The 56,105-nt window shown below is 67.8% G+C and carries 51 protein-coding genes and 1 pseudogene (2 of these 52 running past the window's edge); 18 read left to right on the top strand and 34 right to left on the bottom strand.

What is annotated here, in order from left to right; translation table 11 throughout:
- Together KRX52_RS14325 and KRX52_RS14320 are read left to right on the top strand one after the other, a co-directional pair.
- Positions 1-1,399, top strand: the final stretch of a protein-coding gene (locus tag KRX52_RS14325) for a hybrid sensor histidine kinase/response regulator (protein WP_217682391.1). The gene continues 2,084 nt to the left of window position 1, outside the view; 1,399 of the gene's 3,483 nt are visible here — the last part of the coding sequence; its start codon lies off the left edge, out of view; the stop codon is at positions 1,397-1,399.
- Between the two features lie 84 nt (positions 1,400-1,483).
- Positions 1,484-2,740, top strand: a complete 1,257-nt coding sequence (locus KRX52_RS14320) for an MgtC/SapB family protein (RefSeq protein WP_217682390.1) — start codon at positions 1,484-1,486, stop codon at positions 2,738-2,740.
- Positions 2,741-2,854: 114 nt separating this feature from the next.
- Here KRX52_RS14320 and KRX52_RS14315 read toward each other — a convergent pair whose 3' ends face one another.
- From KRX52_RS14315 to ffh, 10 genes are all read right to left on the bottom strand, one after another.
- The gene (locus KRX52_RS14315) at positions 2,855-4,333 is read right to left on the bottom strand and encodes a DNA recombination protein RmuC (protein ID WP_217682389.1); all 1,479 of its coding nucleotides are present in this window, start codon (positions 4,331-4,333) and stop codon (positions 2,855-2,857) included.
- 412 nt (positions 4,334-4,745) lie between these two features.
- The gene (gene thrC / locus KRX52_RS14310) at positions 4,746-6,155 is read right to left on the bottom strand and encodes a threonine synthase (RefSeq protein WP_217682388.1); all 1,410 of its coding nucleotides are present in this window, start codon (positions 6,153-6,155) and stop codon (positions 4,746-4,748) included.
- A 73-nt stretch (positions 6,156-6,228) separates the two neighbouring features.
- Positions 6,229-7,533 carry a homoserine dehydrogenase gene (locus KRX52_RS14305; RefSeq protein ID WP_217682387.1) on the bottom strand — a complete coding sequence of 435 codons (1,305 nt, stop codon included), beginning with the start codon at positions 7,531-7,533 and terminating at the stop codon, positions 6,229-6,231.
- 109 nt (positions 7,534-7,642) lie between these two features.
- A complete protein-coding gene (locus KRX52_RS14300; RefSeq protein WP_217682386.1) occupies positions 7,643-8,383 on the bottom strand; it encodes a thioredoxin fold domain-containing protein in 741 nt (246 codons plus the stop codon).
- Positions 8,384-8,478: 95 nt separating this feature from the next.
- The gene (gene xerD, locus KRX52_RS14295; protein WP_217682385.1) at positions 8,479-9,375 is read right to left on the bottom strand and encodes a site-specific tyrosine recombinase XerD; all 897 of its coding nucleotides are present in this window, start codon (positions 9,373-9,375) and stop codon (positions 8,479-8,481) included.
- Positions 9,376-9,536: 161 nt separating this feature from the next.
- Positions 9,537-9,893 (bottom strand): 50S ribosomal protein L19, encoded by a 357-nt coding sequence (gene rplS, locus KRX52_RS14290; RefSeq protein ID WP_217682384.1) that lies wholly within the window; start codon positions 9,891-9,893, stop codon positions 9,537-9,539.
- 42 nt (positions 9,894-9,935) lie between these two features.
- Positions 9,936-10,679, bottom strand: a complete 744-nt coding sequence (gene trmD / locus KRX52_RS14285; RefSeq protein ID WP_217682383.1) for a tRNA (guanosine(37)-N1)-methyltransferase TrmD — start codon at positions 10,677-10,679, stop codon at positions 9,936-9,938.
- Between the two features lie 3 nt (positions 10,680-10,682).
- Complete coding sequence (gene rimM, locus KRX52_RS14280) at positions 10,683-11,219, bottom strand: ribosome maturation factor RimM (RefSeq protein ID WP_217682438.1); 537 nt, start codon at positions 11,217-11,219, stop codon at positions 10,683-10,685.
- Between the two features lie 10 nt (positions 11,220-11,229).
- Positions 11,230-11,475: a 30S ribosomal protein S16 gene (gene rpsP / locus KRX52_RS14275; RefSeq protein WP_217682382.1), complete on the bottom strand. Its 246-nt coding sequence runs from the start codon at positions 11,473-11,475 to the stop codon at positions 11,230-11,232.
- Between the two features lie 221 nt (positions 11,476-11,696).
- Positions 11,697-13,073 (bottom strand): signal recognition particle protein, encoded by a 1,377-nt coding sequence (gene ffh / locus KRX52_RS14270; RefSeq protein ID WP_217682381.1) that lies wholly within the window; start codon positions 13,071-13,073, stop codon positions 11,697-11,699.
- Positions 13,074-13,215: 142 nt separating this feature from the next.
- Between ffh and KRX52_RS14265 the strand changes: the two genes are divergently transcribed.
- Together KRX52_RS14265 and KRX52_RS14260 are read left to right on the top strand one after the other, a co-directional pair.
- Complete coding sequence (locus KRX52_RS14265) at positions 13,216-14,013, top strand: cytochrome C assembly family protein (protein ID WP_217682380.1); 798 nt, start codon at positions 13,216-13,218, stop codon at positions 14,011-14,013.
- 92 nt (positions 14,014-14,105) lie between these two features.
- Positions 14,106-14,891 (top strand): annotated as a pseudogene (locus KRX52_RS14260) (transporter associated domain-containing protein); the annotation flags it as partial.
- A gap of 72 nt (positions 14,892-14,963) precedes the next feature.
- Here the strand turns inward: KRX52_RS14260 and purT are convergent.
- The 4 genes from purT to KRX52_RS14240 are packed head-to-tail and all read right to left on the bottom strand — an operon-like array spanning position 14,964 to position 17,529.
- A complete protein-coding gene (purT, locus tag KRX52_RS14255; protein WP_217682379.1) occupies positions 14,964-16,145 on the bottom strand; it encodes a formate-dependent phosphoribosylglycinamide formyltransferase in 1,182 nt (393 codons plus the stop codon).
- Between the two features lie 12 nt (positions 16,146-16,157).
- Positions 16,158-16,382, bottom strand: coding sequence for a DUF1289 domain-containing protein (locus tag KRX52_RS14250; RefSeq protein ID WP_217682378.1), 225 nt, complete (start codon positions 16,380-16,382; stop codon positions 16,158-16,160).
- Entirely contained in the window at positions 16,382-16,906 is a 525-nt protein-coding gene (locus KRX52_RS14245; RefSeq protein ID WP_217682377.1) for a gamma carbonic anhydrase family protein, read from the bottom strand. Before KRX52_RS14245 ends, KRX52_RS14250 begins: the two co-directional genes overlap by 1 nt.
- A gap of 20 nt (positions 16,907-16,926) precedes the next feature.
- The gene (locus KRX52_RS14240; protein WP_217682376.1) at positions 16,927-17,529 is read right to left on the bottom strand and encodes a CoA pyrophosphatase; all 603 of its coding nucleotides are present in this window, start codon (positions 17,527-17,529) and stop codon (positions 16,927-16,929) included.
- Between the two features lie 239 nt (positions 17,530-17,768).
- On the opposite strand from KRX52_RS14240, the gene KRX52_RS14235 reads away from it, so the two are divergent.
- Complete coding sequence (locus tag KRX52_RS14235; protein ID WP_217682375.1) at positions 17,769-18,272, top strand: L,D-transpeptidase family protein; 504 nt, start codon at positions 17,769-17,771, stop codon at positions 18,270-18,272.
- 82 nt (positions 18,273-18,354) lie between these two features.
- On the opposite strand, the gene KRX52_RS14230 is transcribed toward KRX52_RS14235, so the two are convergent.
- Positions 18,355-18,672, bottom strand: a complete 318-nt coding sequence (locus KRX52_RS14230; protein ID WP_217682374.1) for a YqfO family protein — start codon at positions 18,670-18,672, stop codon at positions 18,355-18,357.
- A 248-nt stretch (positions 18,673-18,920) separates the two neighbouring features.
- Positions 18,921-22,817 carry a phosphoribosylformylglycinamidine synthase gene (purL, locus tag KRX52_RS14225; protein ID WP_217682373.1) on the bottom strand — a complete coding sequence of 1,299 codons (3,897 nt, stop codon included), beginning with the start codon at positions 22,815-22,817 and terminating at the stop codon, positions 18,921-18,923.
- A 156-nt stretch (positions 22,818-22,973) separates the two neighbouring features.
- On the opposite strand from purL, the gene mltF reads away from it, so the two are divergent.
- On the top strand, positions 22,974-24,431 hold the full coding sequence (gene mltF, locus KRX52_RS14220) for a membrane-bound lytic murein transglycosylase MltF (RefSeq protein WP_217682372.1): 1,458 nt from the start codon (positions 22,974-22,976) through the stop codon (positions 24,429-24,431).
- A gap of 9 nt (positions 24,432-24,440) precedes the next feature.
- On the opposite strand, the gene tadA is transcribed toward mltF, so the two are convergent.
- The 8 genes from tadA to KRX52_RS14180 all read right to left on the bottom strand — a co-directional run bounded on the left by tadA (position 24,441) and on the right by KRX52_RS14180 (position 32,979).
- Positions 24,441-24,923 carry a tRNA adenosine(34) deaminase TadA gene (tadA, locus tag KRX52_RS14215; RefSeq protein ID WP_217682371.1) on the bottom strand — a complete coding sequence of 161 codons (483 nt, stop codon included), beginning with the start codon at positions 24,921-24,923 and terminating at the stop codon, positions 24,441-24,443.
- Between the two features lie 207 nt (positions 24,924-25,130).
- Entirely contained in the window at positions 25,131-26,501 is a 1,371-nt protein-coding gene (locus KRX52_RS14210; protein WP_217682370.1) for a multicopper oxidase family protein, read from the bottom strand.
- Between the two features lie 148 nt (positions 26,502-26,649).
- Positions 26,650-27,921, bottom strand: coding sequence for a DUF445 domain-containing protein (locus KRX52_RS14205; protein ID WP_254797592.1), 1,272 nt, complete (start codon positions 27,919-27,921; stop codon positions 26,650-26,652).
- A gap of 128 nt (positions 27,922-28,049) precedes the next feature.
- Positions 28,050-29,630 (bottom strand): glutamine-hydrolyzing GMP synthase, encoded by a 1,581-nt coding sequence (gene guaA / locus KRX52_RS14200; protein WP_217682369.1) that lies wholly within the window; start codon positions 29,628-29,630, stop codon positions 28,050-28,052.
- Positions 29,631-29,722: 92 nt separating this feature from the next.
- The gene (gene guaB / locus KRX52_RS14195; RefSeq protein WP_217682368.1) at positions 29,723-31,192 is read right to left on the bottom strand and encodes an IMP dehydrogenase; all 1,470 of its coding nucleotides are present in this window, start codon (positions 31,190-31,192) and stop codon (positions 29,723-29,725) included.
- Between the two features lie 90 nt (positions 31,193-31,282).
- Entirely contained in the window at positions 31,283-31,591 is a 309-nt protein-coding gene (locus KRX52_RS14190) for a ribbon-helix-helix domain-containing protein (RefSeq protein ID WP_217682367.1), read from the bottom strand.
- Between the two features lie 130 nt (positions 31,592-31,721).
- Complete coding sequence (locus KRX52_RS14185; RefSeq protein ID WP_217682366.1) at positions 31,722-32,303, bottom strand: DJ-1/PfpI family protein; 582 nt, start codon at positions 32,301-32,303, stop codon at positions 31,722-31,724.
- Positions 32,304-32,430: 127 nt separating this feature from the next.
- Complete coding sequence (locus KRX52_RS14180; RefSeq protein ID WP_217682365.1) at positions 32,431-32,979, bottom strand: sugar ABC transporter ATPase; 549 nt, start codon at positions 32,977-32,979, stop codon at positions 32,431-32,433.
- 131 nt (positions 32,980-33,110) lie between these two features.
- Here KRX52_RS14180 and xseA point away from each other — a divergent pair, with 131 nt between their 5' ends.
- The 3 genes from xseA (at position 33,111) to KRX52_RS14165 (ending at position 36,715) form a co-directional block, all read left to right on the top strand.
- Positions 33,111-34,490 carry an exodeoxyribonuclease VII large subunit gene (gene xseA, locus KRX52_RS14175; RefSeq protein WP_217682364.1) on the top strand — a complete coding sequence of 460 codons (1,380 nt, stop codon included), beginning with the start codon at positions 33,111-33,113 and terminating at the stop codon, positions 34,488-34,490.
- A 19-nt stretch (positions 34,491-34,509) separates the two neighbouring features.
- Complete coding sequence (locus KRX52_RS14170; RefSeq protein ID WP_217682363.1) at positions 34,510-35,346, top strand: peptidoglycan DD-metalloendopeptidase family protein; 837 nt, start codon at positions 34,510-34,512, stop codon at positions 35,344-35,346.
- A gap of 103 nt (positions 35,347-35,449) precedes the next feature.
- Positions 35,450-36,715: a mechanosensitive ion channel family protein gene (locus KRX52_RS14165; protein WP_217682362.1), complete on the top strand. Its 1,266-nt coding sequence runs from the start codon at positions 35,450-35,452 to the stop codon at positions 36,713-36,715.
- A 157-nt stretch (positions 36,716-36,872) separates the two neighbouring features.
- Here KRX52_RS14165 and KRX52_RS14160 read toward each other — a convergent pair whose 3' ends face one another.
- The gene (locus KRX52_RS14160) at positions 36,873-39,047 is read right to left on the bottom strand and encodes a TonB-dependent copper receptor (RefSeq protein WP_217682361.1); all 2,175 of its coding nucleotides are present in this window, start codon (positions 39,045-39,047) and stop codon (positions 36,873-36,875) included.
- 89 nt (positions 39,048-39,136) lie between these two features.
- Entirely contained in the window at positions 39,137-39,514 is a 378-nt protein-coding gene (locus tag KRX52_RS14155; RefSeq protein ID WP_217682360.1) for a DUF2946 domain-containing protein, read from the bottom strand.
- 438 nt (positions 39,515-39,952) lie between these two features.
- Between KRX52_RS14155 and leuA the strand changes: the two genes are divergently transcribed.
- The 6 genes from leuA to KRX52_RS14125 all read left to right on the top strand — a co-directional run bounded on the left by leuA (position 39,953) and on the right by KRX52_RS14125 (position 45,530).
- Positions 39,953-41,623, top strand: coding sequence for a 2-isopropylmalate synthase (gene leuA / locus KRX52_RS14150; RefSeq protein WP_217682359.1), 1,671 nt, complete (start codon positions 39,953-39,955; stop codon positions 41,621-41,623).
- 193 nt (positions 41,624-41,816) lie between these two features.
- Positions 41,817-42,533 (top strand): endonuclease, encoded by a 717-nt coding sequence (locus KRX52_RS14145; protein WP_217682358.1) that lies wholly within the window; start codon positions 41,817-41,819, stop codon positions 42,531-42,533.
- 149 nt (positions 42,534-42,682) lie between these two features.
- Positions 42,683-43,312: a DUF2238 domain-containing protein gene (locus KRX52_RS14140; protein ID WP_217682357.1), complete on the top strand. Its 630-nt coding sequence runs from the start codon at positions 42,683-42,685 to the stop codon at positions 43,310-43,312.
- A 194-nt stretch (positions 43,313-43,506) separates the two neighbouring features.
- Positions 43,507-44,685, top strand: coding sequence for an MFS transporter (locus KRX52_RS14135; protein WP_217682356.1), 1,179 nt, complete (start codon positions 43,507-43,509; stop codon positions 44,683-44,685).
- A gap of 111 nt (positions 44,686-44,796) precedes the next feature.
- Positions 44,797-45,156, top strand: a complete 360-nt coding sequence (locus tag KRX52_RS14130; RefSeq protein ID WP_217682355.1) for a cupin domain-containing protein — start codon at positions 44,797-44,799, stop codon at positions 45,154-45,156.
- A gap of 8 nt (positions 45,157-45,164) precedes the next feature.
- Positions 45,165-45,530 (top strand): DUF2784 domain-containing protein, encoded by a 366-nt coding sequence (locus KRX52_RS14125; protein WP_217682354.1) that lies wholly within the window; start codon positions 45,165-45,167, stop codon positions 45,528-45,530.
- On the opposite strand, the gene KRX52_RS14120 is transcribed toward KRX52_RS14125, so the two are convergent.
- Positions 45,527-46,060, bottom strand: a complete 534-nt coding sequence (locus tag KRX52_RS14120; RefSeq protein ID WP_217682353.1) for a flavin reductase family protein — start codon at positions 46,058-46,060, stop codon at positions 45,527-45,529. The genes KRX52_RS14125 and KRX52_RS14120 overlap by 4 nt on opposite strands.
- A 118-nt stretch (positions 46,061-46,178) precedes the next feature.
- Here KRX52_RS14120 and KRX52_RS14115 point away from each other — a divergent pair, with 118 nt between their 5' ends.
- Both KRX52_RS14115 and KRX52_RS14110 read left to right on the top strand, forming a co-directional pair.
- Positions 46,179-46,889 (top strand): Bax inhibitor-1 family protein, encoded by a 711-nt coding sequence (locus KRX52_RS14115; RefSeq protein ID WP_217682352.1) that lies wholly within the window; start codon positions 46,179-46,181, stop codon positions 46,887-46,889.
- A gap of 36 nt (positions 46,890-46,925) precedes the next feature.
- Positions 46,926-47,108 carry a hypothetical protein gene (locus KRX52_RS14110; protein ID WP_217682351.1) on the top strand — a complete coding sequence of 61 codons (183 nt, stop codon included), beginning with the start codon at positions 46,926-46,928 and terminating at the stop codon, positions 47,106-47,108.
- A 38-nt stretch (positions 47,109-47,146) separates the two neighbouring features.
- On the opposite strand, the gene KRX52_RS14105 is transcribed toward KRX52_RS14110, so the two are convergent.
- Entirely contained in the window at positions 47,147-47,941 is a 795-nt protein-coding gene (locus KRX52_RS14105; protein WP_217682350.1) for an amidohydrolase, read from the bottom strand.
- A 102-nt stretch (positions 47,942-48,043) separates the two neighbouring features.
- Entirely contained in the window at positions 48,044-49,192 is a 1,149-nt protein-coding gene (locus KRX52_RS14100) for a pyridoxal phosphate-dependent aminotransferase (protein WP_217682349.1), read from the bottom strand.
- Positions 49,193-49,446: 254 nt separating this feature from the next.
- Here KRX52_RS14100 and KRX52_RS14095 point away from each other — a divergent pair, with 254 nt between their 5' ends.
- On the top strand, positions 49,447-50,505 hold the full coding sequence (locus KRX52_RS14095) for a double zinc ribbon domain-containing protein (protein ID WP_217682348.1): 1,059 nt from the start codon (positions 49,447-49,449) through the stop codon (positions 50,503-50,505).
- A gap of 3 nt (positions 50,506-50,508) precedes the next feature.
- Here KRX52_RS14095 and rhlE1 read toward each other — a convergent pair whose 3' ends face one another.
- From rhlE1 to hrpB, 5 genes are all read right to left on the bottom strand, one after another.
- Positions 50,509-51,846, bottom strand: coding sequence for an RNA helicase RhlE1 (gene rhlE1, locus KRX52_RS14090; protein ID WP_217682347.1), 1,338 nt, complete (start codon positions 51,844-51,846; stop codon positions 50,509-50,511).
- Between the two features lie 66 nt (positions 51,847-51,912).
- Positions 51,913-52,389 carry a LabA-like NYN domain-containing protein gene (locus KRX52_RS14085; protein ID WP_217682346.1) on the bottom strand — a complete coding sequence of 159 codons (477 nt, stop codon included), beginning with the start codon at positions 52,387-52,389 and terminating at the stop codon, positions 51,913-51,915.
- Between the two features lie 104 nt (positions 52,390-52,493).
- Complete coding sequence (locus KRX52_RS14080; protein ID WP_217682345.1) at positions 52,494-53,333, bottom strand: SDR family oxidoreductase; 840 nt, start codon at positions 53,331-53,333, stop codon at positions 52,494-52,496.
- A 120-nt stretch (positions 53,334-53,453) separates the two neighbouring features.
- On the bottom strand, positions 53,454-54,200 hold the full coding sequence (locus tag KRX52_RS14075; RefSeq protein ID WP_217682344.1) for a sulfite exporter TauE/SafE family protein: 747 nt from the start codon (positions 54,198-54,200) through the stop codon (positions 53,454-53,456).
- A gap of 230 nt (positions 54,201-54,430) precedes the next feature.
- Positions 54,431-56,105, bottom strand: the 3' portion of a protein-coding gene (gene hrpB, locus KRX52_RS14070; RefSeq protein WP_217682343.1) for an ATP-dependent helicase HrpB. 872 nt of this gene lie beyond the right edge of the window; 1,675 of the gene's 2,547 nt are visible here — the last part of the coding sequence; its start codon lies off the right edge, out of view; it ends in the stop codon at positions 54,431-54,433.

Genomic DNA, 56,105 nt, shown 5'->3' with positions numbered 1-56,105 from the left:
CGGCCTGTGCGGCAAGGGCGATCCGGACCTCCACGTGGCCAAGCGCCTGTACTGGATGCGCCAGGGCACTCCGCACACCTCCGAGCGCATCTTCCCCAATGGCCGGGTGATCGAGCTGATCGGCAACCCGATGCCCGGCGGCGGCTTCGTCATGTCGTTCACCGACATCACCGCCCACCGCCAGGCCGAGGACGCCCTCAAGGAGGCCAACGAGAGCCTTGAGCAGCGCGTTGCCGAACGCACCCAGGAACTGTCCGCACTCAACGAGCAGCTGTCCGAGGCCAAGGCGCGCGCGGAAAGCGCCAACCAGTCGAAAAGCCGTTTCCTCGCCGCGGTCAGCCACGACCTGATGCAGCCGCTGAATGCCGCGCGGCTGTTCTCCGCCGCCCTCGCCCACCAGGAGGCGTTGCCGGTCGAGGTGCAGGAGCTGGTGCACCACCTGGACTCCTCGCTGCGCTCGGCCGAGGACCTGATCGCCGACCTGCTGGACATCTCGCGCCTGGAGGGCGGCCGCTTCACCCCGGAGCGCAGCACCTTCGCCCTGTCCACCCTGTACGACGCCCTCGGCGTGGAGTTCCGCGCCCTCGCCCAGGAACAGGGCATCGACCTGCGCATCCGCGCCAGCAAGCTGAGCATCGACAGCGACATCAAGCTGCTGCGCCGGGTGCTGCAGAACTTCCTGACCAATGCCTTCCGCTACGCCAAGGGCAAGGTACTGCTGGGCATGCGCCGCGATGGCCAGCACCTGCGCCTGGAAGTCTGGGACCGCGGCCCCGGCATTCCGGCGGACAAGCTCGAGGTGATCTTCGAGGAGTTCAAGCGCCTCGACAGCCACCAGACCCGCGCGGAAAAGGGCCTGGGTCTCGGCCTGGCGATCGCCGACGGCCTGTGCCGGGTGCTCGAGCACAAGCTCGAGGTGCGCTCCTGGCCGGGCAAGGGCAGCGTGTTCAGCGTACGCGTGCCGCTGGCCTGCGGCCGTGCCCTGCAAGCGCCCCAGCGCCTGCAGACGACCGCCGGACAGGTCATGAACGGCGCCCAGGTCTGGTGTATCGACAACGAGGACAGCATCCTTACCGGCATGCGCAGCCTGCTGACCCGCTGGGGCTGCCAGGTACAGACCGCGCGCACCCGCGAGGAGTGCGCCGCCCTGCTCGACGGCGGCAGCACGCCGGAACTGGTCCTCGTTGACTATCACCTGGATGGTGGCGAGACCGGCCTGGCTCTGATGGGCTGGCTGCGCGCGCGCCTCGGCCAGCCGGTGCCCGGCGTGGTGATCAGCGCCGACGGGCGTGCCGAGCTGATCGCCGAGGTGCATGCCGGCGGTCTCGACTACCTGAGCAAACCGGTCAAGCCGGCCGCCCTGCGCGCGCTGATCAGCCGCCACCTGAATCTGCGCTGAGGGAGTCCCGGCCGCCCCGCGCGGCGGCCGGGGCTGGCGACGGCCTGTTAGACTGGCTGTATCGGCCTGCCCAAAGGATTGCCCATGACTCCCGACCTCGACACTTGGCTGGACCTGGCCAGCGCCTTGGCCATCGGCCTGCTGATCGGTGCCGAGCGCGGCTGGAGCGCGCGCGAAATCCTCGATACCCGCCTATCCGCAGGCATCCGCACCTTCGGCCTGGTCGGCCTGCTCGGCGGCCTCGGCACGCTGCTCGCTGGCCATTTTGGCCCCCTGGCCTGGCTCGGCCTGCTGCTGGCGGTGGCCGTGCTGGTGACCACCGCCTACCTCATCGACCAGAAGCACGATGACGACCCCGGCCTGACCAGCGAGATGGCCCTGCTGCTGACCTTCCTCCTCGGCAGCCTGGCCCTGGCCCACAGCCGCCTGCTGGCGGGCGGCTGTGCGGTGGTGGTGGCCCTGTTGCTCAGCCTCAAGGAACCGATGCACAGCGCGCTCAAGCGCCTCACCGCGGCCGAACTGTCCGGCGCGCTGAAGCTGCTGTTCATCTCGCTGGTGCTGCTGCCGGCGCTGCCCGACCAGGGCTACGGCCCCTGGCAGGTGTTCAACCCCTACGCCACCTGGTGGATGGTGGTGCTGATCGCCGGGCTGGGCTTCGCGGCCTACGTCGCCATGCGCCTGGTCGGCACCCGTCACGGCCTGCTGCTGACCGCCCTGCTCGGCGGCATGGTGTCCTCCACCGCCATGACCCTGACCCTCGCGCGACTGCACAGCCAGCGCGAGCTGCACTCACTGCTGGCCGCCGGCCTGCTGGCCACCTCGGCGCTGATGTTCCCGCGGGTGCTGCTGGAGGTGGCGGCGATCAACCCGCGTCTGCTGGCCGAACTGCTCTGGCCGCTGGGCGCCGCCGCGCTGGTGTACGCCGGCGGCGCGTTGTACTGGTGGCGCCGCGCCGCCACCGGCGAGCAGAAGGCGAACGCCGAGCCGCCGCTGAAGAACCCCTTTGAGCTCGGTCCGGCGCTGCGCTTTGCCGTGCTGCTGGCGGTAATCCTGCTGCTGGTCGAGGTCGGCCGCCGCGAGCTGGGCGCTGTCGGCGTGTACCTGGTAGCCATCCTGTCGGGGCTGACCGACGTCGATGCCATCACCCTGTCACTGTCGCGCAGCGCCCTGCACGAGCTGGATGCCCAGGTGGCCGTGCGCGGCATCGCCCTGGCGGTCATCAGCAACAGCCTGATCAAGGGCGTGCTGATCGCCATCGTCGGCGGCCCGCGCCTGGCCCTGCTGACCGTGCCGGTGATGGCCGGCGGTCTCGGCCTGGGCCTGGCGCTGCTGCTGCTCTGAGCACTGCCGGTACGCGCGGCACTCCCTCCAGCGAGCGCACAGCGGAACCGTGGGGTGCGCCACACGCACCATCGTGCTCCATAGGGTGGATGCAGGGTTATCCACCGCTGCCGCTCAGGCCGGATCCTCGTCCAGCGCCAGCGGCAGGCTCGCCGAGCGTTCCAGCCAGTCGGCCGGCAGGCTCTTGCTGGCGCGCGCGCCGAGCAGCTTGAGCTGTTCGCTGCGCGAGATCAGGTCGCCGCGGCCGGCGACGAGCTTGTTGCGCGCATTGGCGTAGGCCTTGTCCAGCTGCTGCAGGCGGTTGCCGATCTCGTCGAGGTCCTGCACGAACAGCACGAACTTGTCGTACAGCGCACCGGCGCGCTCGGCGATCTCGCGGGCATTGAGGTTCTGCCGCTCCTGGCGCCACAAGCTGTCGATCACCCGCAGGGTGGCCAGCAGGGTGGTCGGGCTGACGATCACGATGTTCTGCCCGAAGGACTCCTCGAACAGCCCCGGCTCGGCCTGCAGGGCGGTCGCGAAGGCGCCTTCCAGCGGCACGAACAGCAGGACGAAGTCCAGGCTGTGCAGCCCCTCGAGGCGCTGGTAATCCTTGCCGGAGAGCCCCTTGAGGTGGCTGCGCAGCGACTGCACGTGCTGCTTGAGGGCCTGCTGGCGGCTGCCTTCGTCCTCGGCGCCGACGTACTGCTGGTAGGCGGTCAGGCTGACCTTGGCATCCACCACCACCTGGCGCTCGCCGGGCAGGCGGATCAGCACGTCGGGCTGGAAGCGTTCGCCGCCGGCGCCGCGCAGGCTGACCTGGGTGTCGTACTCGCGGCCCTTCTCCAGCCCGGCGTGCTCGAGCACCCGCTCGAGCACCAGCTCGCCCCAGTTGCCCTGGGTCTTCTGTCCCTTGAGCGCGCGGGTCAGGTTGGTCGCCTCGTCGCCGAGACGCTGGTTGAGCTGCTGCAGGCGCTCCAGCTCCTTGCCCAGCGAGAAGCGCTCGCGCGCCTCCTGTTGATAACTCTGCTCGACGCGCTGCTCGAAGCTGTGGATGCGCTCGCGCAGCGGGTCGAGCAGCTGGCCGAGGCGCTGCTGGCTGCTCTCGGCAAAGCGCTGCTCGCGCTCGTCGAAGATCTTCCCGGCCAACTCGGCGAACTGCGCGCGCAGCTCGTCGCGCGCCGCCTGCACCTCTTCCAGGCGCTGGCGATGGCCCTGCTGCTGCTCGCGCAGGGCCGCCGCCAGCGCCGCCCGCTCGGCGGCCAGGTCGCGCAGCTCCTCCTCGCGCTGCTGGCGCTCCTGTTGCCACTGCTGCGCCGCCTCGGCGGCCCGCTGACGCTCGACGGTCAGCAGCTGGGTCTCGCGGCGCAAGCCCGCAGTCTCCCCCTGCAGGGTCAACAGCAGGCGCTGCTGGCCCTGCGTCTCGCTGCGCGCCTGGCCGAGCTGCACAGCCAGCTCCTCGCGCGCCTTTTCGCTGGCGCTCAAACGCTCTGCCAGCTGGCCCAGCTGCTGCTGGGCCAGGCTGCGTTGCTGCTGCAGCTGCCAGAGCAGGGCGGCCGCCGGCAGCGCAGCGACGACAAGACCCAGCAACAGACTGGACAACTCGAAAGACATGGTGGTGCTCCTGAACGCAATAGCGGCGAGTATACCGGGCCGCCGGGACGGCCAGGCGGCAGGCCGCCTGCCGCGTTCAATCCACAATTACTGTGGATAACTGGGTGGACAAATTCCGGACAGATCGCCCCGCCCCCTGCAATGCATGGCCTGCAGACAATCTGGTTACTTTTTGCTCAGATTTTTTTCTGCTTGTATTTCAACGAATTAGTTATTAGGGCCAAGCGGCTGACGATGCAGGGCCGGCGAACGGCAATGCGGCCAATGGCACGCAGATTTTGTGCACAACTTCGCAACCCTGCCCCAGCCAGGACCCACCGGCCCCGACTGCGGGCAGTGTTCTCCTGTGGAAAAACAAGAGGGCCGGTTGCTTGCGCAACCGGCCCTCTGTGGACAACTCGCGATCAGCGCCTTACAGCGGCTTGCCGCGGTTGCCGTGCTGGCTGACGAAGTCCTGCACGGTTTTCAGGTCGTTGGCCAGCACGGTGCAGCGCTCCTCGCGCTGGAACAGGTCGGCCAGGTGCGGCGGCAGCTGCGGTACGGCCGCGATGCCGGCCTTCTCCACCGCTTCCGGGAATTTGACCGGATGCGCGGTACCCAGCACCACCATCGGCAGCGCCAGGCTGCGGCGGCACTCGCGGGCGGCCTTGACGCCGATCGCGGTGTGCGGGTCGAGCAGGTAGCCGGTCTGCGCATGCACCTCGGCGATGGTCGCGCAGGTGCCCTCGTCGTCCACCGCCAGCGAGTCGAACAGGCGGCGCGCCTCGGTCCAGCGGTCGTCCGCGACCGACAGCTTGCCGGTGGCCTTGAACTCGTCCATCAGCGCGCTGACGGCCAGGCCGTTGCGGCCGTGCAGGTCGAACAGCAGGCGCTCGAAGTTGGAGGAGACCATGATGTCCATCGACGGCGACAGCGACGCGTGCAGGGTGTCCTTGTCGTAGCGGTTGCCGGACATGAAGCGGTGCAGGATGTCGTTGCGGTTGGTGGCGACGATCAGCTGGTTGATCGGCAGGCCCATGTTGCGCGCCAGGTAGCCGGCGAAGATGTCGCCGAAGTTGCCGGTCGGCACCGAGAAGGCCACCGAACGGTGCGGCGCGCCGAGCTGCAGGGCGGCGTGGAAGTAGTAGACGATCTGGGCCATGATCCGCGCCCAGTTGATCGAGTTGACCGCCACCAACCGGGTGCCCTTGAGGAAGCCCTGGTCGGCGAAGCTGGCCTTGACCATCTCCTGGCAGTCGTCGAAGTTGCCTTCGATGGCGATGTTGTGGATGTTCTCGCCGAGGATGGTGGTCATCTGCCGGCGCTGTACCTCGGACACGCGGTTGTGCGGGTGCATGATGAAGATGTCGACGTTGTCGCAGGCCTTGCAGCCCTCGATGGCGGCCGAGCCGGTGTCGCCGGAGGTGGCGCCCATGATCACCACGCGCTCGTTGCGCTTGGCCAGCACATGATCGAGCAGACGGCCGAGCAGCTGCAGGGCGAAGTCCTTGAACGCCAGGGTCGGACCCTGGAACAGCTCGAGCACCCACTCGTTGGCGCCTAGCTGAGTCAGCGGCGCCACCGCCTGGTGGGCGAACACTCCGTAGGTTTCTTCCAGGATGCGCTTGAAGTCGGCGTCGGCGATGCTGCCGGCTACGAACGGGCGCATCACCCGGAAGGCCAGCTCGTGGTACGGCAGGCCGGCCCAGGAAGCAATCTCCTCGACGGTGAAGCGCGGCAGGTTTTCCGGCACGTAGAGGCCGCCGTCGCTGGCCAGGCCGGCGAGCAGCACGTCTTCGAAGTTGAGGGCCGGCGCCTGGCCGCGGGTACTGATATAGCGCATGGGGGCAAACCTTCGGTCTGAGCGGCCAGCGGCAGGCAGGTCGGACGACGCTGCGCGCAGCTGGCCGCCTGGATTAATTGAGTTGTTCGACGCGGATACGCACGACCTGGCCGGCCACGCCTTCCAGAGCTTCCAGAGCAGCGATGGCGTCGTTGATCTGCGCCTCGCGCACGCGGTGGGTGACCAGGATCATCGGCACCAGGCCGTCGTGCTCCTCGGCTTCCTTCTGCATGATCGACTCGATGTTGATGCCGCGCGCGGAGAGGATGGTCGCCACCTGGGCCAGCACGCCCGGATGGTCCTTGGCCTGGATGCGCAGATAGTAGGCGCTCTCGCAGGCCTCGATCGGCAGGATCGGGTGGTCGGACAGCGCGTCCGGCTGGAACGCCAGGTGCGGTACGCGGTTCTCCGGATCGGTGGTCAGCGCGCGGACCACGTCGACCACGTCGGCCACCACCGCCGAGGCGGTCGGCTCCATGCCGGCACCGGCGCCGTAGAACAGGGTGCTGCCCACGGCGTCGCCGTTGACCATCACCGCGTTCATCACGCCGTTGACGTTGGCGATCAGGCGGTCGGCCGGGATCAGCGTCGGGTGCACGCGCAGTTCGATGCCGGCCTCGGTGCGCCGGGCCACACCCAGGTGCTTGATGCGGTAGCCCAGCGCCTCGGCGTAGTTGACGTCGGCGGTGGTCAGCGCCGTGATACCTTCGGTGTAGGCCTTGTCGAACTGCAGCGGGATGCCGAAGGCGATCGAGGCGAGGATGGTCAGCTTGTGCGCGGCATCGATGCCCTCGACGTCGAAGGTCGGATCGGCCTCGGCGTAGCCCAGCGCCTGGGCTTCCTTGAGCACGTCGTCGAAGGTGCGGCCCTTCTCGCGCATCTCGGTGAGGATGAAGTTGCCGGTGCCGTTGATGATGCCGGCCAGCCAGTTGATGCGGTTGCCGGCCAGACCTTCGCGGATCGCCTTGATCACCGGGATGCCGCCGGCCACCGCAGCTTCGAAGGCGACGATGACGCCTTTCTCGCGGGCCTTGGCGAAGATCTCGTTGCCGTGCACGGCAATCAGCGCCTTGTTGGCGGTGATCACGTGCTTGCCGTTGTCGATGGCCTTGAGCACCAGCTCGCGGGCCACGGTGTAGCCGCCGATCAGCTCGATGACGATGTCGATTTCCGGGTTGCTGACCAGCTCGAACACGTCACCGGTGATGGGGGTACCGGTGGTATCGCATTGCGGGTTGGCGTCACGCGCGGCAATCTGCGCCACTTCGATGCCGCGCCCGGCACGGCGGGCAATCTCCTCGGCATTGCGCTTGAGCACATTGAAGGTGCCGCCACCGACGGTTCCCAACCCACAGATACCTACTTTCACCGGTTTCACTCTAGTTTCCCCATCATTACGACGCAGTACGGCCGGCGATGCCGGCCGATGAAAAGATCCGCACATTACGAAGCGCTTGATTGTTAGTCAATCAGCAGCAACCCGTCACTCACTTCGCCGCGGCCGCCAGTGCTGCCTCGGCCAGCTGCGGGGCCGGCTGGTAGCCGGGGATCATCCGGCCGTTGGCCAGCACGATGGCCGGAGTGCCCTGCACGCCGATCATCTGGCCGAGCTGGTACTGCTTGGCCACCGGGTTGTCACACTTGGCTTCAGGCACGTCCTTGCGCGCCTTGGCCAGGCTCATCGCCGCGCGACGGTCCTTCGCGCACCACACGCTGACCAGGGTGTTGTAGCCATGGCTGGCGATGCCCTGGCGCGGGAAAGCGACGTAGCGCACTTCGACGCCGCGGCGGTTGAGCTCGGCCACTTCGCTGTGCAGCTTCTGGCAGTAGCCGCAGTCGGTGTCGGTGAACACGGTGATGTGGGTCTTCTGCGCCGCCTTCTCGTCCGCGGGGAACACCACCATCTCGGCCGGCGGGATGGCGTTGATCTGCTTGGCCACCCCCTTGCTCTCGGCCTGCTCGGTGAGGTTGACGGTCTTGCCGTCCTTGACCTGGAACAGGAAGCCTTGCAGGACGAACTGGGCGTCGGCACTAGTGTAGAGCAGGCGCCCACCCTTGAGCTGGACCTGGTACAGGCCGGGCATAGGGCTTTCGCTGATGGCCTCGATCGGCAGGTCGGGCTGCAGCGACTTCAGGGTCTGGCGGATGGCCTGATCGGGCTCGGCAGCCAGGGCGATGGAACTGGCCAGCCCGAGCGTGGCGGCAGCGAGAAAACGGAACAGACGCATGGAAACTCCTTGAGCGCGAGGAAGCGGCTTGAACTATTGATAAAGCCTAACATACCCGCCCGCCGCGACTGCGGAGCGGGTACACAGGCCGACGATCAGCCGCGCGGATGATGCTCGGCATGCAAGGCCTGCAGGCGCGCCCGGGCCACATGAGTGTAGATCTGCGTGGTCGACAGATCGCGGTGACCCAGCAGCATCTGCACCACGCGCAGGTCGGCGCCGTGATTGAGCAGATGGGTGGCGAAGGCATGGCGCAGGGTGTGCGGCGACAGCGGCTTGTCGATGCCCGCCGTGCGCGCATGCAGCTTGATGCGGTGCCAGAAGGTCTGCCGGGTCATCTGCTCGCCGCGCAGACTGGGAAACAGCACGTCGCTAGGCCGCCCGATCAGCAGCTCGCCGCGCGCCTCGCGCAGGTAGCGCAGCAGCCAGTCGACGGCCTCCTCGCCGAGCGGTACCAGACGCTCGCGCGCGCCCTTGCCGAACACCCGCACCACGCCCTGGCGCAGATTGACCTGCTCGAGGGTCAGCGCCACCAGTTCGCTGACCCGCAGGCCGCAGGCGTAGAGCACCTCAAGCATCGCGCGATCACGCAGGCCGAGCGCCTCGCTCACCTCCGGCGCCGCCAGCAGCGCCACGACCTCCGCCTCGCTCAGCGAGCTCGGCACCGCCCGCGCCTGGCGCGGCAGCGAGACCAGCAGGGTCGGGTCCTCGGCAAGCAGCCCCTCGAAGGTGCAGAAATGGTAGAAACCGCGCAGGCAGGACAGCAACCGCGCCGTGGAGCGGGCGTGATAGCCGTTGTCCAGACGCCAGCCGAGATGCTCGCGAATCAGCTCGCGATCAACGCGCAACAGATCGAAGCCGCGCTCCACCAGCCAACCCTGGAAAAGCGCCAAGTCGCTGCCGTAGGCGGAACGGGTATGCCGCGCAAGCCCCTTCTCCAGCCACAGGGACTCGAGGAAGCGGTCGATCAGCGGATGGTCGGGAGCAGGCATGGGAAAATCGCCACGGCAAGGGAGCGCGCAGTCTGGCACGAGCACGGCGCACACGGCCAGCCGCCGGGAAGCCCGCTGGCTGCGCGCCAGCCGGTGCAGGACGAATCGCGGGCACAAAAAAAGCAGCCCGAAGGCTGCTTTTTCCAGCAGGAAAGCGGGTCTTAGACCAGCTTCTCCTTGATGCGTGCAGCACGACCGGACAGCGCGCGGAGGTAGTACAGCTTGGCCTTGCGCACGTCACCGCGACGCTTGACGTTGATGCTGTCGACCAGCGGGCTGTAGGTCTGGAAGGTACGCTCAACGCCGAAGCCGTTGGAGATCTTGCGCACGGTGAAAGCGCTGTTCAGGCCGCGGCTACGCTTGGCGATAACCACGCCTTCGAAGGCCTGCAGACGCTCGCGGTCGCCTTCCTTCACTTTCACTTGCACGATCACGGTGTCGCCAGGGGCGAAGGCCGGGATCGCTTTGGTCATCTGCTCAGCTTCGATCTGCTGAATGATCAGGTTCTTGTTGCTCATGCTGTGCTCCAAAGACAAGTCGTGGGACTTGCCATCGATACGTTATCTATCGTCCCGCTGGCGGATGTATTCCTCCAGCAGCTTCTTCTCTTCTCCAGAAAGCGAGCGACTATCCAGAAGATCGGCACGTCGTTCCCAGGTACGTCCCAGGGACTGCTGCAAACGCCAGCGCCGGATGTGTTCGTGGTTGCCGCTGAGCAGCACCGGCGGAACACTTCTGCCCTCGCACACCTCGGGTCGGGTGTAGTGCGGGCAATCGAGCAGGCCATCGGTAAACGAGTCCTCCTCGGCGGAATCTGCATGCCCCAACGCTCCGGGCAGCAACCGCGTAACCGCATCGATCAGCACCATGGCCGGCAGCTCACCGCCGGACAAGACATAATCGCCGATCGACCATTCCTCATCCACGTGCGTCTCGATGAAACGTTCGTCGATGCCTTCGTAACGCCCGGCAATGAGGATCAAACGCTCCTCGGTCGCCAGTTCGCGAACCGCCGCCTGGTCAAGACGACGTCCTTGCGGCGACAGGTAGATCACCTTGGCCGCACCGCCTGCGGCTGTCTTGGCAGATGCCAGGGCCAGCTCCAGCGGCTTGATCTTCATCACCATGCCGGGGCCACCGCCGAAGGGCCGATCGTCCACCGTCTGGTGGCGGTCCTCGGTGTAGTCCCGCGGATTCCAGCAGTGCAGTTGCAGGAGACCCTGCTTCACCGCGCGACTGGTAATGCCGTATTCGCTGATGGCGCCGAACATCTCGGGAAACAGGCTGAGAACGTCTACCCGCATGGGTTAGAAATCCGCATCCCAGTCCACCCGCATCTCGCCGGCAGCCAGATCGACCTGCTGCACGCATTGCCCGGTATAGGGCAACAGGCGCTCACGATCATCCAGACTACCCGCGCAGGGCTTCACCACCAATACGTCATTGGCGCCGGTTTCCAGCAAGTGATCGACCCGACCGAGCAACTGCCCGTCCTGGTTGATGACCCGCAGGCCTTCCAGCTGATACCAATAGATCTCGTCATCCTGCAGAGCCGGCAGCTGGCTGCGCGGCACAAGGATGAGAAACCCAACATGGTTCAGGGCCTCTTCGCGATCGTCGAGTCCCTTGATCCGGACAGTCAGCACCTTGCCATGCAGGCGGCCACTGACCAGTTCGACCTGGCGGACTTCACCATCGCGCTTGAGCGTCCAATGACGGTAGTCCAGCAGGTTCTCCAACGGGTCGGTGTAGGAATACACCTTCACTTCACCGCGGATGCCGAACACCGAAACGATTTTGCCGAGGACGACCAGATCCTCAGCGGGTGCCGGCGAATGTTGCATCATCAAGGTCTCAGGCTTTCGCCGCTTCCTTGAGCAACTGGGCAGCGCGCTCGGAAGCCTGGGCACCCTGGCTCAGCCAGTACTGGGCGCGTTCGGCGTTCACGGACAGACGTACTTCGGCACCGGTAGCAACCGGATTGAAGAAGCCAATACGCTCGATGAAGCGACCTTCACGGGCGGAGCGGCTGTTGGTCACGGTCAGGTGATAGAAAGGGCGCTTTTTGGAGCCGCCACGAGCAAGACGGATGGTTACCATTGAACTTCGTTCCTGTAGTCGTTGCTTGCAAACACTGCATGCACACTAGGGCGCACGGCCCGAAAGGCCGCACATTCTAAGGATTATCCGGGGATTTGCAAAGCCCTTTTCCAGCGCCCACCAAGGCGGGCACTGGAAGACGGAGTCATCCTCTGTTTGTCGCGTACCGCCGGAGCGGCCCGCGATGATCGGCGGCGACGACCAGCGTCGCCGCCCGATTCTTACATTTTCGGCATGCCGCCGCCGGGCAGCAGGCCGCTCATGCCACGCATCATCTTGGCCATGCCGCCCTTGGCGGTGACCTTCTTCATCATCTTCTGCATCTGCTTGTGCTGCTTGATCAGGCGACCGACATCCTGCACCTGGGTACCGGAACCCAGGGCGATGCGGCGCTTGCGCGAGCCACTGATCAGCTCGGGGTCGCGGCGCTCGAGGGGGGTCATCGAGTTGATGATCGCCTCCATCTGCTTGAACTGCTTCTCCGCCACGTTCTGGGCATTGCCCATCTGACCGAGATTCATGCCGCCGAGCATCGGCAGCTTGTCCATCAGGCTGCCGAGGCCGCCCATGTTCTTCATCTGCTGCAGCTGGTCGCGGAAGTCCTCGAGATCGAAGCCCTTGCCCTTCTTCAGCTTCTTGGTGAGCTTCTCCGCCTTCTCGCGGTCCATGGTCTGCTCGGCCTGCTCGATCAGGCTGAGCACGTCACCCATGCCGAGGATGCGCGAGGCCACGCGATCGGGATGGAACGGATCGAGCGCTTCGCTCTTCTCGCCCATGCCGAGGAACTTGATCGGCTTGCCGGTGATGGCGCGCACCGACAGCGCCGCACCGCCACGGGCATCGCCGTCGACCTTGGTCAGCACCACGCCGGTCAGCGGCAGGGCTTCGTTGAAGGCCTTGGCGGTGTTGGCGGCATCCTGGCCGGTCATGGCGTCGACCACGAACAGGGTCTCCACCGGGTTGATCGCCGCGTGGACCTGCTTGATCTCCTCCATCATCTCGGCGTCGATGTGCAGACGGCCGGCGGTGTCGACGATCACCACGTCAATGAACTTCAGCTTGCCCTCGGCGATGGCCGCGCGGGCGATGTCCACCGGCTTCTGGCTCAGGTCGGAGGGGAAGAAGGTGACCCCCACTTCATTGGCCAGGGTTTCCAGCTGCTTGATCGCCGCCGGGCGGTAGACGTCGGCCGACACCACCAGCACCGACTTCTTCTTGCGCTCCTTGAGGAAGCGCGCCAGCTTGCCGACGGTGGTGGTCTTGCCCGCGCCCTGCAGGCCGGCCATCAGGATCACCGCCGGCGGCGTAGCGGCGAGGTTCAGGTCCTCGTTGGCCGCGCCCATCAGCTCTTCCAGCTCGGCACGGACGATCTTCACGAATGCCTGTCCCGGTGTCAGGCTCTTCGACACCTCGGTGCCAACCGCGCGATCCTTGACCTTGTTGACGAAGTCCTTGACCACCGGCAGGGCGACATCGGCCTCGAGCAGGGCCATGCGCACCTCGCGCAGGGTGTCCTTGATATTGTCCTCGGTCAGCTTGGCGCGCCCGGTGACATTGCGCAGCGTCTGCGAGAGGCGGTCGGTCAAATTCTCGAACATGCACGTTCCTTGGAAGATGGAGCTTGCGGCAGGCGGCGGATTATAGCCGAGACCGGCCGCCGCCGACACCGCCCGCAGACTTTCGTGGATAGTCGGTTCTGTGCCAAACTCGGCAACTCCGAGGCTTCTTCCACAAGGACTTATGACGCCTTTGCTGCCCAGCCTGGCGGCGGCCGGCCTGTATGCCGGCGCTGCACTCTATCAGGCACTGCTGCTGTCCCGTCGTGCGACGCCTGACAAGCGCCTGCTCGGCCTCCTTGGCGTGCTGGCCCTGCTGGCCCACGCCTTCGGGCTGCGCCTGCTGCTGCTGAACAACGGCGCCCTGCAGCTCGACTTCTTCAATGCCGCCAGCCTGCTGGCCGCCGCAGTGATCACCCTGACCCTGCTGGCCAGCCTGCGCATCCCGGTGGAAAACCTGCTAGTGCTGCTGTTCCCACTGGGCAGCCTGACCACCCTGCTCGCCCTGCTGCCGGGCGGCACAACCCAGCCAATCGTCGAGGAGCCGGGCATCCTCGCCCACATCCTGCTGTCGATCCTGGCCTACGGTCTGCTCACCATCGCGGTGGTCCAGGCCCTGCTGCTGCTTCTGCAGAACCGCCAACTGAAGAACAAGCACCCGTCCGGCATCATCCGCAACTTCCCGCCGCTGCAGACCATGGAAAGCCTGCTGTTCGGCTTCCTGTGGGGCGGCTGGTCGCTGCTGTCGCTGTCGCTGCTGTCCGGCTGGCTGTTCCTCGACGACCTGTTCGCCCAACACCTGGTGCACAAGACCCTGCTCGCCTGCGTGGCCTGGGTGGTGTTCGGCGTGCTGCTGTGGGGCCGCCACCAGCTCGGCTGGCGTGGCGGCAAAGCGATCCGCTGGACCCTGGCCGGCTTCCTGCTGCTGATGCTGGCCTACTTCGGCAGCAAGCTGGTCCGCGAATTCATCCTGCATATCTGAAGGTAGACACCGTGGGCGATGACCATAGTGGTTTCCTGCCCCGCCTGCTGCGCAGGCTCTGGCAACTGCTGCGCCCGCTGCCGCTTCCCGTCGCCGAGACGACCGATCACGAAGAACTGCGCGACGCCGTGCACGAGTCCGCACCCGGCCAGCCACGCAGCCGCCAGGCCATGCTGGCGGGCATTCTCGAACTGGACCGGGTCACGGTCAACGACATCATGATCCCGCGCAACGAGGTGGTCGGCATCGACCTGGAGGACGACCTCGAGCAGATCACCGCCCAGCTGCGCAACACCACCCACACCCGCCTGCCAGTCTACCGCCACGACCTCAACCAGATCGAGGGCGTGGTGCACATGCGCCGCATCGCCCGCCTGCTGACCAGCAGCCGACCGAGCCACGAACTGCTGCGCAGCGCCTGCGTGACCCCCTATTTCGTGCCGGAAAACACGCCGCTGTCGACCCAGCTGATCAACTTCCAGAAGCACAAGCGCCGCATGGGCATGGTGGTCGACGAGTACGGCGAGGTCATCGGCCTGGTGACCTTGGAGGACATCCTCGAGGAAATCGTCGGCGAATTCACCACCCAACCCGGGGTGCACGAGCCAGAAATCCACCCGCAGGACGATGGCAGCTACGTGGTCGACGGCAGCGCCCACATCCGCGAGGTCAACCGCGAGCTGAGCTGGCGCCTGCCCTGCGACGGCCCCCGGACCATCAACGGCCTGGTCACCGAAGCCCTGGAAAACCTTCCCGACAGCAGCGTGTGCCTGAAGATCGGCGCGTACCACCTGGAGATCCTGCAGTCCGCGGAAAACCGGGTGACCCAGGTACGCATCTGGCAGCACGGCCAGCGCCAGCCGGGGCCGGCCGCCTGACACCCTGCCCGCTTCAGCGAAAAGGGCCGGACCTCTCGCGAGGGCCGGCCCTTTTTTACGGACGGATCAGCCTTACAGCTCGATCGTCACCGCCTGCGCCGCACGCAGCGCCTTGGTCCGCGCAGCCTCGATCGACGCGTCGCGCGCCAGCGCCACACCCATGCGCCGCTGGCCGCTGACCTCAGGCTTGCCGAACAGGCGCAGTGCCGTATCCGCCTCGGCCAGCGCCGCCCCCAGGTTGCCGAAACGCACTTGCTGCGACTCGCCTTCGACCAGGATCACCGCCGAGGCCGACGGGCCGAACTGGCGGATCGCCGGGATCGGCAGGCCGAGGATGGCCCGCGCATGCAGGGCGAACTCGGACAGATCCTGGGAAATCAGGGTCACCAGGCCAGTATCATGCGGGCGCGGCGACACTTCGCTGAACCACACCTGCTCGCCCTTGATGAACAGCTCGACGCCGAACAGGCCGCGTCCGCCAAGGGACTCGGTCACCGCATGGGCAATACGCTCGGATTCGGCCAGCGCCTTCGGGCTCATCGCCTGCGGCTGCCAGGACTCCTGGTAGTCGCCCTTCTCCTGGCGATGACCGACTGGCGCACAGAAGGTGGTGCCGCCGGCATGGCGCACGGTGAGCAGGGTGATTTCGTAGTCGAAGTCGATGAAGCCCTCGACGATCACCCGCCCCTTGCCGGCACGGCCGCCTTCCTGGGCATAGTCCCAGGCCTTCTGCACGTCGGCTTCGCCGCGCAGCAGGCTCTGGCCCTTGCCGGAGGAGCTCATGATCGGCTTGACCACGCAGGGGAAGCCCAGCTCGGCCACGGCCGCGGCGTAGTCCGCGAAGGAGTCGGCGAAGCGGTATGGCGAGGTCGGCAGGCCCAGCTCCTCGGCCGCCAGGCGGCGGATGCCCTCGCGGTTCATGGTCAGCCGGGCGGCGCGCGCGGTCGGCACCACGGTGAAGCCCTCGGCCTCCAGTTCGACCAGGGTGTCGGTGGCGATCGCCTCGATCTCGGGAACGATGTAGTGGGGCTGCTCCTGCTCGATCACCGCACGCAGCGCGGCGCCGTCGAGCATGCTGATCACGTGGCTGCGATGCGCCACCTGCATGGCCGGCGCGTTGGCGTAGCGGTCGACGGCGATCACCTCGCAGCCCAGGCGTTGCAGCTCGATGGCGACTTCCTTGCCCAGCTCGCCAGAGCCGCACAGGAGCACACGGGTCGCGCTCGGCGACAGCGGGGTTCCGATCATGGTCACGGAATGCTTCCTTCAGAGGGGGTTGGGTTTTACCAGAAACTGTCCAGCCGCCAGGGCACGCTCATAACAGCGCGCGAGCACGGCGCGGCGCTCGGCGTTGTCCATCCGCCCCCAGCGGGTGATTTCCTCGCCGCTGCGCTGGCAGCCGACGCAGATATCGTCATCGTCCAGCGCGCAGACATACACGCAGGGCGAGGCAACCGGTTTTTCCTGCGCTGGCGGCTGCAGTTCGACCATCAGTCGGCCTGCTCGACCAGTTCGCGGGCATAGCGACGGGCATTGTCCACATAGTGGGCGGCGTTGTTTTCCAGGCCGCGCATCTGCTCCTCGCTGAGCTGACGCACCACCTTGCCCGGCACGCCCATCACCAGGCTGCCGTCGGGAATTTCCTTGCCTTCGGGGATCAGCGCACCGGCGCCGATCAGGCAGTGCCGGCCGATCTTCGCGCCATTGAGCACCACCGCGCCGATACCGACCAGGCTGTGATCGCCAACCGTGCAGCCATGCAGCGTGACCTTGTGGCCGATGGTGACGCCCTTGCCAATGGTCAACGGCCAGCCCATGTCGGTGTGCAGCACACTGCCGTCCTGTACGTTGCTGTTCTCGCCGACGTGGATCAGCTCGTTGTCGCCGCGCAGCACGGCACCGAACCAGACACTCGCGCCAGCCTCCAGACGCACCTTGCCGATCACGCTGGCCGTGGCAGCAATCCAGCTGTCGGGATGGGCTTCGACATGGGCATCGCCCAGTTGGTATTTCATCGGCAGGCTCCTCGGCTCGCTCAACGATAGTGGCTGTAATGGGGCGGCGGCTCGCGCAGCTCGATGCCGGCGTCGTAGATCAGGTTGACCAGCTCGACCACCATCATCGCAGTCAGGCCCCAGATCTTGAAGCCGCCGTAGCGGTAGCTGGGCACGTACCAGCTGTAGCCGAGGTAGTCGATGCGGTGGGTAATCTCGCGCGGGTCATCGCGGAAGAACTTCAGCGGCACCGAGAATACCGCAGCAATCTCGTCGTCGTTGGCCTTGAATTCGACATAGTCGGGGATGAAGCCGACGTAGGGGGTGACCTTGATGCCGTGCCGCGAGATCTGTGTACTGAGCGGACCGACCACCTCGACCAGACCGGGCGCCAGCCCCACCTCCTCGTACGCCTCGCGCAGGGCAGTGAATACCAGCGACTCGTCCTCGGGATCGCGCCGCCCGCCAGGGAAGGCCACCTCGCCGCCGTGGGTGGACAAGCCGCTGGCGCGCAGGGTCAGCACCAGCTGCGGATCTTCGCTGCGGGTGATCGGCATCAGCACCGCCGCTTCGGGGAAGTTGCGATCGCTGGGCAGGGATTCGGGGCTGTGGGCCTGCACGCGTTGGCGCAGTTCGTCCAGCATGGGGCAATCTCGTCGTCTGTTCGTCCCGAATCATGGCATGAAAGCCCGGATGCGCCCAAGCCCTCCGCCCGGCAACCGGCATATCCCGCTTTCCCTCCTCGTGACGCTCCCCTAGAATTGACTGCGAAATGCCGGCACGAGGACGGCGTAACAGTGCGCTGATCAGCCCCAGCAGCGCCCTGCATGAACAACCGGCCGCCGGGCTGACGGCCACCCTGGTTCGCATTGGAATGCCTGTCATGCGCTGGTCGATTGTCTTCTGCTGTTTTCTGTTCGCCACCCTGGCTAATGCCATGAGCACGCCAGGCCTCGACAGCCCGGCAATCGACAAGGTGCTGGTGGTCAAGTCCGAACGCAAGCTGCTCCTGCTCAGCCGCGGCGAAATCCTCAAGAGCTACCGGGTCTCGCTGGGCAAGCAGCCCAACGGCCCGAAACGCTACCAGGGCGACAAGCGCACCCCGGAAGGCTTCTACTGGATCGACTGGCGCAAGACCAGCGACAAATACAACCTGTCCATGCACATCTCCTACCCCAACCAGCAGGATCTGCACCACGCCCGGCAGAAGGGTCTTCCGGCCGGCGACATGATCATGATCCACGGCACGCCGCTGGACGCGGAATATCCCGAGTGGTATTTCCACACCCTCGACTGGACCGAAGGCTGCATCGCCATGCGCAACCACGACATTCGCGAGGTGTGGAGCCTGGTCAAGGACGGGACGCTGATCGAGATCCGTCCCTGACGCTGCAGGCGATCAAACAAAAAAGGCGCCACATCCAGGGATGCGGCGCCTTTTTTGTTGCACCTCGTCGAGAGGTCCGAGCCTAGAACACCATGTCCGACAGGCGCCAGACGTCGAAAGCCGGCGTCTCGTAGGGGTGCTGCTGCTTGAGCGCCTTGACCGCCGCATGGATCAACTCGTCGGCCACCACCATCTCGACCTTCCACTCGGCCACCTGCGCCAGCTCACCCTGAGCCCCCTCGTAGGGCTGACTGCCCGGCAGCGGATGGAACTGCCCCTGCCCGAGGGTCTGCCAGCAGCAGCTGTCGTAACTGCCGATACGACCGGCACCGGTAGCGAAGATCGCGGTCTTGACCGTTTCCAGATGGGACTCGGGAACGAAGAAACACAGCTTGTACATCAAGAACTCCGGGGCGAAGAGAGTTGCGGCGGCAGTGGCACTTGGCCACAGAGGATACTGGGTGATAATTCGGCCACTCAGGACCGGGTGCTTCGTCCCTGACAGCACAAAAACGTAATCCATCCTCAGACGCCAAATCCGCGAACAAGATCACGCCCCACACAAAGAAATGGCGCCAAACAGGCGCCACCGCAATAAAACTTGCCGCCCACCGGCAGCCCGAAGGCCACCGGCGGGCGGGCATGGGCTCAGTCGACCCAGACCCGCGCGTTGCGGAACATGCGCATCCAGCCGGCGTCTTCCTGCCAGTCGTCCGGACGCCAGGAGTTCTGCACGGCGCGGAACACGCGCTCCGGGTGCGGCATCATGATGGTGACGCGACCGTCGCGGGTGGTCAGGCCGGTGATGCCGCGCGGCGAACCGTTGGGGTTGGCCGGGTAGCTTTCGGTGACCTTGCCATGGTTGTCGACGAAGCGCAGCGCCACGGCGCCGGACAGGTCGGCCTGCAGCAGGGCTTCCTCGCTGGCGTACTCGGCATGCCCCTCGCCGTGGGCGATGGCGATCGGCAGACGCGAACCGGCCATGCCCTGCAGGAAGATCGACGCCGACTCCTGCACCTGGACCATGGCCACCCGCGCCTCGAACTGCTCGGAGCGGTTGCGCACGAAGCGCGGCCAGGCCTCGCTGCCGGGGATCAGCTCGCCCAGGTTGGAGAGCATCTGGCAGCCGTTGCACACGCCAAGAGCGAAGCTGTCCTTGCGCGCGAAGAAGGCGCTGAAGTTATCGCGGGCGCGGTTGTTGAACAGCACCGACTTGGCCCAGCCGCCACCGGCGCCGAGCACGTCGCCGTAGGAGAAGCCACCACAGGCCACCAGGCCCTTGAAGTCTTCCAGGCTGACGCGACCGGCGATGATGTCACTCATGTGCACGTCGACCACGGCGAAGCCGGCGCGGTGGAAGGCCGCCGCCATCTCGGTCTGTCCGTTGACGCCCTGCTCGCGCAGAATCGCCATGCGCGGGCGCACGCCGGTGTTGATGTAGGGCGCCGCGACGTTGTCGTTGACATCGAAGCCGAGCTTGACCGACAGGCCCGGGTTGCTGTCGTCGAGCAGCTGGTCGTACTCCTGCTCGGCACACTCGGCGTTGTCGCGCAGGCGCTGGATGCGGTAGCTGGTCTCGCTCCAGATGCGCTGCAGGATGCGGCGCTCGGCGCGGTAGACCACCTCGTCGCCCAGGCTCAGGCGGATGTCGCCACCGGCAACCGGCTGGCCGATCACGCTGACGCAGTCGGCCAGGCCAACGGCGGCAAAGCGCGCCAGCACCTCGGCAGTGTCGGCCTGACGGACCTGGACGACCGCGCCCAGCTCCTCGCTGAACAGCGCGGCGCCGAGCGCCTCGCGGCCGGCCGCCAGCACGTCGAGCTGCAGATCGAGACCGCAATGGCCGGCGAAGGCCATTTCCACCACGGTGGTCAGCAGGCCGCCGTCGGAGCGGTCGTGGTAGGCCAGCAGCTTGCCGTCGGCGTTCAGGCCCTGGATGGTGTCGAAGAAGCCCTTGAGGTCGGCGGCGTTGTCGACATCCGGCACGCTGCGGCCGATCTGGCTGTAGACCTGGGCGATGATCGAGCCGCCGAGGCGGTTCTGGCCACGACCGAGGTCGATCAGCAGCAGTTCGCTGGCGCCCTGGTCCAGACGCAGCTGCGGGATCAGGGTGCGGCGGATGTCCTGCACCGGCGCGAAGCCGGAGACGATCAGCGACATCGGCGCGGTGACGCTCTTGTCGGCACCCGCGTCCTGCCAGCGGGTCTTCATCGACATGGAGTCCTTGCCCACCGGGATGGTGATGCCCAGCGCCGGGCACAGCTCCATGCCCACCGCCTTGACCGTGTCGTACAGGCGGGCGTCCTCGCCCGGGTGGCCGGCAGCGGCCATCCAGTTGGCCGACAGCTTGATGTCGGAAACCTTGGCGATGCTGGCAGCAGCCAGGTTGGTGAGGGTTTCGCCGACCGCCATGCGCCCGGAGGCTGGGGCGTCGAGCAGGGCCAGAGGGGTGCGCTCGCCCACCGCCATGGCTTCACCGGTGTAGACGTCGAAGGCGGTGGCGGTCACGGCGCAATCGGCCACCGGCACCTGCCACGGGCCGACGAACTGGTCGCGGGCCACCAGGCCGGTGATCGAACGGTCGCCGATGGTGATCAGGAAGCTCTTGCTGGCCACCGCGGGGTGACGCAGCACGCGCTCGACCGCCTCGTCCAGCTCAAGGCCGGCAGCGCAGAAGTCGTCGCCCAGCTCGGCCTCGCGGGTCACCGAGCGGTGCATGCGCGGCGCCTTGCCGAGCAGCACCTCCAGCGGCATGTCCACCGGGTTGTTGCCGAAGTGGCTGTCGGCCACGGTCAGACGCAGCTCCTCGGTGGCCTCGCCGACCACGGCGAACGGGCAGCGCTCGCGCTCGCAGATGGCCTTGAAGGTGTCGAGGTCGGCGGCGTCGACGGAGAGGACGTAGCGCTCCTGCGACTCGTTGCACCAGATTTCCAGCGGGCTCATGCCCGGCTCGTCGTTGGGCACGTTGCGCAGCTCGAAGCGGCCACCGCGGCCGGCATCGTTGATCAGCTCCGGCAGGGCGTTGGACAGGCCGCCGGCGCCGACATCGTGGATAAACTTGATCGGGTTCTGCTCGCCCATCTGCCAGCAGCGGTCGATGACCTCCTGGCAGCGGCGCTCCATTTCCGGGTTCTCGCGCTGCACCGAAGCGAAGTCGAGGTCGGCCGAGCTGCTGCCGGTCGCCATCGACGAGGCGGCACCGCCGCCCAGGCCGATCAGCATGGCCGGGCCGCCGAGCACGATCAGCTTGCCGCCGACCGAGATCTCGCCCTTCTGCACGTGCTCGGCGCGGATGTTGCCCAGGCCGCCGGCGAGCATGATCGGCTTGTGGTAGCCGCGCACTTCCTCGCCACGCGGGGTGGCGATGGCCTGCTCGAAGGTACGGAAGTAGCCGGTCAGGTTGGGCCGGCCGAACTCGTTGTTGAACGCCGCGCCGCCCAGCGGACCCTCGACCATGATGTCCAGCGCGCTGACGATGCGCTCGGGCTTGCCGTAGGCCTTCTCCCACGGCTGCTCGAAGCCGGGGATCTGCAGGTTGGACACGGTGAAGCCGACCAGGCCGGCCTTGGGCTTGGAGCCGCGACCGGTGGCGCCCTCGTCGCGGATCTCGCCGCCGGAGCCGGTGGAGGCACCGGGGAACGGAGCGATGGCGGTCGGGTGGTTGTGGGTCTCCACCTTCATCAGGATGTGTATCGGCTCCTGATGGGCGGCGTACTCGTGGCTGCCCGGCTGCGGGAAGAAGCGCCCGGCGCTGAAACCCTCGATCACCGAAGCGTTGTCCTTGTAGGCGGACAGCACGCCTTCGCGGTGCAGCTCGTAGGTGTTCTTGATCATGCCGAACAGGGATTTCTCCTGGCTTTCGCCGTCGATGTCCCAGCTGGCGTTGAAGATCTTGTGCCGGCAGTGCTCGGAGTTGGCCTGGGCGAACATCATCAGCTCGATGTCGTGCGGGTTGCGCCCCAGCTCGACAAAGTTCTGCACCAGGTAGTCGATCTCGTCCTCGGCCAGGGCCAGGCCCAGCTGAACGTTGGCGGCCTCCAGGGCCGCGCGACCGCCACCGAGCACATCGACCACGGTCAGCGGCTTGGGCTGGGCATGGCTGAACAGGGCGCCAGCCTCCTGCATGTCGGCCAGCACCAGCTGGGTCATGCGGTCGTGCAGGGTCGCGGCGACCAGCTCGACCTCGGCCGCGGACAGTTCACCGGCGACGTAGTAGGCGATGCCGCGTTCCAGGCGCTGGATCTTGCCCAGGCCGCAGTTGCGGGCGATATCGCTGGCCTTGCTCGACCACGGCGAGATGGTGCCGAAACGCGGCACCACCAGGAACAGGCGCCCCTGCGGCTCCTGCACCGGCACGCTCGGTCCGTACTGCAGCAGACGGGCCAGCACTTGTTCCTCGTTGCTGTCGAGGGCGCTGGACACTTCGGCGAAATGGGCAAACTCGGCGTACAGGCCGGCTACCGCAGGGACCTTCTCGGTCAGTTGCTCGAGCAGTTTGCCGTGACGGAAGGCGGAAAGAGCGGGGGTGCCGCGCAGGATCAGCATTGTCGGAACAGCCTCTTGGGCAAGGGAGTGCGAAAGACCCGACATTCTAGCGCAAAGCCGCCAGCCCGGCACCCGCAGCCGTCGCCACCGGGCGGCCGACCGACCAGCCGACCGCCGATATATGGCCCCATGCCCGGCTTTGCGTATACTCCAGCCATGTTCAGCCTCAATGTACGACGCCTGCGCCCCAGCACCTGGCTGCTGACCACCGTACTTCTCCTGCTGCTCAGCGCGTGTGGCAAACCGCCGACCGCCCTCGAGCGCGTGGAGGAGGAAGGCGTGCTGCGTGTGATTACCCGCAACAGCCCGACCACCTACTATCAGGACCGCAACGGCGAAACCGGCTTCGAGTTCGACCTCGCCGAGCGCTTCGCCGAGAGCCTGGGCGTCAAGCTCGAGATCGAGACGGCCGACAGCTTCGACGAGCTGTTCGCCCGCCTTAACAGCCCCAACGGCCCTCACCTGGCTGCCGCCGGCCTGGTCGAGTCCGCCCAGCGCAGCCAGACGATACGCTTCAGCCAACCCTATCTGGATGTCACCCTGCAGGTGGTGTACCGCAAGGGCCGGCCGCGACCGACCAAACCGGAGCAGCTGCTCGGCAAGCGCATCGTCGTGGTCAAGGGCAGCATTCACGCCGAACGACTGGCCGAGCTGAAAAAGCGCCTGCCCGAGCTGCAGTACACCGAATCCGACGAAGTCGAAGTCACCGACCTGCTGGGCATGGTCGACGAGGGCAAGATCGATCTGACCCTGGTCGGCTCCAACGAACTGGCGATGAGCCAGTTCGGCTTCCCCAACGTGCACGTCGCCTTCGACCTGGAGGGCACCCAACACCTCGCCTGGGCAGTAGCGCCGGGCGCCGATGCCAGCCTGCTGGAGAAGATCAACGCCTTCCTGGCCAAGGCCCGCCAGGACAAGACCCTGCAGCAGCTCAGCGAGCGCTACTACGGCCATATCGACGTCCTCGGTTACGTCGGCACCTACACCTTCGCCAAGCACCTGCAGCAGCGCCTGCCCCTCTACGAAGGGCATTTCCGCAAGGCCGCCGAAACCCACAAGATCGACTGGCGGCTGCTCGCCGCCATCGGCTACCAGGAATCGATGTGGCAAGCCGACGCGGTCTCCAAGACGGGAGTGCGCGGCCTGATGATGCTGACCCAGCGCACCGCGCAGTCGATGGGCGTGGCCGACCGCCTCGACCCCCGGCAGAGCATTCGCGGCGGCGCTCGCTACTTCATCCAGGTGCATGCCGAACTGCCGGACAGCATCAAGGAGCCGGACCGCAGCTGGTTCGCCCTCGCCGCCTACAACATCGGCGGCGGTCACCTCGAGGATGCGCGCAAGCTGACCCAGGCCGCCGGCCTGAACCCCAACAAGTGGCTGGACGTGAAGAAGATCCTGCCCCGCCTGTCGCAGAAGCAGTGGTATCGCAAGACCCGCCACGGCTACGCCCGCGGCGGCGAACCGGTGCACTTCGTCAACAACATCCGCCGCTACTACGACATCCTCAGCTGGGTGACTCAGCCGCAACTGGAAGGCGGCCAGGTGGCCGAGCGCGGCCTGCACAGCCCCGGCATCAACAAGACCCCGCCGAAGGAAGAGCCACGCCTGTAACCGCGCGACTTACCCTTTCTGGCGCCGCCGGCGGAAGAACTCGCTGAGCATGCTGCCGCACTCCGCCGCCAGCAGCCCGCCCTCGATCAGCAGGCGGTGATTGAGGAAGCTCTGCTCGAAGAAGCGCCCGCGGCTTTCCACCACCCCGGCCTTGGGCTCGGTAGCACCGTAGACCACCCGACCGATGCGCGAATGCACAATCAGCCCGGCGCACATGCTGCACGGCTCCAGGGTCACGTACAGCGTGCTGCCAGGCAGCCGGTAGTTCTCCAGGCTGCGCGCCGCATCGCGGATCGCCACCATCTCGGCATGGGCGCTGGGATCGTGGGTGGAGATCGGGCAATTGAAGCCGCGGCCGACGATCTCGCCGTCCACCACCAGCACCGCGCCCACCGGCACTTCGCCCAGCGCCGCGCCCTGCGCAGCCAGCGCCAGCGCCTCGCGCATGAAGCGCTCGTCGTGGCTGCGGTCGATGATCATCGGTTTCTTCATGGCGAAAAGGCTGCGGGGGAAGGAAAGCCCGCCAGTTTGGGAAAAGCCGGCGCGGAGTCAAGCCCGCACGACCCGAAGCCCCATATGGACCGTCGGGTAGAAAACTCGCACAGCGATTTTCTACCGATGAGCGCAGGCCGCGGCACGGCCTGGTGGGCAATCGCTGCGCGGGTTGCACCACCCTACGCCCTCCCCCGCCTTCTCCACTCAGACCACCGCGATGGCCGCCATCAACCCGGTTTCCATGTGGTCGATGACGTGGCAGTGGAACATCCAGGTGCCCGGATTGTCGGCCACCAGCGCCACCCGCGCGGTCTCCTGCTTGCCCAGCAGGTAGGTATCGGTGAAGTACGGCGTGATCGCCCGGCGATTGGAGTCGAGCACCTTGAAGCTCATGCCGTGCAGGTGGATCGGATGCTGATACTGGCTGAGGTTGCGCAGCTCGAGGATGTAGCTGTGCCCCTGCTTGAGGGTGGCGATTGGCCGCTCGGCGCAGCGCTTGTCGGCGATGTCCCAGGCCTGGCCGTTGATCTGCCAGAAGCTGTGCGCCGCGCCCTGGGCCAGGTTGACCGACACCGCGCCGGTCCACTCGAAGTTGAAGCGCTGGGTCTCGGCGCCGACCAGATCCGGCTCGGCGACGGGATTGGCCGGCAGCGCCGGCGGCCAGTCGCCGGCCGGCTCCTGGCTGGCCACGCTCTTCAGCGTCGCCAGGCGCAGCGGGCCGTTGCGCAGTGCCAGCTCGGTGCCGGCCTCCGGCACCCGCAGGGCCAGTTCGATGCGCATCCCCGGACCCAGCCAGTACTCCTGGCCCAGCGGCTGCGGCGCCACCGGATTGCCGTCCAGCGCGTAGATGCGCGCCTCGGCCTGCGGCAGGTTGAGGCGGTAGGTCAGAGTGTTGTCGAGGTTGAGCAGGCGCAGGCGCACCACCTGCCCGGCCGGCAGTTCGAGGGTCGGCGCATGCGCGCCGTTGACCGTGCTCAGGCGCCCCGCGGTGCCGCCACGCGCCGCCTCGCGCGGCACGCTGAAGTCGCCGAAGGCGCCCTGCTCGTCCACATGCCAGCTCTTCAGACTCAGCGTGCGCTCGTGGCGGAAGCCGCTCGGCTCGCGCTCCTCGACAATCAGCGGACCGACCAGGCCGCGCCCCAGCTGTTCGCCACTGGCGGTGTGCGGGTGATACCAGAAGCTGCCGGCATCCGGCACCACGAAGTCGTAGTCGAAGTACTCACCGGGCAGCACCGGCAGCTGCGACACGTAGGGCACCCCGTCCATGGCCAGCGGCAGGCGGATGCCGTGCCAGTGGATGGTACTCGGCACCTCGAGCCGGTTGATGAAGCGCACCCGCAGGCGCTCGCCCTGGCGCGCGCGCAGCTCGAGACCCGGCGCCTGGCCGCCGTAGGCCCAGGCACGGGTCTGGTGCCCGGGCACCAGCTCCACATCCAGCGGCGCGGCGATCAGCTCGTAGTCGTGGGTCGTCGTGGCGGCCGGACGGGCGAGCCAGTAGCGCGCACCGCCACCGGCCAGGCCGAGCACGCCGAGGCCGGCCAGGCCGGTGAGGACTTGCCTGCGGGTAAAGGACATCGAGACCCCCTAGCTGCGGAAAATGGCACGCTGCGCCGGCACTCGAGCCTACTGACGCAAACGTAGATGACAGAGTTTCTCATTTTCCTGGAGGCCAGTGCGAGCCATTACGACGATACCAACGTGCGGCCGACCGGCAGCGACTCGCTCAGCCCGCCAGCAGGCGGGTTACGGCATGCAGCACCAGACCGACCAGGCCACCGACCAGGGTGCCGTTGATGCGGATGAACTGCAGGTCCTTGCCGACGTTGCGCTCCAGCTGGGCGACCAGCTCGTCGCTGTTCCACTTTTCCACCCGCTCGGCGATGTAGCGGCGGATATCCTCGCGGTGGCGCTCCACCAGGGTGGGCGCCACCTCCAGCAACTGGTCGTTGAGCCAGCGGCGCATCGACTCGTCCGCCGCCAGCGCCTCGCCCAGATGCCGGCAGAGGCGGATCAGCCGTCGGCGGATGGTCGAGTCGGCGTCGGCCAGATCGGCCTGCAGCCAGTCCACCAGATCGTCCCACAGCCGGCGCAGGTAGCCGGCCAGCGCCGGATGGGCGAGCAGCTGCTCGCGGATCTGCTCGCCCTTGAGGCGGAAGTCGGGGTCGTCCTTGAGCTTGCCGATCAAGCCGGCGACACAGGTATCGAACTTGCCGCGCAGCTCGTGCTGGCTGTCGCGGCTGATCTCGCCGATCAGTGCCGACACGCGGCGCACCACCTTGTCCGCCGACCACTGCCCCGCTTTCTCGTCCAGCCCGATGTCCTTGCCGAACAGGCGAAAACGCAGGGCGCTGAACTCGCTGGACAACCCGGCAGCGATGCGCTGCTGCACCGCCTCGTCCTGCAGCAGTTCGTCCAGCCGGGCCAGCACCTCGTCGAGCATCGCCTGGTGGCGGCGCTGGTGGGTCAGCATGTCGAGCAGCTGGCCGCCGACGCAGGCCAGATCCACCTCGCGCAGCTTGGCGGTGGCAGTGCGCTGGATGAACTGGCGCACCCGCTCGTCGCGCAGGGCGCCGATGCCATAGCGGGCCACACCGACCAGCTGCCGACCGACCGCCTCGGCATGCGCGGGCTGACGCAGCCAGCCGGCCAGGCGCCCGGCGGCGTCGAACGCCTCGAGCTTGGCCATCACCTGCGGGGTGGCGAGAAAGTGCGTGCAGATGAAATCGGCCAGATTCCGCCCCAGACGCGCCTGCTTGCGCGGAATGATCGCCGTGTGCGGAATCGGCAGACCCAGGGGGTGACGGAACAAGGCCGTCACGGCAAACCAGTCGGCGATCGCGCCGACCATCGCCGCCTCGGCGAACGCCGCCAGGTAGCCCCAGCCGGGATGGCTGGGTAACAGGTAGGTGGCCAGGGCGTACAGCGCCGCGGCCAGCAGCAGTAGGCCGAGGGCCAGGGCCTTCATCCGGGCCAGCGGGGAACTCCACATCGACATCGCTCGACTCCTTGCCAGGCGCGCACCCTGCAGCATAGCGGCCTACCCGGCCGGTCCGGCAAGCGCCGGAAAAGCAAAAGGGCAGCCGAAGCTGCCCTTTTGTCTATCTGCTCACCACGCCGAGCGGATCATTCCCACTCGATGGTGGCCGGCGGTTTGCTCGACACGTCGTAGGTGACGCGGGAGATGCCTTCGATCTCGTTGATGATGCGGTTGGAGACCTTCTCCAGCAGCTCGTAGGGCAGGTGCGCCCAGCGGGCGGTCATGAAGTCGATGGTTTCCACCGCGCGCAGGGCGACGACCCAGGCGTAGCGACGGCCGTCGCCGACCACGCCGACCGATTTCACCGGCTGGAACACCACGAAGGCCTGGCTGGTTTTGTGGTACCAGTCGAAGTTGCGCAGCTCCTCGATGAAGATGTGGTCGGCGCGACGCAGCAGGTCGGCGTACTCCTTCTTCACCTCGCCGAGGATGCGCACGCCCAGGCCCGGACCGGGGAACGGGTGGCGGTAGACCATGTCGTAGGGCAGGCCGAGTTCGAGGCCGATCTTGCGCACCTCGTCCTTGAACAGCTCGCGCAGCGGCTCGACCAGCTTGAACTGCATGTCTTCCGGCAGGCCGCCGACGTTGTGGTGCGACTTGATCACCTTGGCCTTGCCGGTCTTGGCGCCGGCCGACTCGATCACGTCCGGGTAGATGGTGCCCTGGGCGAGGAAGTCGATGCCCGACAGCTTGGTGGCCTCTTCGTCGAACACCTCGATGAAGCTGCGACCGATGATCTTGCGCTTCTCTTCCGGATCGCTGATGCCGGCCAGGCGACCGAGGAACTTGTCCTCGGCGTTGGCGCGGATCACCTTGACGCCCATGTTCTCGGCGAACATGGTCATCACCTGGTCGCCCTCGTGCAGGCGCAGCAGGCCGTTGTCGACGAACACGCAGGTCAGCTGGTCGCCGATGGCGCGATGCAGCAGCGCGGCAACCACCGAGGAGTCGACGCCGCCGGACAGGCCGAGCAGCACCTTGGAGTCGCCGACCTGGGCGCGCACGTTGGCGATGGCGTCCTCGACGATGTTGGCCGGGGTCCACAGCGCTTCGCAGCCGCAGATGTCCAGCACGAAGCGCGACAGGATGCGCCCGCCCTGCTTGGTGTGGGTCACTTCCGGGTGGAACTGCACGCCGTAGTAGGCGCGGCTGTCGTCGGCCATGGCGGCGATCGGGCAGCTCGGGGTGCTGGCGACGATGTGGAAGCCTTCCGGCAGCGCGGTGACCTTGTCGCCGTGGCTCATCCACACATCCAGGGCCAGCACGCCGTCGGCGTCCATGTGGTCCTCGATACCGTCGAGCAGGCGGCTCTTGCCGACCAGGTCGACGCGGGCGTAGCCGAACTCGCGCAGGTCGGAACCCTGCACCTTGCCGCCGAGCTGCTCGGCCATGGTCTGCATGCCGTAGCAGATGCCGAACAGCGGCACGCCCAGGTCGAACACCGCCTGCGGCGCGCGCGGGCTGTCGGCTTCGTGCACCGACTCCGGACCACCGGCGAGGATGATGCCGCGCGGGGCGAAGGCGCGGATGGCCGCGTCGTCCATGTCGAACGGGTGGATCTCGCAGTACACACCGATCTCGCGCACGCGGCGGGCGATCAGCTGGGTGTACTGGGAACCGAAGTCCAGGATCAGGACCCGGTGGGCGTGAATGTCGTGGTGGGCCATGGCCATCTCTCGTAGCGGAATTCACAAACGACTCGGGGCTGCCCGCCTGTTACAGCAGCAGCCCCGGGTCGACAGATCAAAAGCTCAGCGAATCAACCTACGCGGTAGTTCGGGGCTTCCTTGGTGATTTGCACGTCGTGCACGTGCGACTCGGCCATGCCGGCGCCGGTGATGCGCACGAACTGCGGGCGGGTACGCATCTCTTCGATGTTGGCGCAGCCGGTGTAACCCATCGAGGAACGCAGGCCACCCATCAGCTGGTGGATGATCGCGCTCAGCGCGCCCTTGTACGGCACGCGGCCTTCGATGCCTTCCGGAACCAGCTTCTCGGCACCGGCCGAGGAGTCCTGGAAGTAGCGGTCCGAGGAACCCTGGGCCTGGGCCATGGCACCCAGCGAGCCCATGCCGCGGTAGGCCTTGTAGGAGCGGCCCTGGAACAGCTCGACCTCGCCCGGCGCCTCTTCGGTACCGGCGAACATCGAGCCCATCATCACCGCGTTGGCGCCGGCGACGATGGCCTTGGACAGGTCGCCGGAGAAGCGGATGCCGCCGTCGGCGATCATCGGCACGCCGACCGCGGCCAGGGCGGTGGCGACGTTGGCGATGGCGCTGATCTGCGGCACGCCGACACCGGCGACGATGCGGGTGGTGCAGATCGAGCCCGGGCCGATGCCGACCTTGACGCCGTCGGCGCCGGCTTCGACCAGCGCCAGGGCGGCTTCGGCGGTGGCGATGTTGCCGCCGATCACCTGCACTTCGGGGAAGTTCTGCTTGACCCAGCGCACGCGGTCGATCACGCCCTTGGAGTGACCGTGGGCGGTGTCCACCACCACCACGTCGACGCCGGCGGCAGCCAGCGCGGCGATGCGGTCGCCGGTGTCGGCACCGGTGCCGACGGCGGCGCCGACGCGCAGACGACCCTGCTCATCCTTGGACGCCAGCGGGTAGGTCTTGGCCTTCTCGATGTCGCGGAAGGTCACCAGGCCACGCAGGTGGAAGTCCTTGTCGACCACCAGCATCTTCTCGATGCGGTGCTCGTAGAGCTTGGCCTTGATCTCTTCGAGGCCGGTGCCTTCCTGCACGGTGACCAGCTGGTCCTTCGGCGTCATGATCGCCGCGACGCTGTCGCCGGTATTCGGGGTGAAGCGCAGGTCGCGACCGGTGACGATGCCCACCAGCTCATTGCCGGAGACTACCGGGAAGCCGGAGAAGCCCAGCTCGTCGGCCTTGCGCAGCAGTTCGCTGATCTTGGTTTCCGGGGTCACGGTCTCCGGATCGCGCACGATGGCGGTCTCGTGACGCTTGACCTTGCGTACCTCGGCAGCCTGCTGCTCGATGGTCATGTTCTTGTGGATGATGCCGATGCCGCCTTCCTGGGCCATGGCGATGGCCAGGCGGGACTCGGTCACGGTATCCATGGCTGCGGAAACCAGCGGAATGTTCAGTTCGATACCGCGGGTCAGACGGGTCTTGAGGGAGACATCCTTCGGCAGAACCTCGGAGTAACCGGGGATCAAGAGAACATCGTCGAAGGTCAGGGCTTCTTGGCTGATACGCAGCATGGCGGGGGCTCCCGGACGGGAAAAATGGAAGCGCGGCAGTATACCCGGCCCAGCGCCCGCGCTCAACGCGGCTGGTCGTCAACTCGCCGCTCAGGACACCGCCCGGGCACCGACCAGACTCAGCTCGGTCACCTTGTCGCGGCGCTGGGCCAGGTAGCGGGTGCAACTGACGCGCAGAAAGGAGGCGAAGTTGACCACCTCGCCGCGGTAGTCCATGACCTCCTCGTACAGCTTGGCGATCAGCTGGTTGGTGGTCATGCCGTCGACCTCGGCGATCTCGCGCAGGATGTCCCAGAACTGGTTCTCCAGGCGCAGGGTGGTGACCACCCCGCGGATGCGCAGCGAGCGCGAGCGCGACTCGTAGAGGATCGGATCGGCCTTGACGTACAGCTCGCACATGGAAGCTTTCCTCGTAGGGTGCGCCACGCGCACCATGCAATCGATGCGAACATCGCGGTGCGCACGGCGCACCCTACCGTTCCGGCGTGGTATTGATCGTTCCCACGCTCCCGCGTGGGAACCCTCGCTGTCAAAGCTCGATGCGGGTGCCGAGCACCTTGAGGAACGCCGCCAGCCAGGCTGGATGCGCCGGCCAGGCCGGGGCGCTGACCAGGTTGCCGTCGGTGTGCGCCTGATCGACCGGGATCTCCACGTAGCGCCCGCCGGCCAGGCCGACCTCCGGGGCGCAGGCCGGGTAGGCGCTGCATTCGCGATCCTTGAGCACGCCCGCAGCGGCGAGCAGCTGGGCGCCGTGGCAAATGGCGGCGATCGGCTTGCCGGCCTGGGCGATGGCCTGCACCAGGGCGATCACCTCGGCATTCAGGCGCAGATACTCCGGCGCGCGGCCGCCCGGCACCAGCAGGGCGTCGTAGTCGGCGGCCTCAACCTTGGCGAAGTCGAAGTTGAGGGCGAAGTTGTGCCCCGGCTTCTCGCTGTAGGTCTGGTCGCCCTCGAAGTCGTGGATGGCGGTGCGCACGCTCTGCCCGGCGCTCTTGCCCGGGCACACCGCATGCACCACGTGGCCGACCATCGTCAGCGCCTGGAACGGCACCATCACTTCGTAGTCTTCGACGTAGTCGCCGACCAGCATGAGGATCTTCTTCGCAGCCATGGACTTGCTCCCTGTTCCGGGTGATTGAAGTGCACCCAGTATCGTCCAGCCCGCAGCAAACGGGTAACAGCCGCCTACTACAGTCGCGCCCGGCGCTTGCCGGCCCGCAGCCGCCAGCGCCATGAGTTCATCGGTCGACGCGCACCACGCGCACGGGAAAGCCCAGCCGCTCGGCGCAGGCCGCGAGGAATTCCTGGCGAAAGCCAGCCTCGGCCCAGCCGTTGAAAATGAAGCCCAGATTGGAAAAGCCGCACGGCTGCAGGAACAGGAAACCGTTGATGTCGTCCTCGAAGCCGCACTCCGGGCAGGTGAAGTTGTCGGTCTGCCCCGGCCACCACTCTTCCAGGCTCTCGAACAGTGGCTCGCCGACCTCCTGGCGGCACTGTGGGCAGCCGGCCTCCTCGCGAAAATCACGGGTCGGGGTATAGATGCAGCGTTGGGTGACGATCTCCAGCCCATTGTGCGGCTGGCCGAACGGCAACAGCTGCGGATGCTCGACCACCCGCCGCGCCCCAGGGGCAATCGCATAGGCCATGCCGTTGCCGCCCTGCCCGCAGGTGCTCGGCAGCGCCGCGACGATCTCGCCCTTGACCAGCCAGTTCAACAGCCGCCGCGCCTTCGCTTCATGGGCGGGGACGCTGGAGATTTGCGGGACGAGGATGCATTGCGCGGTCATGTTGGTGCGGGCCGGTGGCGGGAAATGCCGGCAGCTTAGGCCCTCGGCCGGGCAAATCAAGCCCGGCCGATTGCTCGCCGACGCGTGAACGCCTGTCGCCCCCGCCGCGCTGCCGGCTTATCATGCCGGCCATGATCACAGACCCGTTCCAGCGGCTCGGCCTCGATCGCGAGGTCCTGACCGTCAGCCAACTCAACCAGCGCGCCCGCCACCTGCTCGAGGACGTGTTCCCGCAGGTGTGGGTCGAGGGCGAGATTTCCAACCTGGCGCGGCCCTCCTCCGGCCACGTCTACTTCACCCTCAAGGACGCCGGCGCCCAGGTGCGCTGCGCGCTGTTCCGCGCCAGCGCCGCCAGGGTGCGCCAGGCGCTGCGCGACGGCCTGGCGGTGAAGGTGCGCGGCAAGGTCTCGCTGTTCGAGGGCCGCGGCGACTACCAGATGATCCTCGACAGCGTCGAGCCGGCCGGCGACGGCGCGCTGCGCCTGGCCTTCGAGGCGCTCAAGGACAAGCTGGCCGCCGAGGGTCTGTTCACCGCCGAGGGCAAACGCGCCTTGCCGAGCCATCCGCAGCGCATCGGCATCGTCAGCTCGCCGAGCGGCGCGGTGATCCGCGACATCATCAGCGTGTTCCGCCGCCGCGCGCCGCAGGTCGAGCTGACCCTGGTGCCCACCGCCGTGCAGGGCCGCGACGCCAGCGCGCAGATCGTCCGCGCCCTGGAGCTGGCCGACCGTCAGGGCTTCGACGCGCTGATCCTCGCCCGCGGCGGCGGCTCATTGGAGGACCTGTGGTGCTTCAACGAGGAAGCGGTGGCCCGCGCGGTGGCGGCCTGCCAGACACCCATCGTCAGCGCGGTGGGCCACGAGACCGACGTGACCATCGCCGACTTCGTCGCCGACGTGCGCGCACCGACGCCCTCGGCCGCCGCCGAGCTGCTGGCCCCCGACTCCAGCGACCTGCAACGCCGCCTCGACGGCCTGCAGCGCCGTCTGACCCTGCGCCTGCAGCACCTGCTCGCCGCCCGCCAGCTGCAGCTCGACGGCCTGCGCCGGCGCCTGCGCCATCCCGGCGAGCGTCTGCGCCAGCAGGCCCAGCGCCTCGACGATCTCGAACTGCGCCTGCAGCGCGCCATCGCCCGGCGCCTGCAGAGCGCCGGCGAGCAGCGCGCACGCCTGGACGCACGCCTGGCCGCCCAGCATCCCGAGCGCCTGCTCGTCCTGCTGCGCCAGCGTCTCGAGCAGCTCGCCGAGCGTCTGCCGCGCGCCATGCACGCCGGCCTGCGCGAGCGCCGCCAGCGCCTGGAAGCCGCCGTGCAGACCCTGCAGGTGGTCAGCCCGCTGGCCACCCTCGGCCGCGGCTACAGCATCCTCCTCGACGACCGCGGCCGCGCCGTGCGCCGCGCCGCCGATACCGTGGCCGGCCAGCGCCTGACCGCTCGTCTGCATGAGGGGGAACTCACCCTGCGCGTCGAGGACCAACCTGCAGCCCCGGCCAACCTGCCACTGCCGCTCTGAACCCCGACGGGAACCCGCCATGCGTCTGCTGTCCGCCCTGCTGTTGTGCTTCGCCCTGCCCCTCGGCGCCCTGCCGGCGCAGGCCCAGGACTTCCTCGCCCGCCTGCTGGACAAGCCGGTGCCCGGCGGCGTTGCAGTGGTCGATCTAGGCACCGGCGCGCAACGCCCCGCGGCCCGTTACCAGGGCAGGCCGGTGCTGGTGGCCAAGACCGACGGCCGGCGCTGGATCGCCGTGGTCGGCCTGCCGCTGACGGTCAAGCCGGGGCGCGAGCAGCTCGAGCTGGCCGACGGCCGCACCCTCGCCTTCCAGGTCGACGGCCGCGACTACCAGGAACAACACATCACCCTGAAGAACACCGAGCAGGTCAATCCGAACCCGGCCAACCTCAAGCGCATCGAACGCGAGCTGGCCGTGCAGACCACCGCCTACCAGCAGTTCAGCCCGCGCCAGCCGAGCAACCTGCTGTTCGACAAGCCGGTGAGCGGGCCGCTGTCCAGCCCGTTCGGCCTGCGCCGCTTCTTCAACGGCGAGGAGCGCAACCCGCACTCGGGGCTCGACTTCGCCGTGCCGGCCGGCACCCCGGTCAAGGCGCCGGCGGCGGGCCGGGTGATTCTGGTCGGCGACTACTTCTTCAACGGCCGCACGGTGTTCGTCGATCACGGCCAGGGCCTGATCAGCATGTTCTGCCACCTGTCGCAGATCGGCGTCAAAGTCGGCGACGAGCTGGCGCGCGGCGCGGTGCTCGGCAAGGTCGGCGCCACCGGTCGCGCCACCGGCCCGCACCTGCACTGGAACGTCAGCCTCAACGACGCGCGGGTCGACCCGAGCATCTTCATCGGCGCGTTCAAGCCCTGAGCGGCCGCGCTCGCCAGCCGGGCCACGCCGGCTAAGCTGCACCTGAGGCACGTATCCGGGAGCGCCACCGCGGCTGCTCATTTCCGGCGACCAGGAGTAGCGCATGCCCGATCTCGCTCTGGCCCTCGACTGGCTGCAGACCCGGCCCTATCTGTACACCGCGCTGAGCACCGCCCTGCTGCTGGGCATCGCCTGGCTGGCCAACTGGCTGGTCAAGCACCTGCTGGCACGTGCCCTGCACCGCACCCTGAGCGCCACCGCACTGGGCCGCCACCTGCCCAGCTACGAGCAGAGCATCGTCCGCCGCCTGGCCAACATCGTGCCGGCGCTGATCCTCTCCAACGGTGTGGCGCTGATCCCCGGCCTGCACCCGGCGGCGGTGACCGTAGTAGAGAACGTCTGCCGGGCCTTCATCGTGCTGACCATCGCCCTGGCCATCGGCGGCGCGCTCAGGCAGGCCAACCGCCTCTACGAGCAGCGCCCGGGCGCCCACCTCAAGCCGATCAAGGGCTACCTGCAGGTGCTGGAGATCGCGGTGTACGCGCTGGCCAGCATCCTGATGATCGCCACGCTGGTCGACCGCTCGCCGCTGATCCTGCTCTCCGGCCTCGGCGCCATGGCCGCGGTGCTGATGCTGATCTTCCAGCACACCCTGCTCTCCGTGGTGGCCAGCGTGCAGATCTCCTCCAACGACATCATCCGCGTCGGCGACTGGGTGGAGATGCCGCAACTCAACGCCGACGGCGACGTGATCGACATCGCCCTGCACACGGTCAAGGTGCAGAACTGGGACAAGACCATCACCTGTATCCCCACCAAGCGCTTCATCAGCGACCCGTTCAAGAACTGGCGCGGCATGCATGAGTCGGGCGGGCGACGGATCAAGCGCAGCCTGTACCTGGACCAGAACAGCGTGCGCTTTCTGGTTGCCGCGGAGGTCGAGCAACTGCGTCACTTCGCCCTGCTGCGCGACTACCTCGCTCAGAAGGAGAGCGAGCTGGAGACGTGGAACCTGATGCTGCTCGAGCAGGGCGCGGCGCCGCTCAACCAGCGCCGCCTGACCAACCTCGGCACCTTCCGCGCCTATGTGGAGGTCTACCTGCGCCACAACCCGCAGATCCGCCAGGACATGACCCTGCTGGTACGCCAGCTCGCCCCCACTGCCACCGGCCTGCCGCTGGAGCTGTACTGCTTCACCGCCACCACCGTGTGGGCCGACTACGAGCGCATCCAGGCGGACATCTTCGACCACCTGTTGGCGATCCTCCCGGAGTTCGGCCTGCGCGTGTTCCAGTATCCGAGCGGCGCCGACCTGCGCGCATGGCGCGGGCCGGCAGCCGAGGGCGGCGGTCACAGCATAATTCCCTGAGCGAGCGCGCCGCCCCAGAGCCGTGGGCTAGAAGACTCGCGCAGCGATCTTCTACCGACCCTGGGCGCTCCCGGCGGTGGACAATCGCTGACGCGAGCTGTCCACCCGACGCCCCCGACCTTGCGCGCCGTAGCCGGGCGACACGGCGACAGCGGGATCAGAAGCTCAGATCCACCCGCGTCCAGTAGGTCCGCCCCGGCTCGTCGATGCGGGTATCGGCGGGGAAGCCGAACCCGGCGTTGCCGGCCAGGTTGAGGTGCTCCGAGTAGTTCTTGTCCAGCAGGTTGTCGACCCCGGCGCTGAGCTTGAGGTTCTTGCTCAGGCGGTAGGCGCCGTTGAACGACAGCACGCCGAAGCCCGCGCTTTCGTCGAAGTCCTTGCTGACCACGTTGCCCTGCCCTTCGGCGATGCGGCTCTGCGCCGCCACCACGCGCCACAGGCCGCTGGTGCTCCAGTTGTCACGCTCGTAGGTCAGCCCCAGGCGCGCTTCCAGCGGCGGGATCTGCGGCATCGCGCGGTTGTCCGAGTCGTTCTCGCCCCAGGCGTAGGCCAGGCTGGCGTCGCCCTTCCAGTTGGGGGTGAAGCGGTAGCTGGCGCCCAGCTCGGCGCCGGCGATGCGCGCGTCGATGTTGTCGACCATGGTGCGGGTCATGCCGGGCATGATCCCCGGCACATAGTTGAACAGGATGTAGTCCTCGACCACCCCGACATAGGCCGAGGCCCAGGCTTCCAGCGGTCCCTGGCGGTACTGGATGCCGAAGTCGAGCTGGGTGGTCTTCTCCGGCTTGACCGTCTCGAACGCCTGGATGCTGCCCACCGGGCCGGCGCTGGCGGAGAACAGCTCCCAGTAGTCGGGGAAGCGTTCGCTGTGGCCGAGACCGGCGTACCAGATCGCCGGCAGGCTGCTCAGATCCTGCTCGTAGCGCAGGAAGCCGCTGTACAGGGTGTCGTGGCGGGCTTCGTCGGCGCTGGGGTTGGCCCAGGTCTGCGACTTCATGGTCATCGGGTTGTGGCTGGTGTGGGTCTGCCGGTAGTCCTTGGCTTCGGCGCGGTCCAGGCGCGCGCCGCCGATCAGGCGCTGGTTGCGGTCGAGCTCCCAGGTCAGCTCGCCGAACAGGCCGTAGTTGTGGAAGTCGGCATCCTTGGTCCAGCTGGACTCGTCATAGTCGGTGTAGGTGCGGCTCATCATGTTGAAGCTGGAGGCGCGCTTGCGGTGCTCGCTGCGCTGGGCATCGACGCCGCCGACCAGCTCGACGCCGTCCCAGCGCCAGGTGCCGGCCACCCGGCCGCCGAGGGTGCGGCGGTCGACGTTGCTGGCCATCGGGTTGCGCATCATCGCCATGCTCGCGGCCGGGTCCGGATCGCGCAGGCTGAAGTTGTCCATCACGTGGTCGGCATAGTTGTAGTAGACCTGCGCCTCGAGGCCGTGGAAGGTTTCGCCGATGTAGGTCTTCTTGAAGCGCAGGCCGAGGCTCTCGCGCTCGAACTGGCTGCCGTCCATGCTGCGCCCGGCGTAGCGCGCCTCGCCGTCGCCTTGGCCTGCGGTCAGCTCGAGCAGGGTGTTGGCGTCCGGCGTCCAGCCCAGCGCCACATCGGTGTTCCACTTGTTGAAGCGCGACTGCACGGTATCGCCGTCGCCGTTCGCGTAGTCGTCGGCCTGCGAGCGGTTGGCGATGACCCGCGCGTAGCCGTCCTGGTTGCCGGCAGCGGCGTCGATGCTGCGGTCGAAGCGGCCGTTGGAGCCGGCCAGCAGGCTGCTGTTCAGGCGCCAGTCCGGTTCGCTGAACTGCTCCGGCTCGCGCTCGAACAACACGGTCGCCGCCGAGGCGCCCGGCCCCCACAGCACGCTCTGCGGGCCCTTGATCACAGTCAGACGGTCGTAGCTTTCCGGGCTGATGTAGGAGCTCGGCGCATCCATGCGTCCCGGGCAGGCGCCGAGCATCTCGCCGCCGTTGGTCAGCAGCTTGATCCGCGAGCCGAACATGCCGCGGAACACCGGATCGCCGTTGACCCCGCCGTTGCGGATGGCGGCGAAGCCAGGGATGGTCTTCAGGTAGTCGGTGCCGTCGCTGGCCGGCACAGGCTGGCGCGGCTGCTTGGGATTGGTCACCACGGTCAGCGGCGACTGCGGCGCCACGCTGGTGATCACCAGCGGCGCGACCTCGTCTTCGGCGGCAGCGGCGCCCTCCTCCAACTCGGCCGCCTGCAGCGGCAGCGCCAGCACCCCGAGCAGCGCGGCATGAGCCGGCCACCAGCGGCGCTGGAACGGATTGAGGGCGAACGGACGGGACAGGCGAGACTGCGCCAGGGACGGACGAGCGAAAACGGACATGTTGGTATTCCACGCAAAAGACGGACTGCACGTCGTCAGGCGGGTGCGCAGCCGCGCACCGGCAGGCAGACGACCGGTTCAGGACGGGTTCAGGCGTGGAGAGCGGGGGGCGCGCGCGCTTGCTGGCTGGCCGGCGGGGCCTGGGGCAGGCTCTCGCTCGGCGGCAGGTACTGGTGAACGTGGCTGGAAGGCGCCGGCAGGGCCAGCTGCAGGCTCGGCGGCAGCGACGGGGTATGCGCCAGCAGGTTGCAGTAGCCGCATTGTTCGAGGCTCTGCACCCACTCGGCCGGGCTCTGCTGGTCAAGAGGAGCGCCGGACAGGGACTGCTGTTCGGCAGCACAGTGCAGCGTCTCGAGGTCGATGGCCAGCGACAGCCGCAGGCTGTCCAGCGCCCGCAGCTGCGAGTACAGCGGACCGGCGAACGCCATGAGCATGGCGAACAGGCCAAGCCAGGCAGCCAGACGCATGCGCCCTTGCCGAATCACCCGATGCCGCCTCCCTGGAAAGAATTGCGCAGCCAGCCGCTGCGATGAACGGGCGGGATGATCGCACAGTGCCGCGCCGGCAACCTAGTGCGACACGGGGCCGCACAGCCCTCCTGCTCGGCGCCGGGCCCGCGCCAGCCGCGCAAAACTGCCGCGCAAGACAACCAACGAATTTGCGACAAAAACGAAATTTAACAGCGCACAAAAACCATCAAAGGTGAAATATGCCAATTTTTCAACAATGCTTGCCATTCATGCGCAGTGAAAGCTAGGGTTTGCGCCATGAACACTGCCCACACCCTCATCCTGCAATGGCAATACCAGTGCCAACACCTGGTCAGTCCGCGACTGCGGGGCTGAAGCGGCGCCGTTCACCCCTCTTGCCCGCCGCCCTGCGGCCACCGTTTCCAGGAATTCGCCATGCCCATGCTCAAAGATCCGTCGAAGAAATACCGCGCCTTCCCGCAGATCGACATCGCCGACCGCACCTGGCCGTCGAAGACCATCACCCAGGCGCCGATCTGGCTGAGTTCCGACCTGCGCGACGGCAACCAGTCGCTGATCGAGCCGATGGATGCCGACAAGAAGCTGCGCATGTTCCAGATCCTGGTGCAGGTCGGCGTCAAGGAAATCGAGGTGGGCTTCCCGTCCGCCTCGCAGACCGACTTCGACTTCGTGCGCACCCTGATCGAGGGCGGCCACATCCCGGACGACACCACCATCCAGGTGCTCACCCAGGCCCGCGAAGACCTGATCACTCGTACCTTCGAGTCGCTCAAGGGCGCCAAGAAGGCCATCGTCCACTACTACAACGCCACCGCGCCGAGCTTTCGCAAGATTGTCTTCCATCAGGACAAGGCCGGCGTGACCCAGATCGCCATCAACGCGGCGCAGATCATCAAGCGCCAGGCCGCGCAGTACCCGGAAACCGACTGGCGCTTCGAGTACTCGCCCGAGGTGTTCAGCTCCACCGAAACGCCGTTCGCCGTCGAGGTGTGCAACGCGGTGATCGGCGTGTTCCAGCCGACCCCGCAGCAAAAGCTGATCCTCAACCTGCCGGCGACCATCGAGGCGGCCACGCCGAACGTCTACGCCGACCAGATCGAGTGGTTCGGCCGCCACATCGACCGTCGCGACAGCGTGCTGATCAGCCTGCACACCCACAACGACCGCGGCACTGGCGTGGCCGCCACCGAGCTGGGCCTGATGGCCGGTGCCGACCGCGTGGAAGGCTGCCTGTTCGGCAACGGCGAGCGCACTGGCAACGTCGATCTGGTCACCGTGGCGCTGAACATGTACACCCAGGGCGTCGACCCGCAACTGGACTTCTCCGACATCGACGGCGTGCGCAAGGTGGTCGAGGAGTGCAACCAGCTGCCGGTGCACCCGCGTCATCCCTACGTCGGCGACCTGGTGCACACCGCCTTCTCCGGCTCGCACCAGGACGCGATCCGCAAGGGCTTCGCCCAGCAGGACCCGGACGGCATCTGGGAAGTCCCCTACCTGCCGATCGACCCGGCCGACATCGGCCGCAGCTACGAGGCGGTGATCCGCGTCAACAGCCAGTCCGGCAAGGGCGGCATCACCTACCTGCTCGAGCAGGAATACGGCATCAGCCTGCCGCGGCGCATGCAGATCGAGTTCAGCCAGGTGGTGCAGCGCGAGACCGACCGCCACGGCCTGGAGATGAGCGCCCGGCAGATCTACGACCTGCTGGTCGAGGAATACCTGCAGGGTCCGGCGACCTACAGCCTCAAGGGCCATCGCCTGCAGGAAGAGAATGGCGTCACCAGCGTGGAAGTGGAGATTGAGCAAGGCGGCGCCGTGCAGCAGCTGCGCGGCACCGGCAACGGTCCGCTGGAGGCGCTGGTCGCCGCCCTGCCGGTCGCCGTCGAGGTGATGGACTACAGCGAGCACGCCATCGGCGCCGGCAGCAACGCCAAGGCCGCGGCCTACCTGGAGCTGCGCGTCGACGGCGGCCGCCCGCTGCACGGCGTCGGCATCGACGCCAACCTGACCACCGCCAGCTTCCGCGCCCTGTTCAGCGCGCTGAACCGCGCCCTGCGCCAGAGCGAGGCGCAGGCGGCCTGAGCCTGACCTGAGCGCTACCCCGCACGCCCCGGCCCGCAAGGTCCGGGGCGTTGTTCATTGTGGAGCGGCCAAAACCCCGCCTTCGGCCTCGAAACTTCTCGCAACCACTTGTTTTGACTGACTTTTCAGCACGGCGCGGTAGAATCGCCGGCAACCGCATGGATGCTCCTCTCAGTTCGTTGTCGAGATCTCCATGCGCGCCCTGCTTGCCCTGCTCCTCGTCGTCATCCCCTGCCTGTCCGTCCACGCCGAAGCCCCACGCACCTTCCGCGAAGCCAAGAAGGTCGCCTGGAAGCTGTATGCCGACAACCCGGTGGACTTCTATTGCGGCTGCGCCTACCAGGGCAATCGCGTCGACCTCGACAGCTGCGGCTACCAGCCGCGCAAGAACGCCAACCGCGCCGGGCGCATCGAGTGGGAACATGTGGTGCCGGCCTGGGTGATCGGCCATCAGCGCCAGTGCTGGCAGCAGGGCGGGCGCAAGAATTGCACCAGCAACGACGCGGTATTCAGCAAGGCCGAGGCCGACCTGCACAACCTGGTGCCGGTGGTCGGCGAGGTCAACGGCGACCGCAGCAACTTCGGCTTCGGCATGCTCACGGCCAAGCCCACCCAGTACGGCGCCTGCCCCTTCGTGGTCGACTTCAAGCAGCGCACCGCCATGCCCGCGGAGTCCAGCCGCGGCGCCATCGCGCGCATCTACCTGTACATGAGCGAGCGCTACCAGCTGCGCCTGTCCAAGCAGGACCAACGCCTGTACGACATCTGGAACCGCCAGTATCCGGTCAGCGCCTGGGAGCGCCAGCGCAACCAGCGCATCGCCTGCGTGCAGGGCAACGCCAATCCCCATGTCGGCACGGTGGACCTCAAGCGCTGCGCACCTCGCGCGAAACAGCTGGCCTACAACTGAGGACACCGCGTAGGGTGCGCCGTGCGCACCACTGCGCAACGGCAGCGTCGAATGGTGCGCATGGCGCACCCTACGACGATCGGCAGGCCCGTGGACGCCGCGCCGGCACGCGGGGTAAGGTGGTGCCGACCTGACACACGGAGACGGCCATGCCGCACACGCGCCTGTATGGAGCACTGGGCCTGACGGTACTGGCCGCGCTGATCGTCTCCGGCATCGCGCCCTACGACCGCGCCACCTGGTGGCTGGAAGTCTCGCCGGTGCTGATCGCCGCGCCGCTGCTGCTCGCCACCGCCCGGCGCTTCCCGCTGACCACCCTGCTCTACCTGCTGATCGCCCTGCACTGCCTGGTGCTGATTCTCGGCGGCGCCTACACCTACGCGCGGGTACCGGCGGGCTTCTGGGTGCAGGAGCTGCTGGAGCTTGCGCGCAACCCCTACGACAAGCTCGGCCACTTCATGCAGGGCCTGGTGCCGGCGCTGATCGCCCGCGAGATCCTCCTGCGCGGCCGCTTCGTCACCGCCGGGCGCATGCTGGCCTTCCTGTCTCTCTGCGTGGCGATGACCATCAGCGCCGTCTACGAGCTGATCGAGTGGTGGGTGGCGCTGCTCGCCGGCGGCGGCGCCGTCGACTTCCTCGGCACCCAGGGCGACCCCTGGGATACTCAGTCCGACATGTTCTGGGCGCTGCTCGGCGCCAGCGCCGGATTGCTCGGCCTGAGCCGGCTGCAGGACCGGCAGATCGCCAAGCTGGAACACGCAGACCGTAGGGTGGGTTAGGCCGCAGGCCGTAACCCACCATTGCGACCGGCAGGTCGCACCGTTCAGGCATGCCAGCCCTGCGGACTGGTTGGTGGGTTTCGCCGCTATGCGGCTAACCCACCCTACGCTCCCCCTAGCCCCGACGTACCGCGCTAGAATGCGCCCCCGCGTCACCTGCCGCCCAGGCACCACTCCCGAGAATCCCCCGCCTCATGCCCGCCTCAACCCTGCTGTCTCTTCCCCTGCTGGCCCTCGCCCTCGGCGGCTTCGTGGTCGGCAGCAGCGAATACATCATCATGGGACTGCTGCCCGAGGTGGCCAACGACCTGGGCGTCAGCCTGGCCGATGCCGGCCTCTTGGTCAGCGCCTATGCCATGGGCGTGGTGGTCGGTGCGCCGCTGCTCGGCCCGCTGCTCGGCCGCCTGCCGCGCAAGCAGGCATTGATGTGGCTGATGGGCGCCTACAGCCTGGGCAATCTGGGCTGCGCGCTGGCGCCGGACTACGCCTGGCTGGTCGCCGCGCGGCTGTTCACCGCCATCAGCCATGCCGGCTTCTTCGGCTGTGCCACCCTGCTCGCCGCCGAGCTTGCCCCGCCGCATCGCCGCGCCTCGGCCATGGCCCTGGTGCTCAGCGGCCTGACCATCGCCAACGTGCTCGGCGTGCCGCTGGGCGCCTGGTTCGGCCAAGCCAGCAGCTGGCGGATGACCTTCTTCGCCGTCGCCGGCTTCGGCGCCTGCACCCTGCTCGCCCAACTGCTGTGGCTGCCGCGCCGGCAGGAGGCGCCGCGCCACGGCGGCGGCGCCTGGAGCGGCGTGCTACGCCGCCCGGTACTGCATGCACTGGCAGTGTGCTGCCTGTCCTCGGTGGCGCTGTTCAGCGTGTTCACCTACATCAGCCCGCTGCTGCGCGACAGCGGCGGCATGTCGGCCAACCTGAGCAACACCGGCCTCTTGGTGTTCGGCGTCGGCCTGACCCTCGGCAACCTGCTCGGCGGCCGCCTGGCCGACCGCGGCATCCGCCATGCCGTGCCGCTGGCGATGGGCTGCAGCGCCCTGGCCCTGCTCGGCCTGTTCGCCTTCATCGACACCACGCCGACGACCATGGCCCTGCTGCTGTGCTGGGGCATGGCCAGCTTCGCCATCTCCTCGCCGCTGCAGTTGCTGCTGGTGGAACAGGCCGGCGACTCGGCGGGCCTGGCCGCCACCCTCAGCCACGCCGCCTTCAACCTCGGTAACGCCAGCGGCGCCTGGTTCGGCGGCCTGTGGCTGGGCGCCCAGTTCGGCCTGGCCAACCTGCCGCTGCTCGGCGTCGCCCTGCTGCTGGCGACCATCGCCGCCGCCTGGCCGCTGCCGCACCTGCGCCCGGCACGCGAGCGGCTCGGTCTGGCGTAGCGCCGCACGTCCGACCATCCGCGCCTGCCGCCATGGCTGACCTAACCTTGCACTGTTGACCCGGCCGCACGGGCGACCGGCCTCTGTTTGGCGGCATGCCGGAGGTGGGTGATGGGCACGGCAGAATTCAAGCATTTCGGCACACCGGACGAGGTCCGGGAGTTTCCCAAGGGTCGGCTGGAGCTGGTCACCATCGGCGGCGCCACGGTCGGCCGCGCCACCTTCGAGCCCGGTTGGCGCTGGGTCACCTCGGTGCAACCAATCGCCAAGACCAGGAGCTGCGAGGCGCCACACTTCCAGTACCACGTATCCGGCGTGCTGCACATCGTGATGGACGACGGCAGCGAATTCGACTGCGGGCCGGGCGACGTATCGCTGCTGCCCTCCGGCCACGACGCCTGGGTGGTCGGCGACGAGCCGGCGGTGGTGGTCGACTTCCAGGGCATGCTCGACTACGCCAGGGCGCACTAGGCGCAGCCATGCCCTACCGCCTCGCCGCCGACGCCCTGCTGGTTCTGCACTTGGGCTTCGTGCTGTTCGGCCTGCTCGGCGGGCTGCTGGTGCTGTGGAAGCGCGGCATCCTGCTGCTGCAGCTGCCGACGGCCGCCTGGGCGATCTTCGTCGAACTTACCGGCCGCGGCTGCCCGCTCACTGCCTGGGAGCAGCAGCTGCGCCTACGCGCCGGCGAAGCCGGTTACAGCGAGGGCTTCGTCGAGCACTACTTGTTGCCGCTACTCTACCCCGACTGGCTGACCCTGCCGGTGCAGTACGTGCTGGCGGCCGTGGTGGTGCTGAGCAACCTGCTGATCTACGGCTGGGTGATATGGCGCTGGCGAAGCCGCTAACGCATCGCCGAGCCGGTCTGTATCTCCTCGCCCGCCCGCATGAACTTGCCGTAGCCGCGGTGGTGCAGGGTGCGCGGCGCCGTCGCCGCCGGGTCGCGCCAGGCCTGCACGACCTCGAGGACGAAGAAGTTGTAGCTGCCGACCAGCTGGCGGTCCACCACCCGGCACTCAAGGTTGGCCCAGCACTCCTCCACCCGCGGCACGGCGACCTGCGCCGAGGGCACCGCGGTGAGGCCGAAGCGGGCGAACTTGTCGACCTGATCGCCGTGGCTGTTGCCGCATCCCACCAACTGGTCGAGCAGCTCGGCGCTCGGCACGTTGAGCACGCACTCGCCGGTCGCCTCCAGAGCCTTGAAGGAATGGTTGGCCGCGCTGAGCACGCAGCCGACCAGCGGCGGCTCGAACTCCATCATCGTGTGCCAGGACATCGGCATCACGTTGGCCCGACCGTCCTGCGCGGTGCTGACCAGCAGCACCGGACCAGGTTCGAGGATGGCGTAGACCTCCGCCAGCGGCAGTTCGGTTTTCATGACAGTCCCTCCTCACAGATCCCCTAGACGATAGACGCATGACGGAGCGCTGCAGTAAGTTGGCCACCCCACCCGCCACACACGGACCGGCGGGTATTGCACGGACGCAGAAGACACCATGGACGCCCTGACGCTGTACGAAAAGACCTTCCTTATTCTCGGTAGTCAGCTCGCGCTGACCTGGCTCAGCACCCTGATCCTTATCGGCCTGCTGCGCCGCCAGTACCACGCCCAGTCTCGCTGGGTCGGCGGCAGCATCGGCATGGACGGCAAACTCGACCTCCATCTCGACTGGTACTACGTCAAACCCTGGTTCTACGCCCTGCTGTCACTGAATTTCGGAGCATTCCTGATTCTGCTGTTCTTCGCTCGCCACGACCTCAGCTACGGCATACCGCTGTTCAGTCTCTGGTCGGTGCTGGGCGGGCTGTCGCTGGCCTTGTGCCTGGTCTCGGTGGACGAGAACCTTGGCGGCCGGGTGCTGGGCCTGACCGCGCTGATCACTCTCGCCGCCGGACTGGTCGGCAGCCGCTCGGGCATTGACTTCTCTCCATTGCGCGAGCCCCTCTTCAATGCTCTGTTGTTGCTCATCGCCATCGGCATATTCCGCCTGTTCGTTGCCATCGGCGGCTGGCTGCGCCGCCTCGTCGCGCTGATGGGCATCGCCGTGTTCACCGGCTATCTGCTCCACGACTTCCACAAGCTCAGTCGACTCAACCGAGAAGAGGCTGCCAACTCTTGGGAAACAGCCATGTCATTGGCCATCAGCATCTATCTGGACGTCATCAACCTGTTCCTCGATCTGCTGGACCTGCTGAGCACTAAATGAGCCATGCTACGGACAGGTAGCCGCGAGGGGCCGCAGATGAACGCAGCGAGGACCGACGAGCGGTGCTGGGTACTCTACCGCATCGACGACAACGGCAACGAGGTGGAGATGCGCCGCTTCGCCACACGTAGCGAGGCCGAGGCGGAGATGCGCGCCTTTGAAGCGCGCGGGCACAAGCAGGCGTATCTGGTCAGGGAGGACAGGGACTCGCCGATGTAGGGTGGATGGCCACCCTACGCGCTACGCAACCTCCGGGTTCAGGTTTTCAACTCGAACGCATCAGCATCGCGCCAAGCCGGGAAGCGCGTGCGGAACTTGGCTAGCGCCTGCGCCGACAGGGTCACATGGAACACGCCCTCGACCTCGCCCGCCGCCAGCAGCGTGTCTCCCTGGAAATCCAGCGCCTGGCTGTCGCCGGCATGCGGGTAGCCGTTGCCGTCGGTGCCGATGCGGTTGACCGCTGCCACGTAGCAGAGGTTCTCGATGCCGCGCGCCGGCAGCAGGCGATTCCACGGGTTGCGCCGCGCCGCCGGCCAGCTGGCAATGTACAGCAGCAGGTCGGTGTCGTGCGGGTCGCGACTCCACACCGGGAAGCGCAGGTCGTAGCAGACCAGCGGGCGCACCTGCCAGCCCTTCAGCTCGAGCAGCACGCGCTCCTCGCCGGCAGCGTAGTGCTCGTGCTCGCCGGCCATGCGGAACAGGTGGCGCTTGTCGTAGTGGGCGCAGCTGCCGTCCGGGCGTGCCCAGTACAGGCGGTTGCGGTAGCTGCCGTCGCTGGCGCGGGTGATCACGCTGCCGACCACCACCGCGTTGAGGCGTGCGGCCTGGGCCAGCAGCCAGGCGCGGCTCGGGCCGTTTTCCTCTTCGGCGAGCGCCGCGGCGTCCATGGAGAAGCCGGTGCTGAACATCTCCGGGAGGATCACCAGGTCGGCGCCCTCGGCCTGATCCAGCAGGCGGGCGAAGTGGGCATGGTTGGCGGCCGGGTCCTGCCAGACCGGGGCGGTCTGCACCAGGGCCAGCTTGAGGTCGGGCAAGGCGGTCAGGTCACGCATGGGAAGTCTCCGAAATCCAGATCATGGCGCATGCCGCGCCAGCCGTAGGGTGCGCCGCGCGCACCATTGGCCCGTGGTGCGCACGGCGCACCCTACTGACACTCACACCCGGCACAGCTTGTCGGCGGCCTGGCGCAGGGTGTCCTCGCGCTTGGCGAAGCAGAAGCGCACCAGGCGCAGGTCCTTGGGCGCTTCCTGGTAGAACACCGACACCGGGATGGTCGCCACGCCGTGCTCGCGGGTCAGCCACAGCGACATGTCCACGTCGTCGAGGTCGTCGCGGATCGCCGAGTAGTCGGCCAGCTGGAAGTAGGTGCCGGGGGTGCGCTTGAAGGCGAAGCGCGAGCCCTGCAGCAGGTCGCAGAACAGGTCGCGCTTGGCCTGGTAGAAGGCCGGCAGCTCGGCGACGTGCTCGGGATGGGCGGTCATGTAGTCGGCCAGCGCCCACTGCAGCGGGGTGATGCCGCAGAAGGTGACGAACTGGTGGACCTTGCGCAGCTCGGCGGACAGATGTGGCGGCGCCACCACGTAGCCGGTCTTCCAGCCGGTGACGTGGTAGGTCTTGCCGAACGAGCTGACCACGAAGGCGCGCTGGTACAGCTCCTCGTGGGCCAGCACGCTGGCGTGCTGAACACCGTCGAACACCAGGTGCTCGTAGACCTCGTCGCTGATCAGGTAGATCTCGCGCTCGCGGATCAGCGCCGCCAGCTGGGCCAGCTCGGCGGAGGAAATCAGCGCGCCGCTGGGGTTGTGCGGGCTGTTGAGGATGATCAGCCGGGTGCGCGGGCTGATCGCGTCCTGCAGGCGCTGCCAGTCGATGGCGAAATCCGGCAGCGCCAGCGGCACGTGCACGCAACGTCCGCCGGCCAGCTCCACCGAGGGCTCGTAACTGTCGTAGCAGGGATCGAAGACGATTACCTCGTCGCCCGGACGCACCAGCGCCTGCACCGCACAGAAGATCGCCTCGGTGGCGCCGGGGGTGATGGTCACCTCGCTGTCCATGTCCACGCTGCGGCCGTAGCTGCGGGCGATCTTCGCCGCCACCTGCTCGCGCAGGGCCGGCAGGCCGGTCATCGGCGCGTACTGGTTGTGCCCGGCCATCACGTGGCGGCCGACCGCTTCGCGCAGCGCCTGCGGGCCGTCGAAGTCGGGGAAGCCCTGCGACAGGTTGAGCGCGCCAGTCTGCGCGGCGAGCTGGGACATGGTGGTGAAGATGGTGGTGCCGACGTTGGGTAGTTTGCTGACGATCATCGCAATTCCTGGGCCAGTGGAGCGCAAGCGGCGAGGATAGCCGATCCGCTGGCGCCGGGCAGCCGCGGCGGCGGCAAATCCTGGGCAATCGCGCCATGCGCCCGGCAAGCCACGCCGCGAAGGGGTGCGCAGGGCGCACCCTACGACAAAGCGCGCTCATCTCCCCGACCGCCGCAAGTGCCGGCTGCGTCAGCCTGCCCGCCGGCGCGCTGCGCTATGCTGAGGCCACTCCCGCGAGAAAGGATGCTCCCCTCATGAACAAGGCCCAACGCCGCTCCGAGAAGTTCTTCCGCATCGCCCTGTGGGCGGTGGCGGTGGTGTTCGCCGGTTTCCTGGTCAACCTCGGCAGCGCCGTGGTGAAGAATCTGCCGCTGGTCGAGCAGCGCTTCAGTGTGGAGGATTTCCTCGACGCCGACGCCAGCAAGCGCATCGAGCAGGAGCTCAAGCGCCAGCGCAACCTGGCCCAGGATGCCCTGGACGCCCTGGAGCAGAGCCGCCTCAAGCTGGAGGCGGCGCGGCAGAACAGCCAGACCGCCCGCGACAGCCTGAGCGCCTGGCTGGCCAGCCGCCAGGTGACCCAACAGTCCGCGCGCGATGACGAGGTGATTCAGCGCACCGCGGCGCTGGAGCACCTCAAGCTCGCCGAGCGTGACGTGCGCAGCGCGGTGGAAGCCGAGGAGCAGCACCTGCTCGACGCCCAGCAGGCGCAGCAGCGGGCGCAGCGCCAGCTCGACGAATTGCGCAGCGACGCCTATGAGAAGATGAATAGCGAGCAGAGTTCGCAGGAACTCAAGGTGTTCCTGATCCGCCTGGCGATCACCCTGCCGCTGCTGCTGATCGCCGGCTGGCTGTTCGCCCGCCAGCGCAAGTGCACCTGGTGGCCCTTCGTCTGGGGCTACATCTACTTCGCCCTGTTCGTGTTCTTCGTCGAGCTGGTGCCCTATCTGCCGAGCTACGGCGGCTATGTGCGCAACATCGTCGGCGTGGTGATCACCGTGCTGGTCGGCCGCCAGGCCATCGTCTCGTTCAACCGCTACCGCGAGCGCCAGCTGGCCGCCGAGAGCAAGCCCGATATCGAACGGCGCAAGGAGATCTCCTACGACACCTCGCTACTGCGCCTGGCGAAGAAGGTCTGCCCCGGCTGCGAGCGGCCGGTCGAGCTGGACAACCCGCAGATCGACTTCTGCCAGCACTGCGGCCTCAGCCTGTTCGACCACTGCACGCACTGCCAGACGCGCAAGAGCGCCTTCGCGCGCTTCTGCTTCGCCTGCGGCAGCGACGCGGCCCAGCCCGCCGAGCCGCCGGCGACGTGACGACTACTTCTTGCCGGAGCGCTTGCCGCCGCCCAGGCTGGGCATCTTGCGCACCGCCTTGACCCTGGGCTCGCTGCTGTCGATCCAGTTGCCCAGCGGCTTGCCGGCCTTGCCCGGCTTGCCCGGCTTGCCCAGCTCGATCTTCGGCTTCTTCGGCTTCTTCGGCTTTTTCACCACCTGGCCGTCGATGGTGGTCTGCGGCACGCGGTGGTCGGGGATGAAGTCCGGCTCGTCGCGGCGCGGCAGCAGCTGGCGGATCAGCAGCTCGATGGCGGCGAGCAGCTGCACCTCGTCGGCGCACACCAGCGACAGCGCCTCGCCGCTGGCGCCGGCGCGGCCGGTGCGGCCGATGCGGTGCACGTAGTCCTCGGCGACGATCGGCAGGTCGAAGTTGACCACCAGCGGCAGGTCGTCGATGTCCAGGCCGCGCGCCGCCACGTCGGTGGCCACCAGCACCTGCACCTCGCCGGCCTTGAAGCGCTCCAGCGCGCGCAGGCGCGCCGGCTGCGGCTTGTCGCCGTGAATCGCGTCGCTGCTGACGCCGAGGCGCTGCAGCTCGTCGACCAGCTCGTCGACGCCCTTGCGGGTCTTGACGAACACCAGCACCTGGCCCCAGCGCCGCGCCTTGAGCAGATGGCAGAACAGCTCGCTCTTGCGCTTCTTGTCCACCGGGATCAGCCACTGCTTGACCGACTGCGCCGCGGCGTTGCGCGGGCTGACCTCGATGCTCAGCGGGTCGCGCAGCAGCACCTTGGCCAGCTCGCGGATGGTCTCCGAGAAGGTGGCGGAGAACAGCAGGGTCTGCCGGCGCTGCGGCAGCATGGCGAACAGCTCGTTGAGTTCGCGGGAAAAGCCCAGGTCGAGCATGCGGTCGGCTTCGTCGAGCACCAGGGTCTCCACCTGCTCGAAGCGCACCGCGTTCTGGCGGAACAGGTCGAGCAGGCGGCCGGGGGTGGCCACCAGCACGTCGACGCCCTTGCGCAGGCGCATCATCTGCGGGTTGATGCTCACCCCGCCGTAGGCCGCCAGGGTGCGCAGCGGCAGGTGCTGGCCGTAGACGCGGAAGCTCTCGTGGACCTGCTCGGCCAGCTCGCGGGTCGGCACCAGGATCAGCGCGCGCACCGAGTTAGGGGCCACCTGCCCTGCCATGCTCAGGCGCTGCAGCAGCGGCAGGGCGAAGCCGGCGGTCTTGCCGGTGCCGGTCTGCGCCGCCGCCATCAGGTCGCGGCCCTTGAGCACGGCGGGAATCGCCTGGCTCTGCACCGGCGTGGGCGTTTTGTAGTCGAGGGCGTCGAGCGCGCGCAGCAGCGGATCGATCAGGCCGAGGGAGGCGAAGGTCATGACAGGGCAACCGGCAGGGAAAACAGGGCGCCAGTTTACCTGCAATGCCCAGCGTCTGCCGGAGGATCAGCCGCGCAGCAGCAGGCTGCCCTCGATCGGCACGTAGCGGTCGGCGGCGCGCACCAGCGACTGCGCGGTGAGCCCCGGCACGCCGTACACGGTAGCCGCGGTGCCGCCGCGGCGCACGCGCTCGAGCAGCAGGTCGAAGTCGCCGTCGCCGGAGGCCAGCACCACCTCGTCGACCCGCGCCGCCGCGTCGAGCACGTCGATGGTGATGCCGACGTCCCAGTCGCCCTTGGCGCTGCCGTCGCTGCGCTGGATGTACGGCTTGAGCTTCACGCTGAAGCCGAGCTTGCGCAGGGTCTGCTGGAACTGCTGCTGGCGCGGATCGCCGCGCTCGATGGCGTAGGCATACGCCTCGACGATCTTCCCACGCGCCGCCAGCTCGGCCCACAGCGCGGCGTAGTTGAAGTGGCAGCCATGGGCCTGGCGCACGGTGTAGTAGAGGTTCTGCACATCGGCGAACAGGGCGATGGTCTTCAACGGGAGTTCTCGATGCGTGGCGGATGGCCGATTATCCGGCCAATCCCTGTCCAAGGGGCGAATTCATTCGCCTGACATGGCCGCATTGGCGAACGAGTTCGCCCCTACGAGGGTTTCAATCCCGACAGCCGCGGCAGCAGCAGCCGCTCGAACAGCCGCGGGCAGAAGCGCGCCAGCAACCGGGCGGTCCAATTGACGTTGGAGTGCACCAGCAAACGCTTGCGTCGCACCGCGGCGCGGTAGATGGCCTCGGCGGTGTCCTGCGGCGAGTAGACCTTGCCGACCAGCGGCAGCGGCTGCGGCGTCACCGAGCCATCGCCGACCAGCGCGTGCTTGCGGATGTCGGTGGCGGTGAAGCCGGGGCACACCAGCATGACGTTGACCCCGCTGTCCGCCAGCTCCAGGCGCAGCGTGTCGAACAGCCCGTGCAGGGCGTGCTTGCTGGCGTTGTAGGCGCTGCGCTGCAGCATCGGCGCGAAGCCGGACAGCGAGCTGAGCACGATGATCTGCCCGCGGCGGGCGCGGATGCTGGGCAGCGCCGCCTGGGTGCAGTGCAGCGCGCCGAAGAAGTTGACCGCCATCACCCGCTGGAACACCGCCAGCTCGGTCTCGGCGAACGGGCTGCTCTGCGCGATGGCGGCATTGTTGACCAGCACGTCGATGCCGCCGAAGCGCTCCACCGCCAGCGCCACCGCCGCACTCACCGCCTGCGCGTCGGCGACGTCGCAGCGCAGCGCCAGGACCTGGGCGTTGTGATGGTCGGCCAGGTGCTGGGCCAGGCTGTCCAGCGCCGCCTGGTCGAGATCGAGCAGCACCAGCCGCGCCCCGGCCTGGGCGAAGCGCAGCGCCAGCGCCCGGCCGATGCCCGCGCAGCCGCCGGTGATCAGCACCACCTTGCGGTCAAACACCTTGTTGCGAAATACCTTGCGAATGACGCGACGCATGGAGCCCTCCTGGCGTGATCGGTGGCTGCCTGCTTCAGCCGCTGCTGCGCACCGTCACACAGCGACGGGGTGACGCGGTGCCGTCACCTCCAGCATAGCCGCCCGTCGGGCGCGCACCGCTCAGAAACCGCTCGCCTGCCACAGCAGGCGCAACGCCAGCAGGGTCACGATGCAACGGAAGACCGACTTGAAGTGCGTCGCCGGAATCCGGTCGAGCAGCCTGAGGCCGAGCCAGCTGCCGGCCGCGCCGGCGAGGATCATCAGCGCTACCAGCGGCAGCCAGTCCCAGAAGGCGAAGCCGACCGCCGAGAACACCGCCATCTTCAGCAGGTGCTGGGCGCTCATGCAGGCGGCGAAGGTCGCGGTGGTCGCCAGCTTGTCCATGTCGTGACGATGGATGAAACCGGCCACCAGCGGGCCGGTGGCGCCGACGAACATCGATACCAGCGTGGTCAGCGCGCCGGCCAGCAACTGCCCGGCGGCACCGAGGCTGTGCCGGCCCGGCTTGGGCCCCCAGACCAGATAGAGGATGAAGGCGGCGACGCTGAACTGGACCCACTGCAGCGGCAGCTGGACGACGATCAGCGAGGCTAGCAGCGCCCCGCCCAGCGCGCCGAGGGCGAAGCGCCTGAGCAATCCGCGGTCGATGTGCTGGCGGGTCATCCAGGCGCGGTTGCTGTTGGAGCCCAGCTGCACCAGCCCGTGCACCGGAATCAGCGCCGCCGCCGGCACAATGCCGGCCATGATCGCCAGCAGCAGGACGCCGCCACCGATGCCCATGGCGCCGGTGAGCAGCGAGGTGAAGGCGGCAGTGACGATCAGCACACCGGCGTCCAGCAGGGAGAGGGAGGCGGGCAGCAGGTCCATGGCCGAAGGCCTCGATACAGGAAAGGAGCGGCCATTGTAGAAAGCTGCCGGGCGCACTGCACTCCCTGCACCGCACAGCAGCGCAGCAGCGCAGCAGCTGAGCCGCAGGCTGCTCGTAGCTCGTAGGGTAGAAAACTCGCGCAGCGATTTTCTACCCCGCCCCCGCGCCACTCCGGACAGCGGGCAATCGCTGCGCGAGTTGCGCCACCCTACCCGTCCACCACAGCATCTCAGGTGGGCTTGCGCGGCTTGGCCCGTGCGGTGGGCTCGGCGATCAGCGGGTCGTCCGGCCAGTAGTGCTTCGGATAGCGGCCCTTGAGATCCTTCTTCACCTCGACGTAGGTGTTGGCCCAGAAGCTGGCCAGGTCCTGGGTGACCTGCACCGGCCGCTGCGCCGGCGACAGCAGGTGCAGCTTCACGCCCAGGCGCCCGCCGGCGATGCGCGGCGTGGCGGCCAGGCCGAACAGCTCCTGCAGGCGCACTGCCAGCACCGGCGGCTCCTCGCTGTAGTCGAGGCGGATGCGCGAACCGGACGGCACCTCGAGGGTCTTCGGCGCCAGCTCGTCGAGGCGTTGCGGCAGCGGCCAGGGCAGCAGAGCCAGGAGGATCGCCGCCAGGTCGAGGGCGGCAAAGTGGCTGAGGCGGCTGACCTTGCCCAGGTAGGGCAGCAGCCAGTCCTCCAGGGTCGCCAGCAGCGCGGCGTCGGACACGTCCGGCCACTCGCTGGCGCCCTTCCCCGCCAGGTCGAGGCGGCGCAGCAACATGATGCGCGCCTGCCACTGGCGCAGCTCCGGCGTCCACGGCAGCAGCTCGAGCCCCTTGCGCCGCACCAGGGCGAGCAGTGCGCGGCCGCGGGCGGCCTCGTCGAGGCCGCTCAGCGCCTCGCTGCTCAGCACCAGCTCGCCGACCTTGCGCTGGCGCTCGGCGCGCAGCACGCCCTCGCGCTCGTCCCAGTCGAGCACCTCAGTCACGCCGACCTGCTCGGCCAGCGGGCCGTCGAACAATGCCGGATCGAGGTCGGCGGCCAGGTAGATGCGCTCCTCGCGCTGGCCCTGGCGGCTGCCGAGGTCGGCGATCACCAGCCACTCGTGCTTCATCAGCGCGTCAGGCTCGCCGAACTGCGCGGCGCGCCCGTTGGCCAGGCGGTAGTCGGCGCCGCCGGCGCGGCGCTGGCGGGCGATGCGGTCGGGATAGGCGAAGGCCAGCAGGCAGCCGAGCCAGCGCGGCTGTTCGGGGTCGGCGACCGCCTGTTCGACCCGCTTCGGCAGCAGGCTGCGGAACTGCCGAGCCAGCTGGCGGGCACGCTGGACACTGCCCTGGCTGTTTCGGGCGGCACGCGACTCGCCAGACAACAGGGCCAGGCGCGAGTGCAGGTCGGCGCCAGCGCCGCGCAGGATGTCGCGCTCGGAGAGCAGCGCGGCCAGATCGGCAGCCAGCGCGCCGAGGCCCAGCGCCTGGCCGCGCAGCAGCAGGTGGGCGAGGCGCGGGTGAGCCGGCAACGTGGCCATCGCCTGGCCGTGAGCGGTCAGCGCCCAGCCGCTGCCGCGCGGCACCAGGGCGCCGAGGCGCTGCAGCAGCTCGCGGGCCTGGGCCAGCGCGGCGGCCGGTGGCGGATCGAGCCAGACCAGCTCACTGACGTCGTCGACGCCCCAGCGCGCCAGCTGCAGGGCCAGGCCGGCCAGATCGGCCTGAAGAATTTCCGCGCCGGCGTGGGCGGCCAGCTGTTCGTGCTGGCTCTGCGACCACAGCCGGTAGCACACGCCCGGCTCCAGGCGCCCGGCGCGGCCGGCGCGCTGGGTCGCCGAGGCCCGCGAGATGCGCTGGGTGTCCAGGCGGGTCATGCCGCTGGCCGGGTCGAAGCGCGGCACCCGCTCGAGACCGGCGTCGACCACCACGCGCACGCCG

The organism is Geopseudomonas aromaticivorans (assembly GCF_019097855.1).
GTDB classification, from domain to species: domain Bacteria; phylum Pseudomonadota; class Gammaproteobacteria; order Pseudomonadales; family Pseudomonadaceae; genus Geopseudomonas; species Geopseudomonas aromaticivorans.
The sequence above is the reverse complement of the archived record's forward strand: the minus strand, read 5'-3'. Positions and strand labels throughout refer to the sequence as shown.

Bases quoted from the DNA above. Each gene is read 5' to 3' on its own strand.
- KRX52_RS14320 (WP_217682390.1), top strand. From the start codon at position 1,484: ATGACTCCCGACCTCGACACTTGGCTGGACCTGGCCAGCGCCTTGGCC.
- KRX52_RS14315 (WP_217682389.1), bottom strand. From the start codon at position 4,333: ATGTCTTTCGAGTTGTCCAGTCTGTTGCTGGGTCTTGTCGTCGCTGCG.
- thrC (WP_217682388.1), bottom strand. From the start codon at position 6,155: ATGCGCTATATCAGTACCCGCGGCCAGGCGCCGGCCCTCAACTTCGAA.
- KRX52_RS14300 (WP_217682386.1), bottom strand. From the start codon at position 8,383: ATGCGTCTGTTCCGTTTTCTCGCTGCCGCCACGCTCGGGCTGGCCAGT.
- xerD (WP_217682385.1), bottom strand. From the start codon at position 9,375: ATGCCTGCTCCCGACCATCCGCTGATCGACCGCTTCCTCGAGTCCCTG.
- rplS (WP_217682384.1), bottom strand. From the start codon at position 9,893: ATGAGCAACAAGAACCTGATCATTCAGCAGATCGAAGCTGAGCAGATG.
- trmD (WP_217682383.1), bottom strand. From the start codon at position 10,679: ATGCGGGTAGACGTTCTCAGCCTGTTTCCCGAGATGTTCGGCGCCATC.
- rimM (WP_217682438.1), bottom strand. From the start codon at position 11,219: ATGCAACATTCGCCGGCACCCGCTGAGGATCTGGTCGTCCTCGGCAAA.
- rpsP (WP_217682382.1), bottom strand. From the start codon at position 11,475: ATGGTAACCATCCGTCTTGCTCGTGGCGGCTCCAAAAAGCGCCCTTTC.
- ffh (WP_217682381.1), bottom strand. From the start codon at position 13,073: ATGTTCGAGAATTTGACCGACCGCCTCTCGCAGACGCTGCGCAATGTC.
- KRX52_RS14265 (WP_217682380.1), top strand. From the start codon at position 13,216: ATGACGCCTTTGCTGCCCAGCCTGGCGGCGGCCGGCCTGTATGCCGGC.
- KRX52_RS14250 (WP_217682378.1), bottom strand. From the start codon at position 16,382: ATGGTCGAACTGCAGCCGCCAGCGCAGGAAAAACCGGTTGCCTCGCCC.
- KRX52_RS14245 (WP_217682377.1), bottom strand. From the start codon at position 16,906: ATGAAATACCAACTGGGCGATGCCCATGTCGAAGCCCATCCCGACAGC.
- KRX52_RS14240 (WP_217682376.1), bottom strand. From the start codon at position 17,529: ATGCTGGACGAACTGCGCCAACGCGTGCAGGCCCACAGCCCCGAATCC.
- KRX52_RS14235 (WP_217682375.1), top strand. From the start codon at position 17,769: ATGCGCTGGTCGATTGTCTTCTGCTGTTTTCTGTTCGCCACCCTGGCT.
- KRX52_RS14230 (WP_217682374.1), bottom strand. From the start codon at position 18,672: ATGTACAAGCTGTGTTTCTTCGTTCCCGAGTCCCATCTGGAAACGGTC.
- purL (WP_217682373.1), bottom strand. From the start codon at position 22,817: ATGCTGATCCTGCGCGGCACCCCCGCTCTTTCCGCCTTCCGTCACGGC.
- mltF (WP_217682372.1), top strand. From the start codon at position 22,974: ATGTTCAGCCTCAATGTACGACGCCTGCGCCCCAGCACCTGGCTGCTG.
- tadA (WP_217682371.1), bottom strand. From the start codon at position 24,923: ATGAAGAAACCGATGATCATCGACCGCAGCCACGACGAGCGCTTCATG.
- KRX52_RS14210 (WP_217682370.1), bottom strand. From the start codon at position 26,501: ATGTCCTTTACCCGCAGGCAAGTCCTCACCGGCCTGGCCGGCCTCGGC.
- KRX52_RS14205 (WP_254797592.1), bottom strand. From the start codon at position 27,921: ATGTCGATGTGGAGTTCCCCGCTGGCCCGGATGAAGGCCCTGGCCCTC.
- guaA (WP_217682369.1), bottom strand. From the start codon at position 29,630: ATGGCCCACCACGACATTCACGCCCACCGGGTCCTGATCCTGGACTTC.
- guaB (WP_217682368.1), bottom strand. From the start codon at position 31,192: ATGCTGCGTATCAGCCAAGAAGCCCTGACCTTCGACGATGTTCTCTTG.
- KRX52_RS14190 (WP_217682367.1), bottom strand. From the start codon at position 31,591: ATGTGCGAGCTGTACGTCAAGGCCGATCCGATCCTCTACGAGTCGCGC.
- KRX52_RS14185 (WP_217682366.1), bottom strand. From the start codon at position 32,303: ATGGCTGCGAAGAAGATCCTCATGCTGGTCGGCGACTACGTCGAAGAC.
- KRX52_RS14180 (WP_217682365.1), bottom strand. From the start codon at position 32,979: ATGACCGCGCAATGCATCCTCGTCCCGCAAATCTCCAGCGTCCCCGCC.
- xseA (WP_217682364.1), top strand. From the start codon at position 33,111: ATGATCACAGACCCGTTCCAGCGGCTCGGCCTCGATCGCGAGGTCCTG.
- KRX52_RS14170 (WP_217682363.1), top strand. From the start codon at position 34,510: ATGCGTCTGCTGTCCGCCCTGCTGTTGTGCTTCGCCCTGCCCCTCGGC.
- KRX52_RS14165 (WP_217682362.1), top strand. From the start codon at position 35,450: ATGCCCGATCTCGCTCTGGCCCTCGACTGGCTGCAGACCCGGCCCTAT.
- KRX52_RS14160 (WP_217682361.1), bottom strand. From the start codon at position 39,047: ATGTCCGTTTTCGCTCGTCCGTCCCTGGCGCAGTCTCGCCTGTCCCGT.
- KRX52_RS14155 (WP_217682360.1), bottom strand. From the start codon at position 39,514: ATGCGTCTGGCTGCCTGGCTTGGCCTGTTCGCCATGCTCATGGCGTTC.
- leuA (WP_217682359.1), top strand. From the start codon at position 39,953: ATGCCCATGCTCAAAGATCCGTCGAAGAAATACCGCGCCTTCCCGCAG.
- KRX52_RS14145 (WP_217682358.1), top strand. From the start codon at position 41,817: ATGCGCGCCCTGCTTGCCCTGCTCCTCGTCGTCATCCCCTGCCTGTCC.
- KRX52_RS14140 (WP_217682357.1), top strand. From the start codon at position 42,683: ATGCCGCACACGCGCCTGTATGGAGCACTGGGCCTGACGGTACTGGCC.
- KRX52_RS14135 (WP_217682356.1), top strand. From the start codon at position 43,507: ATGCCCGCCTCAACCCTGCTGTCTCTTCCCCTGCTGGCCCTCGCCCTC.
- KRX52_RS14130 (WP_217682355.1), top strand. From the start codon at position 44,797: ATGGGCACGGCAGAATTCAAGCATTTCGGCACACCGGACGAGGTCCGG.
- KRX52_RS14125 (WP_217682354.1), top strand. From the start codon at position 45,165: ATGCCCTACCGCCTCGCCGCCGACGCCCTGCTGGTTCTGCACTTGGGC.
- KRX52_RS14120 (WP_217682353.1), bottom strand. From the start codon at position 46,060: ATGAAAACCGAACTGCCGCTGGCGGAGGTCTACGCCATCCTCGAACCT.
- KRX52_RS14115 (WP_217682352.1), top strand. From the start codon at position 46,179: ATGGACGCCCTGACGCTGTACGAAAAGACCTTCCTTATTCTCGGTAGT.
- KRX52_RS14110 (WP_217682351.1), top strand. From the start codon at position 46,926: ATGAACGCAGCGAGGACCGACGAGCGGTGCTGGGTACTCTACCGCATC.
- KRX52_RS14105 (WP_217682350.1), bottom strand. From the start codon at position 47,941: ATGCGTGACCTGACCGCCTTGCCCGACCTCAAGCTGGCCCTGGTGCAG.
- KRX52_RS14100 (WP_217682349.1), bottom strand. From the start codon at position 49,192: ATGATCGTCAGCAAACTACCCAACGTCGGCACCACCATCTTCACCACC.
- KRX52_RS14095 (WP_217682348.1), top strand. From the start codon at position 49,447: ATGAACAAGGCCCAACGCCGCTCCGAGAAGTTCTTCCGCATCGCCCTG.
- rhlE1 (WP_217682347.1), bottom strand. From the start codon at position 51,846: ATGACCTTCGCCTCCCTCGGCCTGATCGATCCGCTGCTGCGCGCGCTC.
- KRX52_RS14080 (WP_217682345.1), bottom strand. From the start codon at position 53,333: ATGCGTCGCGTCATTCGCAAGGTATTTCGCAACAAGGTGTTTGACCGC.
- KRX52_RS14075 (WP_217682344.1), bottom strand. From the start codon at position 54,200: ATGGACCTGCTGCCCGCCTCCCTCTCCCTGCTGGACGCCGGTGTGCTG.